The following is a 57176-nucleotide window of genomic DNA, read 5'->3' on the forward strand; positions in this document are numbered from 1 at the left end:
ATGTAATATCGTCTTATCTGGAGAAAATTTAATAGACTACCAAGCATTTAATCTATTTTTCTCAAAAAAGGCTAGAAAACAGTATTTTATAAATGTTTTTATGATTTTTACGGAGGCTATTATAGCTGGATTTGTCGCTGACATGCTCTTAAAAACTAAAATTTTTACTATTATCAGCGTCATTTTTGCTATTTTTTGGATCATTTTTTATCCAATTTTTTTAAAAAATAGACGAAAATCGGTGCTAAAAAGCTTAGAAATTTCAGACTTTAAAAAAGAGATGATCTTTGAAGTAGATGAGAAAAATTTGGCATTTTACGAAAATGAACCGAAAGAAAATGAAATTTTTGACATAAAAGATGTAAGTGAAATTTACGAGCTTAAAAATATCTTTGTCATCTTTATAAATGAAAAAATCCATCTAGTCTTGCCAAAAAACAAAGAGACCTCAGATCTAGTAAAAGCGCTTATAAAAGAGAGCAAAAAAGAGCTACTACTTTTTGAAAATTTAGACTACAAAAGCGTTATAGGCTAAGCTTGTAAATTTACAAGCTTAGATGTGATCAAGCGTGCTTCTTATGAGCTCTTCAAAGTCTTTAGCGTTCATCGGCTTGCCCCAGAAATAACCTTGTATCTCATCGCAGCCTAGCTCTCTTAAAATTTCAAGCTGAGTTTTATCTTCAACACCCTCAGCGATCGTCTTTAGCTCGATATTTTTAGCTAGAGTTATAACACTTTTTACAACGTCTCTATCGATCTCATTTATAGCAATATTATCAACTAGCTCTTTTGCGATCTTTAGCCTATCTAGCGGATACTTTTTGATGTAGTTCATCGATGAAAAGCCGGTGCCAAAGTCATCGATCGAGATGCTCATGCCTTTATCTGAAAATTTCTTTAGGACTGTTTGCATTATCTCTTCGGCATTGACGAGGCTTGCCTCTGTAAGCTCGATATCAACGCACTTTGGATCCATACCAAATTCTTCAACAAAGCCAAAGATATCCGATGCAAAATTTACATTATCAACCTGTTTTGGCGAGATATTGATGCCAACTTTTAGGCTGATGCCATACTTTTTGTTCCAGTAGCTCATCTGCCTTATGGCCTCTTTTGCCACCCATATTCCTATTGTATTTATAATTGAGCTTTGCTCGGCTACTGGGATAAATTTAGCCGGACTTACAAAGCCTTTTACTGGAGAGTTCCATCTAATTAATGCCTCAGCGCCTATTATCTTTTTACCATTTAGCAGATACTGCGGCTGGAAATTTAGGCTAAATTCCTCATCAAAATTCATAGAATTTAGCAAAATTTCTATGTAGTTTTTCTCCTGAATGATCTCTTTTATATCATCGTAAAAGACATATTTTGTATTAACATCTCTTTTTGCTGCATCAAGTGCCGCTCCAGCTTGCATAATAAGATCATCAGCTAAAATTTCACTTGTTTGCGTTGAGCTAACGCCAACCTTTGCTCCAAGAGCTATCTTGTAATCGCCAACTGAGATTTGCTCGGCTATGATGTTTAGCAGATAGTATAAAAATTCTCTATAATGCCCCTCATTTTTTTGCTTTAAAACTATCATAAAGTCATCGCCGCCAAACCTTGAGACGATAGCGCCCTCTGGCAAGATTGCTTTTATATTTTTAGAAAATTTCAAAAGCACCTCATCACCCACGTAGTGGCCGTATGAGTCGTTTATAGCCTTAAAGTGGTTGATGTCGATGCTATAAATATCTATCTTTTCGCCAAGCGCTTTGGTCTTTATCATCTCTGATAGTTTGCTTAAAAATGACTGTCTATTTAAAAGCCCAGTGAGTGAGTCAAATTCGCTAAGCTGCCTTAAGCGCTCGTTTTTCTCTTCAAGCTCTCTTAAACTATCTTGGATCTCTTCATCTAGTTTAGCGATGATATGCCTTTCAGATCTAGCTAAATCCCTCATAGCAACTGTACTTGAGATACTATAAATTAGCGCTGCATAGGCTAGCAAAACCATAAGTAGAAAAACTATCCAAACAGAGTAAATTTTATCTGTATTAGCAGCTCCTAAAAAGAGTAAAGATACGATAAGCAAGGTGATAAATTTATATATAAGCGCCCTTATATAGTCTTTTCTGTAACTTCTTATCTTGATATTTGCCTCGTTTTCCTTTAGGTGCAAGCAAGCTACAAATATAATAAAAAATGCAACTTTAAAGAAAAACTCATAATGAACATTTGTACCACCGTATGACAAAAAGGCCTTTGACGAGTAGTATGCATCGCAAATGCAAATGATAAGCAAGGCTAACAGATATAAAAGTAGGCTAACTCTTTTATAGCTAAAAACTGGTTTTTTTGATACAAAATTTAGTGAAAATGCGACAACAAAGACAAAGCAAAAGATAAAAATATCCATTATGATATATGAAAGGCTAGTCACAAATTCTTGATTAAGCGCTACTACTAAACTTTTATCAAAAACTACAAACCAAAAAAAACTAACCGTTATAAGCATCAAAGCAAGCGCATCTACCGCGACTTGTTGCCATATCACTCTTTTTAAAATCCTTGTAAAAAAGGCGACAAAAGAGACGATAAACATAAAAAATGGGATCAAATATAAAATTTGCATAAGCTCCGTACGAGAGATATTTCCGTGCATGAGAAGCGATCTATCATAAAGCAATAAAAGGATATCTGCTAACGCCCAGCTCGCTATAGCTAAAAATATATAGGTCCAGTATGAGTTTAAATTTCTACTACTTTTTAATAAAAAGAACAAAAATATGGCGATCACTACATCAGTGCCAACTGATATGGCTGTCAGATAAAACTGATCCCCCAGATAAATAGCAGAAAAATAAGCAATAATCAGGGCAAATATAAATAAAAAAGAGCCGTTGTGAAAATTTGTTATCCTATCAAGCACGGCCACTCTCCGCTTCCTGGGCTAGCTTTTGCCACCTTTGCCACTCGCCGCTATCATCAACATCGTTGCCGATAGCCTCGTACCTAGCGTAAAAATGCTCAACAAATTTCTTGCACTCTTCATCTTTTGGCAGATAGCTTAGCTCATCTTTTTGGCAAAATTTCTCCAAAAACGTGCTCGCATCAGCTTTTTTAGCGTATGTTTGCGCTAGATCGAAGTAGTTTTGCAAGCAAATTTCTTTAAATTTAGCGTAAGCTTGCTCGCTCATATCCACGCTTAGTTTGCCGTCAAATTTAAGCACTCCAGCCCTAAAAAGCAAACTAAGATGCATGAGCCCCTCGCAGTAATAAGCCCTCACCTCATCGACCTTTCGCCACGCGATAAGCCCAACCGCGCGAGCTATTAGCTCATGAAAGACGGCCATTTTGTACTCCGCCTCTTCGTGCAAAAAGAAATTTACTAGCCCACCAGTCGTCGCCTTGTACTCTTCGATAAATTTAAAGACGCCACTTTTATTCATGCTCATCTCAGTATCAAGCCCGATAAAGAGGATGTGTCCAAACTCATGGCCGATCGTTGAAATTTCATATACTTTTTTCCAAATTTTTGGCTTTAAAAATAAAATTTCTCTGCCAAAATCCAAAAATTCCTTGCTAAAAATTTCAGCTCCAAGCTTCATAAAAGGCTTTGCCTTTGCGCCCTCATAGACGTGATTTACAAAGGCAAAAATTTTCTTGCCGCATTTTGCGCTCACACTCTCGTCATTTGGCACGACCTGGGCGCTAAAAAGTCCGTTTAGCTCCGCTGCGTAATAGATCATCGGCACGCTTATATAAAGCTGCGTTCTAGCGATATTTTCGCTAACTGCCTTGTTTGTCGCGGCGTTATCAAATTTTATCTTTTCACAAACACTTTTGTAAGTTTTTGCCACTTTCTCTTTAAATTTAAGCTCGTCAATGCCCTCGCTATCGACCAGCCTGATGTCCCACTCAAGTGCGACTGCGTGCGTGTAGGCATCCTCGTAGTACTCCAGCGGATGGCCCGGCTGAAGCGCGCCTTTTACATCCATCCATGCTATCTCAGCCTCTTGCCAAGCATTTATCACCTTTGCATTATTCTCTTCGCAAAAGGCGTTTTGCAGCTTTTCAAGGTATTTTACGTAAGATTTTTGCTCGTCATTTTGAGCTAAATTTCTTAAAATTTCAAGGTTTTTTGTAAATACTTTTTTAAGCTCTCTAACCTCATCTTTAAAGGCAAGTGCGTAAGGCAAAAAGCTAAATTTCTCGCCCTCTTTGCAAACTGCGCCGTAAGCTCTATCAGCCCTTACGCCGTTAGCGTCACACTGAAATAAGCTGTTTTTAGTGATAAACTCATTTGCCTCGCTTAGATCTTTAAATTTAGCTTCAAACTCTTTATTTGTGGTGTCTATTATCTTTTCTTGCCATGAAATTTGCCACGCATTTAGACTAAGCCCAAGCTCATGCATAGCCTCTACAAAGGCTTGAAAAAACGGGTCTAAAATTTGCTCATCACGTGCCTTTTTTATAAGCTGGGCGTGCAGATTTTCATATAAATTTCTAACGTAGCCATAGATCAAATTTAGCACGCGTTTTTGCTCGTTCTCACCTAAATTTAGCTTTTTTAGCTCATTTTGAAGTGGATCAACTTTAAGATCAACTATCCTTCTTGCAAGGGCTAGCTTTTGGCTTGGTGTGCCAGTAAGGCCGCAAATTTTCACAGCTTCAGTTATGATCTTGTCATCTAAATTTTTATAAATCGCGTTTAGCTTGGATTTTTGCTCTTTTGTAAGTTCGTTTAGTCTTTTAAAATCATTCATCTTTTCATCCCTTAAAGTTGCAGGATTTTAGCATAAAGCCATTAAAATTTGCTACAATTTACCAAAAATTTAAAATCTAAAAGGCAAAAAATGGACATTTTAAAGGACTTTGGCGAGCCACGCATAAAGCAAGTTATGCTACCAAAAGATACAAACTCAGCTGGCAATATCTTTGGTGGCTGGATAATGAGTCAGATCGACCTTGCAGGTGCGCAGGCTGCTAGAGAAATTTCGCCTGAGCGAGTTGTGACTATTTCGATGAAAGAGATCATCTTTAAACAACCAGTCTTTGTTGGCGACGTGCTAAGCTGCTACGCAAAGATCATCGCAGTTGGTAAAACATCGATAACAACGCAGATAGAAGTGACTGCACTTAGGCTAAATGACGGCGGTTTTAGAGAGACTATACACGTCACAAGCGCTACTGCGACCTATGTTAGTGTGACAAAAGATGGGCACAAAAAACCAATAGATGAGAAGATAAAAGAGCTGCACGGCTTTTAAAATTTGGTTGCATTTTATGCAGCCAAACCCCTAAATTTATCACTATTTTTAAAAGAATTTGAAAAAAATTGACTTCAAAAAAGATAAATTTCAACTTATTTAAATGCTTTATAAAGTAAAATCAGCCCTTACACTTTTTTGGGAGAAAGATGAAAAAATCACGCTTAGGGCTTTTACAAACGCATATTTTAGATATCTTAACACAAGATGAGCTGGAGAAATTTGAGTTTAAAGAGCTGCCAAAAACAAGCACGATCTACACCGAAGATATCGAGATCATCATCTTAAAAACCGGCTCAGCAAAGCTCTCATTTTTTGAAGATGGCGAGGAATTTATCCTTTATCATTTAGAAAAAAACAACATCGCCATACTCGATGACAACTGCGCCTTTGAAGTGCTTGAAGATGCCCAAATTTACGTCATTAGACTAGATAATATCGGCGAAATTTTGCACAATCAAAAAGCTGCAAGCGAGATCCTAACAACCACTCTAAACACCATAATCGTGCAGCGCCAGATCACAAAGTCGATACTTTTTGAGGACGCAAAGGGCAGGATCGCAAATTTCTTGATCGAGCTTGCAAATGAGCAAGATCTAAAACAAAATGGCTACCGATACGTGTTTTTGCCATTTTCTCTAAAAGTGCTCTCAAGCTTTGTTGGTCTCAAGCGCCAAAGCGCCTCAACAGCCTTTAATGAGCTTATCAAAGACGACATCATCAGAAAGATCACACCGCACGAATTTCTCATCATCGACCACGAAAAACTTGAAAGTTACACGAATTAAAAAGCTTTTACGCCCTATCTTTAAATTTAGCAAGCCTATCTCGAAGCTCTTTTGAAAGAGTGAATTGCGAAAGCTCATATCTGTCAAAAATGACGATCATATCATCGCCAAGCGCTTGCACTAGGCCAAAACAAGCATCTCTATCGAGGCGATTTTTTCTAAATTTAACACTTAACGCATCGACCTTTTTCTTATCGCCAAAGCTCTTAATGGCGATCTCATCGATATCTTTGAAGAAAAATTTGATATTTTTTGAGCCTTTTTTTATGACAAATCCATCATCATCTATCTCAAAAAAGTTGTTTTGCAAGATCTTTCTCACGCAAAAAAAGGTTGAAATGGCGCCAACGATGACACCAAAAAGAGAGGGCGTACCAAGATCTAGGTAAAAATATCCAACGATGCTAAAGACAAAGAGCCCAAACCCAAAGGCTAGTGCCCAAAAAACATCTTTTTTACTCTCTTTGGTTATCATCTTTGCCCTTTTTATGCCAAAAGTCCAGCACCATTTATCGCTTGGCTGCGCTCTTTGGCGTAAATTCTCTCGCCATTTATCACGTCATATTTCCAGATAGGCGCATTTGCCTTAAAGTCCTCGACAAACTCGTTTATAAGCCTTAGCGCGACCTTTCTTTGAGGGCTAACAACGCCTGCTACATAAGAGCTCGTATGCACCGCCACATCGCCTTTTGAGTGAGCAAAGAGCACGTAGGCATTTTCCTTTTTGGCTCTCTCCTGCCAAGCGTCTAGCCATTTTTTAAGGATCGGCTCATAGATATCAAAGCTAAGCGCCGAAATCCCGCCCTCTTCGCGCACTATGCCCACAAAAGTGATGAGCGCGCCGCAGTTTTTATCCTTAAACCTATCATACCACTCGTTTGTGATGCTTTGAACGTCCAAGCTTCCATTATAAATTTGCATTTTAGCCTCCACAAACTGGTGGCAAGATAGAAATTTTATCGCCTGATTTAAGAGCGAAATTTATATCGCTCACGATCTCGTCATTTACAGCCACAGCGCAGATATTTAGCCACTTTTTAAGCTCTTCTTTCTCGCTTAAAGCCGCTTTTACCTCGCCTAAATTTTTTGCTTCTATTTTTATACTCTCAAGCCCGATAGGCCCAAGAAATTCGATCTCTACCACATTTTATCCTTTGAAATTTTTGCTGATTTTACTTAAAAATAAATTTAGATATACTTATTTGAAAATTTACAAAAGAGAAAGCAAATGAACGAAATTTTAAAAAGCATAAAAACCCCAGCCTACGTCTGCGAAGAGGCAAAAGTACGTAAAAATTTAGAGCTTTTAAAGTATGTAAAAGAGCAAAGTGGAGCTAAAATTTTAGTGGCCCTTAAAGGTTTTGCCTTTAGCGGAGTGATGGACTTGGTGGGCTCATACCTTGACGGAGCGACTTGCAGTGGGCTTCACGAGGCCAAATTTGCGAGCGAATACGTAAAAGGCGAGATCCACACGTATAGCCCAGCCTTTAAAGATGAGGATTTTGATGAAATTTTAAAAATTTCAAAGCACATCACATTTAACTCTTTTGCTCAGTGGCAAAAATTTAAAGGCATTGCCCTGCAAAATGGCGTTATCTGTGGACTGCGCGTAAATCCAGAGGTCTCACTAGCGCCAACTGATAGCTACAACCCATGCGGTAAATTTAGCAGGCTTGGCATCACGAGAGCAAATTTTAAGCCAGAGCTTCTTGAAGGCATCACTGGGCTTCATTTCCACGCGCTTTGTGAGGAGAGTGCTAGCAGCTTGCAGACCGTGCTGGAGGCGTTTGAGGAGAAATTTGGCGAGTTTATCCCAAAGATGAAGTGGATAAATATGGGCGGCGGCCACCATATCACGAGGGCTGATTACGACGTGGAGCTGCTTATAAATATCATCAGACGCTTTCGCGAGAAGTACGGCGTAGAGGTCTATCTGGAGCCTGGCGAGGCTGTGGGCTGGCAGACTGGCTTTTTGATAAGTAGCGTGCTTGACATCGTGCATAACGAGAAAGATATCGCCATCCTTGACACCTCAGCCGAGGCGCACATGCCAGATACCGTGCTCATGCCCTACCGACCAGCCGTTAGAGGCGAGAGCGAAAATGGCAAATTTACTTATAGATTTGGCGGAAATACCTGCCTAGCTGGCGATATCGTGGGGCTTGAGGCTGGCGATGCGGAGTATAAATTTGATAGCGAGCTAAAAATTGGCGACCGAGTCATCTTTGAAGATCAAATTCACTACACCATCGTGAAAAATACAACATTTAACGGCATAAAACTGCCCGATCTGCTACTTCTAAAAGAAAATGGCGAGGTTAAAATGATCCGCGAGCTAGACTACGAAGAGTATAGGCGCAGGAACTAGAATTTTGCTTTTTGAAGGTAAATTTGGCTTTTTAAATTTAAGATAGGTCAAATTTATCTGGCTTGTAAATTTCGAAAAACAGCTTGAATTGCTTAAATTTAAAATTTATCTTGAAGCTATTTTCGTTTTCAAAATTTAAACTTATTAAATTTGGCAAATTTATAGCCGGACTGCGAACTCCAAACTAATTTAAATTTATTATCTACAAAATTTATCTTAATACTTTTACTAAAGCTATCTTAGCTTGCTATCTTTTTTAAAATTTAGTAGATTTCTGACTTTATCAAAAGGTCACAAGCCACCTTAAATTTAATACCCATAAATTTTGGCAAATTTATCTATCTTTGAGCTTTTTTGCCAGTTGTATTCAGTCTCGGTTGCGATATTTTGGGCTAGCTCCTTGCCAAAATGATCGCTGATAAAGCCAAGCGCCATATCCATGCCAGCAGCCACGCCCGAAGCTGTGTAAAATTTACCTGCCCTCACCCACCTAGCGCGCTCTTGCCATTTTACAGCCTTGCCGCAACTTTTTACCCACTCAAGCGATCTTTTATTTGAGGTAGCCTTTAAGCCGTCAAGCTCTCCAGTGCGAGCGATGAGCGCCGAGCCAGTGCATACACTTAGGCAAAATTTAGATGCCAAAACGCACTCTTTAAGCTTAGAAATAAACTCACTATCATCTACAAGCGCCCTTGTGCCCTGACCTCCAGGAAGCAGCAAGACGCTCTCTTTTGGCATCTTGCTAAGCTTTTTTGTTTTTATAAGAAAGCCTTGCTTGCTTCTTTTCATCCCACCATCAAACGAGACGTAGCTTATCTTCATCTCAGGCACCCTTGCTAAAAACTCCACCGGACCCATAAGATCAAGCGTCTCGTAGTCATCAAATATAAGAGCGTAAATGTCCATTGCTTCGCCTTTTAATAGAGATCTAAAATGCTTTTGATATTTTAATTCAATTTTTAGAAAATATAAATTTAATAAGGTATTTTGAGTTAAAAAGCTAAATTTATAAATCATTGGCTTTTTGATAAAAATATTCAAATTTATCTAGCACCATTTCTAAATTTGAATTTAACCACGTTTTTAGGTAAAAAATTGAGATTTTTACTGCTCAAAATTTATATCAGTGTTTATCAAAATTAACAAAACTTAAATATTTTTTATAAAAATTTTAGTAATCTTTTTTGCTAAGGTTTGCTTGTGATTAGCTCTGATATAATAGCCACAAAACGGCATAGCTGTGTGATTTTAGCATATTTAACCAAAGCTTAAATCATTTAAGCTTTAGCAAATAAAGGAATAAAATGACGAGAATTCTTACTCTACTTTTTACATTGTCCGTTGCGGCAATGGCCATTGAAGGACCAACTGGCGTCAATCAATTTGACAGCACCATTTGGGCAGCACAGAGGATAGAAAATATCAAGCCTTATGAGCATGGCTGGGGCCCGATATTTACTTTTATACAAGGCAACGACTACTTCGCGATAGCTGCACTTTCTATCATTTTAGCTGTTATCGGCGCGTTCGTGCTACACTTCTTGATCATCGGACCAAAACACTTTAGTCACGATGGCAAAAAAGTATTTGCGTTTTCACTGATCGAACGTATAGCTCACGGCTTAGCTGCGATCTCTTGGATCATCTTAGTGCCAACTGGCATCATCATCATGTGGGGTGCAGAGCTTGGCGGTGGCACATTTGTGCGTTTCTGTAGATACTTGCACGATATAGCGACTATTATATTTGCTATTTCTGTGCTTCCTATGTTATTTGCTTGGACTATCAGAATGCTTCCAGCTGTTTATGACATCAGATGGATGATGATAGTTGGTGGTTATCTATCAAAGAAGAAAAAACCAGTCCCTGCTGGTAAATTTAACGCTGGTCAAAAGGCATGGTACTGGATCGCTATCCCTGGTGGTATCGTGATGATCATCACTGGTGCGATCATGTATTTCATGGATATTAAAGAGCCAGCGGTTGCTAGTTGGTTTGGTATCTCTCAAATCGATCTTTTAAGATATAGCGTAGTTATCCACAACTGCCTTGGCATCGTCTGTGCGGTATTTTTCTTAGTTCATATCTATATGGCTGCGATCGCTATACATGGCGCTATCTGGTCAATGGTCACTGGATACAAAGAAGAAGAAGAGGTTTATGTACTTCACCACTACTGGTATCAAGAGCTTGTTAAAGAAAACAAGATCCCAGTATCTGACTACGAAAAATCTTACACAAATTTAAAATAATCAACCTTGACCTTGCGACTTACGCAGGGTCAAACTCTCTTTTATAGCAAATTTCACAGCACAAATCCTTTTAAAAAATTAATATTTTTTAGCTATAATCCAAAATCAGTTTCAAGGTTTGAAATACTAATCACAAAGGAAAAACAATGACAAGAACAATTGATTGCAGAAATTTAGAGTGCCCAAAACCAGTCATCATGACTAAAAACGCGCTTGAGGGTTTAAATGAGGGAGAGAGCCTAGAGATCATCGTAAATGCCCTAACTCCAAAAGAAAATATCTCAAGATTTTTAAAAAATCAAAATATAGAATTTAGCCTAGAAAGCAACGGCAATGAGACTAAAATTTTAGCCATCAAGGGCAAAAGCGCACTTGAGCTTACAAATTTTGACGAATTTGTCTGCGACATCACGCCAAAAAGCGAAAAAGTGCTCTATCTAAACGAAGAGCGCGCAGGTAGCGGCGAAGTTGGCATAAATTTGCTATCAAAATTTCTAGGCGCACTTCTTCAAGTAGAGAAAAAACCAAAGATAATCATCTGCGTAAATAACGCCGTTAAGATGACCACAAACCGCGCACATCCAAGCTTTAAGCCACTTAAAGATCTTGAAGCTACTGGCGTTCAAATTTTAAGCTGCGGAAGCTGCTTGGAGGCTTATAAACTAGTGAGCGATCTTGCAGTTGGCGAAATTTCAAACGCCTATGAGATCATCGACATACTCTCAACTCACGAGCAAATCAAACTATGATCTATCACGACAAAAAGCTTACGCAGTTTGTTAGAGCCGCTGGCTGAGCTGCTAAGCTTGACCCGTCGGGTCTTCACAAAACGATTAGTAGTTTAAATTTATCTCATCCAGACCTGCTCTCAAGCATCGGCTCAAACGAAGATGCGAGCGTTTTTAAGCTCTCAGACGATCTTGCGCTTGTTCAGACGCTTGACTTTATCACGCCAGTAGTAAATGATCCATTTATCTATGGTCAGATCGCTGCTGCAAACAGCCTAAGCGACGTCTTTGCGATGGGCGGCGAGGTGATAAACGCTCTAAACATCGTGGGCTTTGATAGTTGCAACCTTGCGCCTGAAATTTTAGGCGAAATTTTGCAAGGAGGAGCCGATAAAGTAAGAGAGTGTGGCGGCGTCATCGTTGGCGGACACACGATAGAGACACAGCAGATGTATTATGGGCTAAGTGCGACTGGCAAGGTAAATCCTAAAAATTTCTGGGCAAATAACACAGCAGAAGTTGGTAATGTTTTGATCCTCACAAAGCCTCTTGGTAGCGGTATCTTAAGCACAGCGATCAAGGCTGATCTACTAAGCATGGAGCAAATAAATGAGGTCGCAGGCATCATGGCTCAGCTAAATTTCTACGCTCTAAAAGCGCTAAGTGACATCAAGGTTTATGCTGCTACCGATGTGACTGGATTTGGATTTTTAGGGCATTTAAGTGAGATGTTAAACGACAAGATCAGCTTTAAAGTCTTTGAAAAAGATGTGCCAGTGATCGCAAGTGCAAAAGAATTTGCCGATATGGGCATCATCCCAGAGGGAAGCTACAAAAACCGTGAATTTGCAAAGCATTTTGTGAGCAAAGAGGCTGATATCTTGCTTTTTGATGCGCAAACCTCTGGCGGACTTTTGATAGCTGTTAGCGAGAACGATGCAAGCTTAGCCCTATCACGCCTAAAAGAGGCTGGCTATGAGCACTCAGCCATCATCGCAGAAACTATCCAAAAAGGCGAGTTTGATATATTTTTAAACTAACTCTAGGCTAAATTTAGCCTATTTTAAAGCCAGCTAAAGTCTGGCTAAATTTCTTTTAATTTACCTAGTCGCTTTATAATGTCAAGAAATTTAACAAAGGAGATATGATGAACTATCTTGAAATTTTAAAATTTCGTCACGCTTGCAAAATTTTTGACGAGAGCAAAAAGATCGGCGCTGGCGAATTTGACTTTATCCTAGAGGCTGGCAGACTAAGCCCAAGCTCGACTGGGCTTGAGCAGTGGGACTTTTTGGTCGTGCAAAACAAAGAACTTAGAGAGAAGATAAAAGCTGTTTCGTGGAACCAAGTGCAGATCACCTCTTGCTCGCATTTGGTTGTCATCTTAGCAAAGATCAAAGAGGTAAAAGTTGGTAGTAGCTATATCGATAAAATGATCGCTAGAAGAGACGACAAAAATATTGAAGCTATCGCTGCAAGGCAGAAATTTTTTCTACTATCAAATTTTAAAAATGACGATGAGCTAACCTTTCAGTGGTCACACGAGCAGTGCATGATAGCTGCGACAAATATGATGAACGCAGCCGCTAGCCTTGGCATAGATAGCTGCCCGATGGAAGGCTTTGACAGACACGCTTTAAATGAAATTTTAGGTCTTGATGAGAGCGAAAAAAGAGTGGCTATCGTAGTGCCATTTGGCTACCGCTTAAACCCACAGCCAGAAAAACTACGCAGACAAAGAGCCGAAGTAGTTACTTGGATCTACTAACTCACGGGGCAAAAGCCCTGTGATCTCTTTAAATTTAAACAAAAAGGCATTTTATAAGCTAAAAAAAGTAAATTTGCGTTAAAATCATGGCTAGTTTTAAAAAGCGAGGCTTAAATTTAATGCAAAAAAATAGCGCTAAACCAGTTTTGCAGATTTTTAAGAGGTTCTATGTAAAGATAGCACTACTTCTTTTTGCCTTCATCTTTCTTGCACTTTTTGTCATATTTGCTGGCATAAACGATATAAAATATGAAATTTCAACGCTAAATTTAATCACTAGAAACAATATCGTCAATACATTTGTAGAGGTAAAAGACAATATCACCACAAAGGCAAGACTCATAGCAAACGGCGTAGAGCCATTTTATGAAGATACTGTTGTAAGTAAATTCTACACCGCTTTTTACGTGATAGCAAAAGACAACTCCTTGCTTTATGAGCGTAAATTTGAGGGCGCTTTTGAGCTACACGACTACGATATCTCGTGGTTTTCAGATATAAAAGCAGGCGAGTTTAGGCTCTCTGATAGATTTTATAAAAATAGACGCTTTAAAGATATCTACATAGCTTACGGGCTAAAAAATGGCAATAAAATTCTCGTTCAGCTAAATCCAAATCTTTTAAAAAACAAGGTCGATACAGGCTACAATAAAAACCTTGCCGCATACGTCTTTTTGGTCGATAAAGATGGCAACCTCTCAAGAGATGAGTTTTATAGAAAATTTATAAAAGAAGACTTTAACAAATACATCTCGCAAGGTGGCGAGTTTAAAGCTGACAAGATCATTTTTAAACTAAAGGATATGAATTTTTATAAGATCAGCTACCTAGAGGAGCAAAAGCTATTTGTCATAACAGGCTCTAGTAGGCAGGCACAGATCTTTATCCAGCTAGTTCTAGTCGTGCTTTCATTCTTGTGTTTTGTCGCATTTAGCATACTTTGGCTACGTGATAACTCATATATAAAAGATAAAATTCTCTCTCCATTTACCAGGATCACACTCTTTGCGGCAGATAAAAGCAAGCCAACTGATGAAGAATTTGACATAAAAGAATTTACCTCGCTAAATAACAGCATCAAAAAACTCTACGAAGATAGAGATAAAGCTTACGAGACGGCACAAAGCTACGAGAGTAGATTTGGCTATGTATTTGAAAAGAGCTTTTTAAAGATCGTGGTCTATGACGCTTATACTGGCGTCATCACGGACATTAGCAACGCTCTTTTAGAAAAACTAGGCTACAAAAAAGATGACGTAGCAGATCTAAATATCAAAGAGCTACTTGAAGAAGAGTCTAAAAATTTAGCAGAAGATAGAGAAAACGCTATCAATAATGATCTATCGTATGAAGCTAAGCTAAGGCGTAAAAATGGCGAGATAATCGACGTTTTAGCAACCCAAAGTAGCTTTGAGCTAGAAAACACAAGGCTAAATTACATACTCATAAAAGATATCACTCAAGAAAAGATGACACAAAGAAATGACGATATCATCAAAAGCTACGTCTTTTTATCGCCAAATGTCATTGCTATCGCTTCGGCACAAGAGCCATTTTTGATCATCCAAAGCACAAACAATGTCGAGAGAATTTTTAATGTTCAAAGCCAAGGTCTCATAAATTTAGAAGATATCATCGCAAGCGAGGACTTTGATAGCTTTAAAGCTGCCGTGCTAGCAAGTAAAAAAGCCTTTTTGCAAGCAAGCTTTAAAAATGAAGAGCTAAATTTCATAGCAAATATGACAAACGCTTACGGAAAGAAAATTCCATTTAAGATAAAGGCTAAATTTATCGATGCAGAAGGGCAAAAGGTCATCTACTCATTTACCGATCTTAGCGATATGCTAAAGCTTCAAGAGAGATTTGAAAAACAAAGCAAAGAGAGCAAAGCACTGCTTTGGGCGAGTGAGGCAAATGTCTTTACTTGGGATAAAAGAAGTGATATGCTCAACATCTCAGATGAGCTAAGTAAAATTCTTGGCACGCAAAGCACTCTAAATTTCGAGCAGGCAAAGTCGGTCTTTGTCGATGAGTTTGATAGTTTTTATAGCTTTTTTGAGAGCTTAAGAGATGCTCAAACATATATCAAAGATATCAAGCTTTACAGCATAGATAAAGAAATTTTACACTTTAGACTAAGGGCAAAAGCGCTTGAATACGACGAATTTGGCGAAGTAAGCTTGATAAAAGGCACGTTAAGAGACCTTAGCCTAGAAGATAGCTTCTTTGTCTGCCAAGACCTGCTTGCAAAAATTTTCTCATTTAGCAAAGAAGAGGTCGTTTTGCTTGATGAGGAGATGAGGGTTATTGACGCAAATGACGCATTTTTTGAAAGTGCGGGCGCAAAAGATAGCGTATATCTAAAAGATATCACCTTTATAAAGCAAGGCTTAAGTGATATAAAACACCAGATCATAGAGACCATAAACCAAGGTGGCTCGTGGAGTGGCAAGGTTTGGAGTGAAAATAATAAAAATAAGAGCAAGCTTGAAGTCATAGAAATTTTACCACTTATCGATGCGAGCGAAAAAAGAACTGGTTACATCATGCTCGCAATGCTTGCAAATAACGAAGCTCAAAATGAGAAATATCTAGAATTTATCGCATATCACGATCCGCTTACAAAGCTACCAAATAGATTTTTACTCTACAACAAGCTAAATTCTCTCATACAAAAAAATGAACAAAAAATAGCCGTCATCTACCTTGATATTGATGATTTTAAGGGGATAAACGACAACTTCGGTCACCAAATAGGCGATAAATTTTTAGTAGCTATCTCTGAAAAAATAGGCGCTATGTTTAATGGCAAAAATATCTTTGCAAGGATAGGCGGAGATGAGTTTGTAGGCGTTATAAACTACGAAAATTTAGGTGAAGTCTATGAGATAGCGCAAAATATGCTAAGGCTAGCTTCAGATGAAGTAAAGATAGATGAGCTAAAACTAAAAGTAAGCGCTAGCATAGGCATAGCCTTGGCTGATAGTGAGCTTGGGGCTGATGATGTGCTACAAAGAGCCGACTGGGCGATGTATCAAGCCAAGATAAGTGGCAAAAACAGAAGCTATACATTTGATGCGAAAAAAGATGTCTATTTTAAGAGCCAGTACGAAGATGGCTCAAAAATTTTAAAAGCGCTTGACGCTGGCGAGATGTTTTTAGAATTTCAACCAGAGATCAGCTTTAGCACGGGCGAGACTTTAAGTTTTGAAGCGCTTATTAGATGGAGAAAAGATGGCGAGATCATCTACCCAAGCGACTTTTTACCACTTATAAGGACAAGTAGCGCATCAAGCAATATCGCTTTATTTACGATAAAAGAGGCGCTTTTAGCAAGAAAAATGTGGCTAGAAAATGGCATAAGCGCAAAGGTCCGCGTAAATTTAAGCGTTAAAAAGCTCTTTACAGAGGAGTTTTGGCATAAATTTAAAGCGATATTTGAAGAGGATAAAAGCCTTGATCCAACTGGGCTTATCATCGATGTTATCGACGCTGCAACAGCTACAAATTTAGAAGTTTTAGAAATTTATGTGAGAAAATATAAAGAGCTTGGCATACACTTCTCGCTTGATGATTTTGCCTCATACTCAAGCTCGATCGAAGCTCTTGGTATGCTAAAGACAAACCGCTTTAACATAGATAATAAATTTTGCAAGCATATCTTTAGCTCAAAAGAGGCGCTTGAGAGCATAAATATGATAAGGTTTGTGGCTGATAAATTTGGACTAAATGCGACTATAAAAAATATCGATGACAAAAGAACGCTTGAGTTTTTACTTGGTCTTGGTTTTGATAAATTTCAAGGCAACATTTTCTCATTAGCGCTTTTGGCAAAAGATGCTGCTTTGTTTAAATTTGAAAGGCCATATCTACACATAAAAGACTATAAAAATAACGAAAATTTCGAGCTTTTCAAAGGCTTAGTCGTGCTAAAAGAGCTTGCAAACGAAGTGATAGCAAATTTAAATCAAGACGACAAACTAACACAAAGCCTAAAACAAAAAATAGAAGATGAAATAAAAAATATAGGTAAATTTAATCAAGAAATTTCTATAAATTTAAACAAACTAGCAAGTAGCAGCGACAGCGGCGAACTCTATAATCTAGCCATGTCCATCATCAAAGAGTGCGATATAAATTTAGGTTTTAGTAAGGAGATAAGAGTTGAGTGATATAAATGTTTATGAGCACGAGATCCCAAACGGAAGCAAACTTTACTTTGCAAAAAGCGCAAAGCTAAAGAGAAAAATCGAGCAAAAAGCGAGTGAAATTTTAGAAGATGAGGGTTTTAGCGAGATCGTAACGCCGTTTTTTTCGTATCATCAACATCTAAGCGTAGATGCGACAAACCTTCTGCGCTTTAGCGACAGTCTAAACCACGAGATAAGCCTAAGAGCTGATAGCACTGTTGATACCGTTAGGATCGTGCTTAGAAGGCTTAAAGCGAACGAGCCAAAGAGGTGGTTTTACATCCAGCCAGTCTTTCGCTACCCAAGCCAAGAAATTTATCAAATAGGCGCTGAGCTTATCGGCGAAAACGACATTTTAAAGAGCATAAACATCGTAGCAAAGCTCTTTAGCGAGCTTGAGATCGGCGCTTGTTTGCAGCTTAGCAACATGCAAATCCCAAGGATAATTTGCGAAATTTTAAACTTAGAGATAGAAATTTTTGAAAACTCATGGCTAGAAAAAATTTTAGCTCAAAACGTGCCGTGGCTTAGCAAACTAGCCCTTTTAAAGGACGCTAGCGAGCTTGATGAGATAATAAATTTAGTCCCTGATAAGCTAAAAGAGGCGCTGAAAAATTTACAAAGCGTAGCCAAATCACTAGAATATAAAAATTTAAGAATAGTTCCGCTATATTACTCAAAAATGAGATATTATGATAGTTTATTTTTTAGATTTTTAAAAGACAACGCCATCTTAGCAAGTGGCGGAAACTATGAAATAGACGATATTTCAAGCAGCGGGTTCGCTGTTTATACTGATGCATTGATAGAAGAAAAAATTAATTTAAGGAAGTAAGAATGAGAAAGGCTGATTTAGTAGTTGGTGTTCAATGGGGTGATGAGGGCAAAGGCAAGATAGTTGATATGCTAGGACTAAACTATGACATGATTTGTCGCTCTCAAGGTGGCCACAACGCTGGTCATACGATCTGGGTCGATGGCGTAAGATATGCGCTTCACCTTGTCCCAAGCGGAATTTTGCACAAAAATATCATAAATATCATCGGCAACGGCGTCGTTGTCTCTCCAGAGGTGCTCATCACCGAGATGGCGCAGTTTGATAACTTAGAGGGTAGACTTTATATAAGCGACAAAGCACACTTAAATTTAAGCTACCACAGCCAAGTTGATCAAGCAAAAGAACGCTTAAAAGGCGAAAAAGCGATCGGAACGACTGGCAAAGGCATCGGACCAACATACGCAGACAAGATAAGTAGAAGCGGCCACAGAGTTGGCGAGCTACTTGAGCCAGAGCGCTTGTGCGATGCTTTGATGCATGATTTTGAAACAAACAAACCAGTATTTGACGCTCTTGGCGTAAAGATACCTGAAGAAAATGAGCTACTTGAAGAGCTAAAAAGATATAAAGAGGTGCTTGCTCCATTTATCGCAAACACTACAAATTTAGTTTGGAAAGCGCTTGATGAAGATAAAAAAGTCCTGCTTGAAGGCGCTCAGGGCACACTTTTAGACATCGATCACGGCACATATCCTTATGTAACTAGCTCAAATACCATAAGCGCTGGCGCTTGCACAGGCCTTGGACTAAATCCAAAAGAGATAGGCAAGGTAATAGGTGTCATCAAAGCATATACAACTCGCGTAGGACACGGACCTTTTCCAACTGAAGACAAAGGCACAAATGGCGATAAGATGTGCGAGATCGGTAAAGAATTTGGCACGACAACAGGCCGCCGCAGACGTTGTGGTTGGTTTGATGCAGTAAGCGTAAAATACGCTTCAAGGCTTGATGGCGTCGATACTTATGCGCTTATGAAACTTGACGTGCTTGATGGCTTTGAAGTGGTAAAAATTTGCAAAGCATATCAATATAACGGCGAGACCATAGACTACGTGCCAACAGACCTTGAAAATGCAACGCCTATCTATGAAGAGCTTGCAGGCTGGGACAGCGTAAAAGGTATCAGCAGATATGAAGACTTGCCAGCAAACGCAAGAGCGTATATCGAGCGTATAGAGGAGCTAACTGGCGTGAAGGTCGGCTACATCTCAACAAGCCCTGAAAGAAGCGATACGATCATTAGATGAAAAGTAAATTTACCTCCGTCGTCCGCGTCAAAAAGCAGGAGATGGATAAGGTAGAGGCTAAGCTCGTCGTTGCTAGGCTAAATGTAAGAAATGCTGAAGAAAAAATAGCACTCTTATGGGCCAAGCTCAACGAGTTTAGCCTGCCAAAAAGTGGCAACATAGGCGAGCTAAGAGAAAATTTAGAGCTCATAAACATAGCAAGAGCCGAGCTAAGTGCCTGCAAAGAGAGCTTAGAGATAGCAAAAAAAGAGGTCTTGCACTACGAGCACAAATATAAAAATGCAAATTTAGAGTATGAAAAGATGAAATATCTAGAAAAAGAAGAATTTAAAAAAGAGATAAAACGCATACAAAAGGCTGAAGCGCTTGCTCTTGATGAGTTTGCGGTTATGAAATTTGCAGCCAAAAGCGAGGCGTAATGAGAGCTGTTTTACTCTTTTTTATGGTCATAAATTTTGCATTTTGCTTTGAAGTGCCGGTTGATTGCACTCAGATCTTTGAAGCTAGAAAAGAGGAAATTTCAAAGGAGCTTGAGGTCATCGACGAGCAGCGTCAAGCCCTAGAGGTCTTTCGAGCAAGCTCGGCTGCGGCTTATGAAGAGAACAACAAAAAGCTCGCCAAAAAAGAGGCTGATCTAAATGCGACGATGAAAGTGATCGAGCAAAAACGCAAAGAGATCGACGAAGTTGTCGCTAAAAATGAGAAAATTTTAAAAGAGCTTCGCACGATGACAACCGACAAAGTCAATGAATCCTACGCTAAAATGAAAGATGGCGCAGCAGCCGAAGTGCTCTCGCAAATGCCAAGGTCAAACGCTGCTACCATACTTTACGCCCTTGATGCAAAAAAGATTTCAACCATAATGGCTAAGATGGATCCAAAGGTTGCCTCTGAAGTGACTGCGCTACTTCAAAAAGGACCTCCATTTGTAGATGAAAAGGGCGATATGCCCGCTCCAGCTGGAAGCATAAATATGCAGTAAATTTAATTTACTGCTGCTCTATAAAAGCCAAATTTAAAATAAATTTAACCTATTTGCTCACCCTTTCTCAAATTTTTACCCCTGCTCTTGTTGTATAAATTTAGTGGCGATCTGCTTTTTACGCACAGGGGCATAAGTGGTCCAGCTATACTAAACGCTTCACTCTTTTGGCAAAAGGGTCGAATTTGCATAAATTTTCTGCCTAAATTTAGTGAGATCAATTTAGTAAATGGTAAAAAGCAGCTTAGTTCAGTTTTACCTTTACCAAAGAGATTTGTGCTGGAGTTTTTAAGAAATTTTGGTTTAAAAGATAGAGCTTATTATGAATTTAGTGATGATGAAAAAAGTATCATAAAAAGGCTTTTTGCTTACGAATTTGCCCCAGCTGGGACATTTGGCTTTGAAAGGGCTGAAGTTACAAAAGGTGGCGTAAAAACTAATTTTTTAGATGAAAATTTAGAAAGTAAAAGCGTAAAAGGGCTTTACTTTATAGGAGAGGTTTTAGATATTACCGGTATGCTTGGTGGATACAACTTACATTTTGCATTTGCGAGTGCTCTAAAGGTGGCTAACGCTTTAAAAAATAGCTAATCAAATTAGAGAAGTGAAATTTAGCTAGTGGCAGCCAAAACTGCCACTAAATTTATTATTTCTCGCTTAGATACTCTTGCAAGCTTTTTACCTCAAGTGCTTTGCCAGTTTGAACTGTGCTTAGTGACTTGGCAGCTGCGAGTGCTGCACGGATAGTTGTGAAGTATGGAATTTTAAATCTAAGTACATTTTGGCGTATCTTTTTGCCGTCATCCACGCTTGATTTTGTATCGCTTGTATTTATAACAAGCGCTATATCACCGTTTTTAAGCCTATCTTCTACGTTTGGTCTGCCCTCGCTTATCTTATAGACAAACTCGGCTTCCACGCCAGCTTCGCTAAAGTGCGATATTTATAAATTCCGGCTCCTTTTCGAGACCAACAAAGTCTCTACCTAACGAAATCTAATACAAGCATATTAGTTGGCATATTTTGCTAGCAAATTTATCTAAAAAAGCAAATCAAATGCAGAATTTACTAAAAAGAAGAATTATCTAGATTAATCAAATAGCAGCAGGTATTTTTGATATGAAATTATAAAATTCTTTTTGGTCCATTAAAGCATTTTGTAATAAGTTAAAACAAAAATTTATGAATAAATTTACGTTTAAATAGTATTAGGCTCAGGAGTTTTAATAAACTTTCACTATTATGCTTCTTTGATAAAGCTGACAGCCTCATGTGGGTTTGCAAATATATGCTCGCTAAACTGCCTCAAATCAGACTCTTTGCCATATCCGCATGTAAGGCCAACGCCCGTTATAAGAGCAGCTTTAGCAGCCTTTAGATCCATGATGGTATCACCAACCATAAACGCATGATCTTTTTCTTTGTCTAGCCTCTTTAAAGCTAAATTTATAGGTTCTGGGTCTGGTTTTGGATTTACAACATCATCTCGTCCGACAACCGTTTTTATAAATTTCATAACGCCCAAATGCTCAAGTAAAATGATAGAAAATTTTGATGTCTTTGTCGTAACAACACCAACATCAGCAAACGTGCTAGCTTCTTTTAAAGCATCCATAGCATGCGGTAAAAGCGCAGTCTCATCTAAATAGATCTTCTCGTAGCAAGCTTTATACTCTTTTACATAGTCGGCAAGCAAATTTTTATCTGCACCGAGTTTTTCAAACATTATTTCAAGCGGATATCCTACTAGAGATTTTAGTGCATCATGATCAGGTTCTTTCTTGTCGTGAGCTAAAAACGCCGCATCAAAGCCTTTTAAAATAGCAGAAGTAGAGTCTATAAGTGTGCCATCTAAGTCAAAAAGTATAGTTTTTTTCATGATAATCTCCGCAGAAATAAAAAAGGGCTCAGCCGAAGCCAAGCCCTAAAGAAGTAATTTTAAATAATAAAATTATTTATTGAAAGTAGCTTCAACACGTCTGTTTTGAGCGCGACCTTCTTTAGTTTTGTTTGTAGCGATTGGTTTAAGTTCACCGTAACCAACTGTAGAAATTTTAGCTTTTTCTACACCGTAACCAGCAAGAACCTCAGCCACTGCTTTTGCTCTTTTCTCAGATAGTTTTTGGTTGTAAGCTTCTGTACCTATGCTATCAGTGTGACCAGCAAGTACAACTTTATAATCTGGGTGTTCGCCCATAAAATCAGCTACTTTTTTGATCTCAGCTGCATATTTTGGTCCAACTTTGTAGCTATCAAATGCGAAGTTAACATCTAGGTCTCTAAGAACGATAACTTTCTCGCATCCTCTTTCGTCAACAACTACACCAGCTGGAGTGTTAGGGCATTGATCGATATCATTTGGCACGCCATCATTGTCATCATCAAGAACTGGAGCTGGAGCTGATGCTGGAGCTGCTGCTGGAGCTGCTGCTACAACTGGAGCTGCTTTTGAATCAAGACCGATGCCAAAGCCTAGTGAATAGAATAGGTTGTGATCAGCATGCTCAAATTTGATAGCGTCTCTTGCCTCTGCTTTAAGAGCAAATCTATCAGTTACTTGGTATCTTAAACCAAGACCATATTGACCAAAACCGCCATCTTCGTTTTTAACAAAAATAGCTGGAACGTCTTCATAACCAGCACCGATTAAACCATATAGGCTAACTGGTCCAAAGTCAACGATATTTTTTACAAGGTTAGCGTGGTATCTAAGAGCTCTACCCTCTCTTACAACGTTACCTGTTCTCTCTTTTACTTTTTGAGAGTAATCAACACCAAGTTCAACTTGGTCAAAGAAGAAATCTTCAAGGTTTCTAGCCGCTCTAATACCAACAAAATTGTGGTCTTTTACACGTAGATTTCCTTCTGGATGAACACCGCCGATAGTTGGAGTGATCTCATAGTTGTATGCTGCGTTAGACGCAAAAACCGCTGTTGCGGCAACCATAGCTAAAGCAATCTTTTTCATAATAGAATTCCTTTCAAATAGGGATTTTTAATGTTGACTATAATTTTACCTAAATAAAAATAAATCAACTTTAAATTATAACCAAATTCTTAATGTAAATCTGACAATTTACATAACCTAAATTTTGCAAATGCAAAAACACTTGCAAAAAACCATTAACGTTTAGAGAATTGTGGGCTTCTTCTAGCCTTTCTTCTACCAAATTTCTTACGTTCAACAACACGAGAATCTCTAGTTAGTAAGCCTTTTGGTTTAAGCGCTGCTCTAAAATCAGCATCCATATCAGCTAAAGCACGTGAAATGCCGTGTCTTAAAGCCTCAGCCTGTGCTGAATAACCGCCACCTAAAGTTGTAGCCACTACGTCTATTAAACTCTCTTGTTTTGTTACTAAAAGTGGTTGAATAACTTTAAGCTTGATAGCCTCGTGACCGCCAAGCCAAGTGTTAAGATCCATACCATTTACTACGATTTTACCGCTTCCGGCTTTTATCCAAACCTTTGCTACGGCAGTTTTTCTTTTACCAGTTGCATAAACTTTTGCCATAATTATTTTCCTTCTTTTTTAGCTATTTGTGCCGTATGAGGATGCTCACTGCCAGCATAAACTTTTAGTTTTTTTATCATCTCTCTTCCAAGTTTTGTCTTTGGAAGCATGCCACGAACAGCTAATTTAAATAGTTTTTCTGGCTTATTTGCTATCAAATCGCCAAATTTCTCGCTCTTTACGCTGCCAAAATATCCTGAGTGTCTGTGATAAAGTTTATCTTCAGCTTTGTTATTACCAGTAAATTCTACTTTAGAAGCATTTATGATGATAACATAGTCGCCACAATCTACGTTTGGCGTGAAGCATGGTTTGTTTTTGCCACGAAGTATAGTTGCTACCTCAGTTAGCAATCTACCAAAGCGCTTACCAGCTGCATCAACTACGATCCAGTCTCGCTTAACTTCGTTTGGCTTTGTTATTTTTGTCATTTTCTTACCTTTGCCAAGTTAATTTTTGAGTTGTGATTGTATTTAAACAATGCTTTAATAAAGCTTAAATTAAGTAGCGTTTAAACTTCAATATATGAAATTTTGCCTTCAAGTGCATAGAAGATGACGGCGATTATACTATGTTTTTCATAAAATTTAGCGAGCGCATCTTTATACTCTTTTACCTGTTTTTTGTTCTCTTCTATATTTTTATCTGTCGTTTTATAATCAATCACGCAAATTTCACGATCATTAAAGCAAAAAAGATCCATCTGTTTTAGCTCATTTTTTACTTTAAATGGCTGCTCTTTATAAATTTCTTTGTCTTTTATGCACTCTATAAATTTTGGCTCACTTATAAGCATTTTTGCCCTAGAAAAGGCATCTTCAAGTGCTTTAAGCGGCAAAAATTTATGAAATTTATTTAGCATCAAATTTTTAGCTTTTTCTAGTGAAATTTCATCAAATTTCTCGCTCATCTCAAGTAGATAGTGAAACGCCAGGCCAAAATATATCGCGCTTAAATTTTTACCACTCGTCTTTTGCTCTTTTGCCTCAACCTCTTGCTTCTCTATCTTTAAAATTTCAGGCATTTTCTCATCTTTTTTTGCCTCTTTTTGCTCGCTCTTGCTAGGTAAAATTTTGCCAAAGCTAAACTCCTTTAGATCAAGATAGTCGTTTGCCTCGCTCTTGTCGCTTCTTGTGTAAAACGAGAAAAAGCTTGGGCTATTTCCGCTTGGGACGGCTTGTTTGATGATTATGAGCGACTTTGTTGCCCTTGTGAAAGCGACGTAAATTTTATTGATATTTTCTTGCTTTTCAAGCTCTTTTATCTGCTCTAAAACGCTTGCATAGTCGCTATCAAAATTTTCTCTGCCTGAAATTTTACTCTTTACGATCCACTCGCCCTTTTCGTTGTATTCGGTTATGAAATTTGAGTCATCTCCCCTGCCCTTGCCCATCATATCGCAAACTATGACGTGAGCAAACTCAAGACCCTTCGACTTATGCACGGTCATCACTCTCACGCCATCGCTACTTTTTGGGCTGATTTTAGAGCTAAAGTTTTCAAGGTTAAATATAAAATCACTTAAATTTTTATACCCCGCGCTTAGCTCAAATAGCCTTAAGATATCGACATCTGCCATGCTTATGCCTAAATTTTTAGCTAGGTAAAATAGGCTATTTGTCGCGCTCACTTCTGGCTTTATGTTTAGTTTTTTGACATTTGCATTGACTAGCGCTTTTACGTTTTTTTCATAAATTTCTTCTTTAAAGAGGCAAAATTTCGCATACTCGATGATCGCAGTGACAAGTGGCGTTCTTTTTAGCTCCAAAGTGCCTTCATTGACGCTTTTTATCCCTGCGCTACTAAGCACTTCTGAGATGAGGCTAATGTCGCTATTTTTCCAGCAAAGCACGGTTATCTCGCTCGCATTTACGCCAGCTTTTAAAAGCTCACTTGCTTGCGAAACTACCGCACCTGCGATATCTTCATCACTTAGCACACGCAAGTAGCCGTAGTCATCTTTTTCTACTTCAAAATAAGCACACTCGCCACTTACCTCGTAGTTTAGCGTCTCATCTTTTTTAGCTGGCTCTTGTGGCTCAAAACTAAGCCCATATCTATGATAAATTTCTTCAAAAACGGCGTTGTTAAATTTCACCAAAGCCTTTAAACTACGGTAGTTGCTTGGCAAATTTTCTATATCTATCTGGCTAAAATCATCTCCAAGCTTGTCAAAAAGCTCTTTTTTGCCGCCTCTAAATTTATAGATACTCTGCTTCGTATCGCCGACATAAAAGAAGCTTCCAAGCCCGTTTTGTCCGTATCCAGAGACGATTTCAGCGATGAGCGGCAAGATGATCTCGTACTGGATCACGTTTGTATCTTGAAACTCATCGACTAAGAGGTGATTTATCCTACCATCAAGCCTAAAATAAAGCGCCTCTTTGTCCAGGCTTTGCACCAAAAGCTTAAAAACCAGCTTGTTTATATCAGCAAAACTTAGCGCATTTATCTCCTTGTTTAGCTCCAAATTTGAAGCCTTATAAAGCTTTAATAGCTTACTAAAGCCACTTAGCCTATACTTTTCGACTTCTAAAATGTAGTTTTTAGCAGCTTCTTTTAGCTCACAAAAAAGCCTATCAAGCTCAGGGGTGTAAATTTTGCTAAAAGTGCGGTAGTCTAGGCTCTGCCTAGCAAAAACCTTACTCTTAAATAGCTCAAATAAATTCTGCTCGCCAAATGTCTTTTTAGCCACATCGCTAGCGCCATTTTGCAAGGCTATATGCTCATTTAACGCCTTTTGCGCCGCCCTTACCTTGCTATCATCTGGATAGCTTGCGCCACTATCTTTTAGCTCGCCGCCAAAGCTCTCATAAAATTTCGCCAAAGTCTGCGAAAAGCTAGCCTCCTTTTGGCTTGAGATGATCATCATTAAGGCTAGCTCGCTAAGAAGCTTTTTATCCTTGCTCGCCTCTTTTACAAATTTTTTCCACGCCAGATCTTGCAAGCTATCTTGCACGCTGTAATCAGGGCTAAGCCCTAAATTTTGGCTAAATTTCTTTAGTATCCCAGAGAAAAACGCATCAAATGTATAAATTTTTAGCTCACTTTGCAAAAAGACGCCAAGCCTCTCATCTCGCCTTTTTATCGCCTCATCCTGGCTTATATCAAGCTCCGCGCACACCGCTTCAAGCTCGCCTTTTTTGTTTTGCAAGTCCAAAAAAGTGGCGATTATGCGCTCTTTCATCTCGTTTGCTGCCTTTTTTGTAAAAGTTAGAGCGACGATCTCGTTTATATTTTCGCCTCGAAGCACCAAAGCGATGTAGCGAACGCTCAGCGCAAAGGTCTTACCGCTTCCAGCGCTTGCTTTTAGGGCTAAAAAATTTTTCATAACTCTCTCCTACAAAGTGTGACGTATTCGCAAAATACGCAAGCACCGCTCTTTCTTTCAAAATTTATCTTGGTTTTGTTTATGGTTTTTAGCTTTTCTATCTCGCCGCTTAGATCCTCTACGCTTTTTTTAGAGCTAACTAAGCTAGGCTCGTTTTTTAGGGCATAGTAGGCACTTCGCACCTCTCCGCCGTAAAGTGCTTCATAAAAGGCAAGCTGGAGCGAATTTACATTTGCTTCGCCCGTTTTATAATCAAGTATAAGCACGTCGCCGTTTGTGTCCGCATCGATCCTATCGATAAATCCCTTTATCTGCACGCCGCAAAACTCGCTTTGCATCTCTTTTTCGCACTCAAGCACTCTAAAGCCAGCTCTTAAGCGCTCGTTTTCATAAATTTCATACTCTTTAAATTTATGCGACCAAATTTCAAGCTCAAGTGGCGTAAGATTTTGCTTTGCTAGCATCTCTTTAAAAACGGCTAGATCAAAGGTGTTATTTTGCTTATAAAATTCGCTCGTATAGTATTCAAAAAGTGCGCTATGAACACTATTTCCTTGTTTTGTGCCAAGCTCACTTGCAATAGCTTTTGGCGCATCTATGTGAGCTGTTTTTGTGTAGTAGTATTTTCTTGGGCAGGTTAGAAATAAATTTAGTGTCGAAAACGAAAGTGGGTTTGCGAAGAAATCATGCTCTAAAACAACCTCATCATCACTTAAATTTAAGCTGGCCTCTCCCTTTAAAAATAGCTTCAAATAAGCCTCATCGCTAAATTTCTCATCTTTTATTGTTTTGAAATTTTTTAAAAATCTTGATGGTATGCTCTCTTCATTTACGCAGCAACTTATCGCCACTTTTTTGGCATTATTTATGAGGCTTTCGTAGTAAAATCTCTGCAAATTCTCGCGCTCAATGTAGCTTATAAGCCCAGCTTTTTGCCTCACTTTTGAGTTTAAAAACATCTCATTTGCGCTTCTAGCTGGGATGAAGTTGTCGTTAAAATCAACTATGATAACGCCATCAAATTTCATCCCGCGGCTCTCTAGCATGCCCATGACACTGATCTTTCCGCCGCCCACATCATCGATGCTTAGGCGCGAGATATTTAGCAAGAAAATCTCACTTAGCTGCTTTAAGCTAAAGTTAAAATACCTGCATAAATTCTCCATCCTAAAAAGCTCAAGTGCGAGCTTCTCTTCGCATCTTGGCTCATTTTCAAGCACCAAAAGCTCATCTATTAGCTCTTTAAATTTGCCAAATTCGCATGGCTCAAAATAACTAGCCTTAAATTTCTCAAAAAGCTGCTCGCTCACGCCAAATTCGCTTAAAATAAAGCCAAGCTCCTCGTAGCTCTCACACTTACTTTGATCAAAAACTGGGCTTGCCTCTTCATTGATCGCTCTTGTGATGTAGTAAAGTGCCTCATAAAATTTTGTATTTTTAAAGCTCTCACCCATGGCGTAGTTGAAAATTTTAGCACTATCATGAATCCTTAAAATCTCACTAAAACCCTCATCTGGCAAGATCACTGCGATATTTTCAGGCTTTATGCCCTCACGCACAAACTCGCTCGCCTTTGCCATAGCATAGGCGCACTGCAAGCTTCTTGTAGCGAAATTTCTTACTAAAACTGGCTCAAATTTTGTGATATTTTCTAAGCAAGTTAGCTCGTTTGTGTTTAAATTTAGCTCATATTTTTTATAGTTTTCAAACTCGCTAATGGCTGAAATTTGCCTTATCTTTTCTATTAGTTTTTTATTAAAAACGCTAGTTTGAAAGATAATTTTTAACGTGGTTAGTTTTGAAATTTTTTCTAAAATTTCCCACTCAAACTCGCTTAAAATGCCATCAATGTGCAGTGAAATTTCACTAAAACTTTTTATGTAAGCTTCATTTATAGAGTAAATTTTTGGCAAGGTTATATCATCATAAAGATCCTCTTTATAAAGCAGGCTCTCATACTCTTTTAAAACCGCCTCAAGTATGCTTAAATGCTCCTCAAAATCAGCGTAAATGTCGTTAAATTTGATCTCTTCAATGCTCTTTTTGCTAATGGCTAGCTCTTTAAAAAATGAAAAAAGGTAGTCGTTGTTTTTCAAAAACTCAAAAAACTCAGTTGGGATTTTAAGCACCGAGTTTGCCTCTTTGACGCTGGCACAGGCTCTGTTCATAAGCACCAAAGCGTAGGTACTATCGCACTCAAAGCGGCCATTTACAAAAACGGCCTTTTTGTAAAACTCAGCGATGCTTAGACTTTTTGGGATTAGCTCGTCATTAAAACCAGCGTTAAATTCCCTGATCTTACGCGAGTTTGTAAAGACGAAAAGTTGATTTAGATTGCGCATTTTACTCTCTTAAATTTTTAAAAAATGATAGCCAAAAGCTGATAAAAGAGCGCTTTTTCTCACTTAAGCTAAGCTTTGAAAATTTTTCTAAATTCATTAAAAATTTAAGCCTTAAACTGCTGGGGGCTACAATTTCAAAAAGGAGCAAAAATGCGTAAAGAGTTAAACAGATCTGGCTTTTACTACGGCTTTCCAGTTTTGCTTGCCACCACAAAAGATCAAAAAGGGCGAGATGATATCACCGTGCTTTCATCCTCTTGGACGCTAGGAGATAGCGTGGTGCTTGGCATCGGAGTTGATAACAAAGGCTATAAAAATATCCAAAATGGCTCAGATATCACGCTAAATTTATGTGATGAGAGCTTGCTTGAAGCTATAAAAAAGATAGAAAAACTAACAGGCGACGAGGACGTGCCGGAGGAGAAAAGAGCCCTTGGATACAGCTACGAAAGCGATAAATTTAAGGTAGCAAATTTGCACAAAGAGCCAGGCATAAAGGCAAAAAGCGTGCGCATAAAAGAGTGCAAGATACAGATAGAAACGATCGTAGAAAAGTGCGAGATAAAAGAGTGGTTTTGCATCGTTACTTGCAAGATAGTTGGCATCTTTGTGGATAAAAATTTGTTAAAAGATGAAAAGCTAGATACTAAAAAATGGTCGCCTCTAATCTATAAATTTAAAGAGTACGTTAAAACTGGCAAGCGTTTGGGCTTAAATTTTGGTTTTAAAGAGGTTTGAGTAAGCGTTTTGGCTGGCTAGAAAGTAAAATTTACGGGTAAATTTATTTGGTTTTGACCTTGGCTAAAAACTTTTGGATGCAAATTTAGCCCTGCTATCAAGTCTCAAAAGCTCGCCGCAAACAGCCTTTGCGCGCTTACAAATCTCTAAAATTTCATTCATTTTCGCTCCTTAATCTATAAAAACCGTGCGCAAGCGTCCCGCTCCCGCAAGCGCGGCACGGCAAATTTTAGAGATGCGTCTACTAAATTTACCTTTGAATTTGACTTGATTATAGCCAAATTCGCCCGAATTTTATGCGAGCGAAAAATACGCTATAATCGCCAAAATTTATAAAAAGGAAGCAAAATGGGCGGAATAAAAGAGTTTTTAAAACACGAAGCCAGCGGCGGGATTTTGCTGATGATCGCTACGGTAGCGGCGCTACTGTGTCAAAATACGTTTTTGAGCGATTTTTACAACGAATTTTTAAATACCAAATTTACCATGAGCTTCGGCGAATACGGACTAAGCAAACCCCTGATCTTGTGGGTGAATGACGGGTTGATGGCGGTATTTTTCTTTCTCATCGGACTTGAGCTAAAGCGCGAGGTGCTGGAGGGCGAGCTAAAAAATCCGTCGCAAATCGCGCTGCCAGCGATCGGCGCGGCAGGCGGCCTGATAGTGCCCGCGGTTATCTTCTATCTTTTTACGAAGCACGACTCCTTCGCGCTTGGCGGCTGGGCGATACCGACGGCGACGGATATCGCGTTTGCTCTGGGGATTTTGAGCCTACTCGGGCCTCGCGTACCGACTAGTTTAAAAATTTTCCTCATGACGCTAGCGATCGTCGACGACCTTTGCGCGATCGTGATTATCGCGCTATTTTACACGAGCGAGCTTAGCGCCCAAATGCTTGCGGTCGCGAGCGTTTGTCTAGCCGCGCTTTTCGTGCTAAACAGACTCGGCGTAAAGAGCAAGGCGGCCTATCTAATCGTAGGCGCGGTGATGTGGGTAGCGGTGCTAAAATCTGGCGTTCACGCCACGCTTGCGGGCGTCGTGGCGGCCTTTTTCATACCGCTTAGCTTTAAAGACGAGCCTGGCAAATCTATGCTAAAAAGCATCGAGCACGACCTGCACGGCTGGGTGGCGTTTGGTGTGCTGCCGATATTTGCCTTCGCAAACGCAGGCATCTCACTGCGAGGCGTCGGACTGGACGAGATTTTGTCTCCAGTCGCGCTAGGCACGGCGCTGGGGCTTTTCGTCGGCAAGCAAGTCGGGGTATTTTCTTTTAGCTTTTTGGCGATCAAATTTAAGCTAGCCAAACTACCCGAGGGGTCAAATTTCATCCAACTTTACGGCATCGCCGTGCTTTGCGGCGTAGGATTTACGATGAGCCTTTTCGTTAACGGCCTAGCCTACAACGACACGGACGCCTTTGCCTACACCGACAAGCTTGCTATCTTGCTAGGTTCGGTAGTTTCGGGCGCCGCCGGGTTTATATTGCTTAAATTTAGCGCCAAAAACTAAAGTGCGAGATAAAGGAGTGGTTTTGCATCGTTACTTGCAGGATAGTTGGCATCTTTGTGGATGAAAATTTGTTAAAAGATGAAAAGCTAGATACTAAAAAATGGTCGCCGCTCATCTATAAATTTAAAGAGTATGTTACAACTGGCAAGCGTTTGGGATTAAATTTTGGTTTTAAAGAGGTTTGATCTGGCGTTTTGGCTGGCTAGAAAGCGAAAATTTAAATTTGATTTTGACCTTGGCTAAAAACTTTTGGATGCAATTTTAGCCTATTTTGTAGCGTTAAAATCAAATTTATAATATCTCGTATCTTGCTTGTCGCTTAGCCTTAAAAGTAGCTGCCACCTGCCCTCTTTTAGGCCAACACTCTCGCTTATAAGCTCATTTTCTTGCCATGAGGCGCTTAATGTTTTGTTATCTTTGTTTGTTTGTGGGCGAGTGAGTAAAATTTCATAGCTAAGGCTTGAAATTTTGCCATTTTTTGGCGTTAGAAGAAATTTAAACTTACCCTGCAAACCTTTAAATTCTGGCTCAAATTTAAGGCCAAATTTCTCATCAAATCTAGCCTCACTCTCTTTTATAAAAGTGATGTTTTCATCGACTTTTTGGTAGCTTTGCATATAAGCACTATCCATCTCGACTGGGTTATTGATCGCAACGACGATGGTTGCGACGCAAGCTAAGATGATAGCCACTATGCTAAGCACGATGCCATAAGGCCAAAAGCTCTTATTAGCCATTTTTTACCTTTTTATAAAAGATGATGAGAACGAAAAATGCGATCAAGCCGTAGATAAAAATTCGAAAGAAATTTAAGGTCGTTTTGTTTGAGCTGCCGATACCGCTTTCTAGCTTTAAATTTAAGCTCTCAGCGATCTGCTCGGCGATATCAGCGTAGCCGTTTAAGATAGCGGCGTTATAGACATCTTTGCCGTTTTTTGAGACTAAAATGGGGATAATGGTGCCTGATTCTGGATTTACACTTAGAATTTGCTCTTTATTAAAGAGCTTTAAAGTGTTTGTATCGCTAAAAATTTCAACCTTTTGCTTATTTTTTATGAGTGCTAAGAAGACAAAAGGCGAGCTTAAATTTTGCTCTTTAAAAAGCGCGTCTAGCTCGCCATCTTTATATAGACCAACTACTAAATTTATGCCACTTTTTTGATAAAGCTCACTGCCGATCTCATTTAGCTTTTGGCTCACTTTTTGGCTTAAAATTCCATCATCATTGATAACAAAATTTGCACCCCAAGCCAAATTTTGCCAGAGCAAAATGATAAAAATGAGTGCAAATTTCTTCAAGCTTAACCTACAAATAGGTGATTTGGCGTAAGCACTGACCAGGCACAAATGGCGCCTGCGACGACTATTAGCAGGATAATGGCTTTTTCTATTATGCCTAGCATCGCTACTCCTTTACAATGACGTGTTTAGCGTTATCTACGCTCTTCATCTCGATGCTAGCTGCATCTTTTAGTGAGTAAGGCTTGGTTGCGACCTCTTTTTGCAAGCCGATGCCAACGTATGTAAGCACCGCTAGGATAGAGAGCAAAAGCACCACCGCTATTAAAAATCCGCTAATGCCGTTTAAGGCAAAGATGTTTCTATTTTTATTTTCCATTATTCGCCCTTTGATAGCGATATGACGTACTCGCCAACTGCGCTTTGCTGGATCTCATTTAACCTGCCATCATTAAATTTAGGCATAGTGCCGATCGCTCCTTTTTTGCCGCGATTTAGCACATCAGCCACAAAACTAGCCGAGCCATATTTGCTAAGATCAACCGACATACCATCCATGCCCTTGCCGTCCTCGCCGTGGCACGACGCACAAGCAGCATAAAGCTCTTTGCCAGTGGCTACTAAATTTTCATTTTTAGTGCTTTTTATCGCGCTTATCTCTTTAGCTACGTAAGCTGCGATCGCCTTTGCGCCATCAGCATCGGCTAAGCCTGCTGGCATCTCGCCCATAGGGTAATCAAGCCCTTTTGAGCCATTAAGTATAGTCTCAACTATGCCTTTTTCGCTGCCCCAAATTTGTAAATTTGCAGCCTTGCCGCCTATGCCATCGCCTGTGATGCCGTGACATGCTGAGCACTGCACAAGATATATACTTTCGCCCATAGCGTGAAGTGTCTCTTTGCTTGGGTTTGCATACTCTTTTTCAAATTTGGCGTTTGCCTCTTTGACCTCTTTATTATACTCGCCGATTTGTGAGTAAGAATTTAGCGGATAGCCTAGCAAATAGTACCAGATCGCCCAAACTAGCGCTAGTAAAAAGACAACCGCCCAGCCAAGTGGGACAGGGTTTTTGTATTCTCCTATGCCGTCCCAGTTGTGCTCGCTAAGCTCAACGCTCTCATCTTTTTTAACCTTCATCTGCCCCACATACCTACCAGCTACAACGATAGTAAGCACGATGATTAGAGCCGCTCCTATAAGAGCTAGTAAATTTACATTATCTTCTAAATTTAGCCATTGCATACGCTCTCCTTTGTAGCCTTACGCTCTAAAATTTCGCCACCGATCTCATCGTTAAGCGCTAGTTTTGAGTACTTCTCATAGTTTCTTCTGCCAGTTTTTTCGCTCTTATAAAGATGAAAAAAATAAGCATACAAAGTGATCGCCAAAAATGCTGTCAAGAAAAAATAGCCATAAGCTTGAAACTCTCTAATGTTCTCCATCTTGCGCTCCTACTTTAGGCTATTTAGATAAGCAATGAGTGCTACGATCTGGCGAATTTCACCTTTTGCAAAAGCACTTTTTACCTGCTCATCTTTCATATTTTCAACGATAGCTGCAGCCTCAGCCTTAACATTAGCATTTGTCTGCTCTAGCGTGCCAAGTGCTGGCATATCTTTTTCGTCATAAGGCGTGTTAAAGACCTTTTTAACCGTTAGCGCTTCAGCGTATGCAGTCTCGATATCAGCATTTTTCTTAAATAAAAATGGATATGCTGGCATGATCGAGCCTGGCACAACTGAGGCTGGATTTAGCATGTGATTTTCATGCCAATCAGTCGTTCTATAGTTGCCCACACGCATAAGATCTGGACCTGTTCTTTTTGAGCCCCAAAGGTGCGGACGATCATAGGCAAATTCGCCACTTAGCGAGTACATGCCGTATCTATCAGTCTCAGCTTTAAACGGACGGATCATTTGAGAGTGGCAAGTGTTGCAGCCATTTTGCATATAGATGTTTTTGCCAGCTAGCTCTAAAACGGTGTAAGGCTTTGTGCCCTCAAGCGGCCTAGCTCTGTTTGCAAAGTCTGGCAAAATTTCAACTATGCCAGCGTAAGCGATGACGACAAATACGCAAACCGCAAAAAAGAATGGATTTTTTTCTAACCAAGCAAACATCACATCACCTCCGCGCTAGCTTTTGCCCCGCCGCCCATTGGCGAAGCGTTTTTTGGCTCTGCTAAGATAGCTTTAGCAGAAGTTGATTTGTAGATATTATAAGCAAACATCAAGAAGCCAACTAGATAAAGAAGTCCGCCAATAGCCCTTATATAGTAGTATGGGATAAGCACAACTACCGTGTCTATGAACGAGTAGAGTAAATTTCCATAGCTATCAGTCGCTCTCCACATCATACCTTGTGTGATACCAGCGATCCACATAGACGCGAAGTATAAAACGATACCTGTTGTTTGTATCCAGAACTGAGCTTCCATTAGCGACTTTGAGTAAATTTCACGCTTAAACACGCGCGGTGTCATATGATAAAGTGCCGCCATGATCATAAAGCCAACCCAGCCAAGCGCGCCGTCGTGAACGTGTCCTGGTACCCAGTCGGTAAAGTGCGCTAGGGCGTTTACTGACTTGATAGAAAGTATCGGTCCTTCAAGTGTTGAGAACATATAAAATGTCGAAGCTAGGACCATAAATTTAATAAGCGGACTCTCTCTAAGCTGCGCCCACTCGCCCTTCATCGTAAGAAGGATATTTATCGCTGAGCCCCATGAAGGCAGGATCAAAACGATAGAAAAGACTGAGCCCATAGTCTGCATCCAATCAGGCGTAGCAGAGTATATTAGGTGGTGTCCGCCAGCCCAAAGGTAAATAAACATCAAACCCCAAAATGAAAATAATGATAATTTATATGAAAATATCGGCTGACCGCTCTCTTTTGGCAAGAAATAATAAATTTGAGCGATGATAGCCACTGTAAAGACGAATGCAACTGCGTTGTGGCCGTACCACCACTGAACCAAAGCGTCGTTTGAGCCAGCGTACATAGAGACAGAGTGTAACCATGAGCCATATCCGCTAACAAGTCTTGTTGGAACCTCCATATTATTAAAGAGATATAGCATCGCAACGCCTAAAAATGTAGCGATGTAGTACCAAACTGAGATATAAAGCGTCTTTTCGCGGCGGATACCGATGAGGCCAAATATACTAACGCCCCAAAGCACCCAAACAACGACCACTGCGATATCTAGTGGCCACTCAAGCTCAGCGTACTCTTTCGCTGTGCTCTCGCCCATAAAAAGCGTAACAACAGCCAAAACCATAACAAGCATATATAGCCAAAAGTGAAGCTTGCCGATAAACATCAAAAATGGCGACTCGCTCATCGAGACCTTTAAAACACGCTGTCCGATGTAGTACCAAGTGGCAAAGATGCCTGAGAGCATGAAGCCAAAAATGATGCCATTAGTATGAAGAGGACGCAACCTCCCAAACGCCGAATATTCGCCGGCTATGTAGTTAAGCTCTGGACAGGCCATTTGAAAAGCTATAACTACGCCAACAACCATGCCTATGATACCAAAGAGTATCGTGGCAAACATAAATAGCTTTGCTACACTATAATCATAGTGTAGTAGCTGAGATGGTCGCATAAAATATCCTCCTAGTTAAATTTATATTAATGATTCGTTATTTTAGAGTATAAGGACTATAAAAAAACTTAATTAATATAAATTCTCATTAACTAGGAAAGTCTTCTGTCTATTTTGTAACCAAGTCCTGGGACATTTTTTATAAAATTGTTGCCAACTTTGTCTCTAACGCGCTTAACAAAGGTTCTAATAGCTGCTTCTGTAACGCTCTCGCCAACCCAAACGACGCTTTTAATCTCATCATGAAGCACGAGCGTACCAAGTCTTTTTATCAAAAGTGAGATAAATGCAAGCTCTTTTTTAGTAAGTGAAATTTCAACACCGTCTCTGATAAGTACGCGCTTAATTTTGTTAAAGCTATATCCGTTTGCAACTTGGATGATGTTTGCAGTTTCTATCTTGCTTTTTGCGACATTTTCTATCGTTTTTAAAAGATCATCTGCCATGATAGGTTTTATGAGATACTTATCAACGCCAACATCGATAGCCTTTAATAAAGTCTCCTTTTCGCTATGCGCACTTAGGACGATGACAGGTGTGTCTTTAGAAATTTCCTTGATATATCTTGTCATATCAAGTCCATCACTAATTGGCATAAATACATCTGTAATTACCATATTTGGGTTGTATTTTTTAAATTTTTTCAAACCTTCATCACCATTTTGAGCAGTAAAAACTTTTTCAAAATTGTCACTTAGCACATCGTGCATGATCTTTTTGCTGTCGCTATCGTCTTCGACAAGCAAAACCGTTAGGTTCTTTAAAATTTTATTCATCTATCTCTCCTTTGTGTGGTAACTTTATTAAAAAACAGGCTCCATTATCGCTGTTGCCCGCTGTTATTTCTGCGTTAAATTGATCGATTATTTGCTTTGACATATATAGTCCTAAGCCAGTGCCTTTGGCATCTTCTTTGGTAGTAAAATATGGCTTAAAAATCTCATCTATCACATTTTTATCTATGCCACCACCGTTATCTTCTACGCTTAGGTAAGCAAATTTTTCATCGCTATCAATCTTTATTTTTATATTTTTTTCTTCTATCTTTTGTAAATTTAGTGCGTCTTTTGCGTTATTTAGTAAATTTATGATGACTTGCATGAGCCTGTTTTTATGACCATAAATTTTAGAGTCCCCTAGCACCTCAAGCTCTATATGAATGCCCTCTTTTTTCATCACACCTTTTACGATCTGTATCGATGCTCTAGCTGCGTCTGCTAGGCTAAATTCTTGAGAAAGTGTGTTTGGATTTAAAAACGAGCTAAACTCATCAGTAGTTTCTGACATATACTTTATGATCTGCATAGCCCTCTCATAAGAGCCGATAAATTCGCCATCTTCGCTGCGTGCTAGCTTTTTCATCTTATATAAAACTAAACTTAGCTCATTTAGCGGCTGCTTCCACTGGTGAGTTATATTTGCCATCATCTCGCCCATCATCGCAAGCTTAGCAATCCTCATGCCATCGCTACTTGATAGAAAATTTTCATCTAAATTTAAACTAGGCATTTGCTCTATATCCTAAAAATGATAGATAAAGTCCGTTTAAGATCATTATGCAAGCTGAGAGCTTAAACATGATCTCTTTAAATTTCTCTCTTAGTAAGCCAAAAACAAAACTAGCTAGCAACATCGCTGGTAAGGTGCAAAGCCCAAAGATAAGCATTATTAAAGATGCGTCAGACACATTTGCGCTTAAAATTCCAAGCGCTAAGAAATAATAGACCACGCCACAAGGCAAAAGACCATTTAAAAAGCCAAGCAGTAAGAAATTTGTCAAATTTCTCTTTTGCACGCTTGTTTTTGCCATTTTTACTATAAATTTAAGTGCTTTTTCGCTCTCTACAAATTTTAAAAGCTCGCCCCTAAAAAGCAGTGCGATGCCAATAAATGCGATCACTAAGCCAACTATGAAAAATATCACGCCCCTTGCTTGCATACCAAAACTAATAGCTGCTCCAAAAACGCCAAACAAAGCTCCCAAAGCCACATAAGCAAAAATTCTAGCTAGGTTATAAAGCGCGCTTAGCATTAAAATTTCACTCTTGCTTTTACCTTTAAAAAATAGAGCTTGCAAGCTCAAAAAACCGCTACACATGCCGACACAATGACTAAAGCTGCTCAAAATCGCAACTGAGATAATCATGTAAAGGCTTATGTTTTGCATATTATAAAATTTCTAAAAACTGCTTAAATATATATTTGCTCTCATTAGGACCGCTGCTTGCTTCTGGGTGATGTTGCACCGAGAAGATCGGATAGTCTTTGTATCTCACACCCTCGATCGTGTTGTCAAACAAATTTCTATGTGTCACAACCGCTACTTCAGCGATGCTCTCTGGCACGTTGTAGTTGTGATTTTGCGTTGTTATCTCGATCGCTTTTGTCTCTAAATTTAAGACTGGATGGTTTGCTCCATGCTGACCAAATTTAAGTTTATATGTCTCGTATCCAAAGGCATTTGAAAGCAGCTGGTGTCCAAGGCAGATGCCAAATATCGGGATTTTTGCCTCTATCATTTTTTTGATCTCAGCGATTTCAGCCTTTAAATTTTTTGGCTCGCCTGGGCCATTTGATAAAAATACCCCGTTTATCTCGCCATTTTTAAATTTATCTATCAAAACTTCAGCCTTAGTATCGTGTGGTACGACGATGACCTCAAGGCCAGTTTCGCATAGCTCATTTAGGATGTTTCTCTTTACGCCAAAGTCAAAAACAGCTATCTTTTTGCCGATACTTTTTAGCGGCTTATATGACTTTAAATTTCTATCCCAAGCGCCTTTTTTGTGCTCGTACTCGTCCATAGCGCTGACTGTTTTTACGTAGTTTATATTTTCTATGCGTCCGCTACTTTCAAGTCTGCGTTTTAGCTCATCTTTGTCGCTTATCTGCGTTGAGATATAGGCCATTAAGGCGCCTTCATCACGTAGCATCTTTGTCAAATATCTAGTATCAACATCATAAACGCCAAATTTGCCCTGCTCTTCAAAAAATTTACCCAAAGATTTTTGCGAGCGGTAGTTTGAGGGGATTTCATTGTAGTTTCTCATTATGACGCCACTTGCATGAATTCTAAGGCTCTCCATATCATCTTCGTTTATGCCAACGATGCCGATCTCTGGCATAGTAAAGACGATAAACTGACCAGCATAGCTTGGATCACTCATGATCTCTTCATAGCCAGTCATAGAGGTATTAAAAACGAGCTCGCCTGCGCACTCGCCGTGAGCACCAAAGGCTTTTGCCTCTAAAAAAACGCCGTTTTCAATGTAAATATAAGCTTTCATTAAAGCATTCCTCTTTTTTTAAGCTCATCTTGATATAAACGCTCAAAAATCAGGTCGTATTCATCAGTTCCTGGGATAAGTTTGCGTTTGTAGTTTTGCATCATCTCATAGACGCTATCTTCTATCTTCTCATAGCTCTTTAGATACTCATCTATCGAGCCATATATCACGTTTTTTACGCGGTTTTCAGATACGCTATAATCAACCAACCCGCTCTTCCAAATAGTCTCAAGTATCTTGTGAGCGACATTGCTAAATCTATCTTCATGAGTTAAAATGACGTCAAATTCGCCAGCAAGTTTCTTTTTAACGAGCCAAAACATATTTTTGCGGTCGATTTGCATCGTTTGCATCTCGTCCTCGTTTTTCTCTAAAAGCTCATTTACTCGCTCGTCTAGCGCTCTTTCTTTTTGAACGTCGGTAGTTAAAATTTCACTTGCTTTTGCTACGATTGGCTCAATACCTTTGTTTAACTTTACAAAACCACAGTTTAAAAGATCTATTGCTATTTTATGTGAGACATAAGGTACGTGTGGAAGTTTTATACGCATTTTAAACCTTTAAATTTTTATGCCATTGTAACTAAATAAAGGTAAAACTTTACTTTGAAATTTTAACGACTTTATCATTGTCACTTCTTAGAAAATAAATTTCTCTTCGTCCGTCATAAAGGACTTTGCCGCTTATTTTCTGCTCGTTTTGTAAATTTGAAGATAGATCCATCTCAAGTGGCTTACTCATAAAATAAGCCTCGCCCAAGTTTCGTCCAAAATCAGGATACCAACTAAGTGCGCAAAGCAGGAGCAGGAGCAGATAAAAGGCTCTAAAAATTTTCCTAAATGGCGCGTAAAAGAAACAATATCCAAATATAAAAAACACAGGTAAAAGCCACAAAAAAGGCACATTATCTACAAAAATCACATTGAAATACTCATTTATGCCATAAAATGAAAAGTAGTTGTTGTAAATTCCAACAAATAGCGTAAAAATAGGAGCAAGAACAAATATAATGCCAGTAAAAAATGCATTGAAAAATTTCATAGACTCTCCTTTTTTCGTGGGATTATATTAAATTTTAGCTTTATTATTGCTCTAAATTTATTAGCCAAGATGTTTTAAACTCCAAGATGTCACAAATTTTCAAATAAGGGGGAGTTAAAACGATAAATTTAAGATGAGTGTGACATTTTTTAGATGAAAAATAAGAGATTTTTTTGAAACTTTTAAGGTAAAAAAGAGAAATTTGTAATTTAGCCTTTGCCATAAAAGCAAAGACTAAAAGGGAGTTTATTAAGCTTTTTTCTTCATATCAAATTTATTAGCCATGAAGCCAACAAGACCAACAAAGAAAAGACCACCGCAGATGTTGCCAAGTGTAACTGGGAGCAAGTTTTTGCTTAAGAAATTTGTCCAGTTGATGACATCTAGTTTATCAGCTGTAGTGTGAAGTAAAGCTGCTGCAGCGTTGATATCGCCGCCACTTGCTGCTATATAGTGAGCTTTAGAGATGATAGCTTCAGTTATGATGAACATATTTGCAACGCAGTGTTCCATTGAGCAAGCAACGAATGCGCCGATCATCCACATAATGGCAAAGAATTTACCAGATAGGTTGCTCTCGCTTGTCGCAGTCCAGATAGACATACAAACAAAGACGTTACAAAAGATACCACGAAGAAATAGCTCATGAAATGGTGCTGTGATCTTGCCAATAGCTGCTGGTACAAAGTGTTGCAAGATGTAGCCGTCGTATTTTAGTGGCAAACCAGAGTAGTAGTACATATAAGCGATCAATGCGCCACCAACGAAGTTAAATATCCAAACAATTACCCAGTAGCTTATGGTTTTGCCAAGTGGCAATTTGCCATCATATGCACTAACACCGCTTAAAACAGAGCTAGTAAATAGGTGACCACCATAAAATACAACCATCATGAGGCCGCAGCTAAATGTGATACCACCGATGAAGTTTGAAAGACCGATAGACTGTTTTTCAGCCATACCAACTGTTGAGTGAGCCCAAAAAATATCACCCATTGCAATAGCAGCTCCAGCCATAATAGCAAGGAAGATAATGCTTACAAGTGGCGTATGAGCTTTATGCTCCATAGAACTTGACACCGCTTGAGCGGTTTCTGCCGGATTTAACATCACGTCTCCTTTTTATTTGACCTTCTTTGATCTATAACAAATATAAAGCAAAGAAGTAGTGCCAAAGATAGAGATTTGGCGTTAAAATTTAATGTTTAAAGCTTAGTTTTTACACTAAATTTCAAATCCAAAATGATCAAATTTATCTTTAGCAAACCCCAGATTAAATTTAGCTCTTACTAAATTTAACCAACTAAATTTTTATCAATCTCTACAATTCTTAAAAAAGCTTTTCTGGCACTTTTTTTAGCCTGCTCGCTTAGCCCCTCCTCAAAATCAAGGACATTTTCAAGCAAGACACTAATGCCAAGGAAAAGCGTCTTTGGACAAATTTTACGCAAATAGCTTAAAAGCACCGGCGTTGGGAGGTTATGGGTTGAGTAGATGTAGTCTCTATCGTCACTTAGGTCAAAAAACTCTATCTTATCCTCATCAAAGCCGCTCATCGCATCGACTACTATCAAAATGTCAGGCGCAAATTCTCTAATAGCTGAAAATTCATTCTCAGGCACATCTTGCCCAAAAAAGACCTTCCACTCTTTTAGCTCAGTTTCTACGATGCGGCCGACTTCATTGCCAACATCATCGTCGCCACGCATAGGATTACCGATGCAAAGGATGGCCTTTTTCATCAAAAGTCCTTCCTAAGCACGATATATCCCTCTTTTAAATTTGCCAAAATTTCTTTAAGCTTACACTCACAAAGCTGTGGCAAGAGTCTAGCGATATGCTCAGCAAAAATTTCAACTTCAAAATACTTGCTTAAATTTCCGATCTTAAATTTCACATATTCGCCTGAGTTTTTGATCATCTCGTCAAATTCCTCATCGCTTAGCTCTAAGATCTTCTCGCTAAAATCAATCGTACCAACGCCGTGTCCCACGCAAGTGGAGAAAATTTTTATCTCCTTTAGCTCGCGTGGAAGCTTTTCGTTGTCGTCCATATGCCTTTTTGTAAGCTTATAAACTTGTATCATCTTTTACTCCAAACCTCACTATCAACATCAATCGCAAAATTTTTACCAGCTTTTGCGTATTTTAGATAGACGTCATTATGCAAAAGTGCCATACACTCAGCATATCTAGGATCATCTTCTTTTTTGATAGCTGCTATAACCGCTTCACGTGCAAGCTCTGGGTTGTGGATATCACTTGAGCCCTTGATAGCGTCCATATATTTTTCAAATAGTGTTCTACCAAAGATATAACTCATTAGCCTTTTACTTTCAGCATGCAAGTCACGTTCAAATAAGATATCGCCCATTACTGACTTTTTAACTGGAGGAGGCGTAGTGCTATCATTTTCGTAGCTTTTTTTGTGTAGCTTTTGATCAATGATGCCAAGAGCCATACCTAGACCATAAATAACACTTGCTGGGTGTGGAGGGCAGCCTGGGATATAGACATCAACTGGTATGATCTTGTCTATACCGCCCCAAACGCTGTAAGCGTCGTGGAAAATTCCACCAGTACTTCCACAAGCACCAAAAGCAACTACGATCTTAGGATCTGGAGCTGCTTCATAAGCACGAAGAAGTGGGTAATACATCTGTCTTGTGACTGGTCCTGAGCAAAGCAAGATATCAGCGTGTCTTGGGTTTGCTACAAGCTTAAAGCCAAAGCGCTCTGGGTCCCACATCGGAGTGATAGCAGCGAAAATTTCGATCTCACAACCATTGCAGCTTCCGCAGTCGATCCTATAAACACTAAAGCTTCTTTTGATATTTTTTAAATGCTCTAACTTTGCAGTTAGGTCATTTGCTGTTTTTATGTCCTCTGGGACTTGATATAGACTCATTTTATAGCCTCCTCAACGCCTTTTGTTAGCCTCTCAGCAGATTGATTTTTCTTGCACTCTGGGCAGATAAAAAGGTACTCTTTTGCCTCTTCAAGTCTGCCTGGGAGTAAATTTGCTGTGCCAAGCTTTTCAAGAGTGAAATTTATAAGCCTTTTTGGCGTAAATGGCTTGCCGCAGCATTTGCAAGTTTGCATCTCAAGCTCGCCTCTTTGTATAAGAGCGCTCTTGTCAAATTTAACCGCAAGCTCAAAGCTATCGCTAAGTCTTACAGCTCCAGTTGGGCAAACCTCATCGCAGCGTCCGCAGAATATGCAACGACCACAGTCAAACTGCCAAACAAGTCTTGTTTGCTCATCGTTCATCTTAAGCTCTATTGCGTTACTAGGGCAAGCGATACCGCAAGCTGCACAGCCTATGCAAAGATCGTATGTATAGTCTGGCTGACCGCGGAAATTCTCAGGCACAATATATGGCTCAAATGGATAGGCGTATGTCGCCTTTCCATATTTTTCTGTGATGTCAAATAACTTCATCATCTTAAATCCTTCTTACTAACCCCGCCATCTTGACAGAATTTTTTAAGGTCTTTTTCTGTTAAAATTTTACTTTTTTTAGTCCTTACATCAACCAAAGTAACACGCTCGGTGCATGAGTAGCAAGGGTCAAGTGAGCAAACGATAAGCGCAGCGTCACTTATGTTGTTTCCTCTAAATTGATACCTTAGGCTTGGCCAGTTGTTATATGTCGCAGCCCTACATCTCCAGCGATATACTTTTTGAGCGCTACCTTGCATAATCCAGTGAACGTTCTCACCACGTGGTGCTTCATCGTGACCAAGTGCGAAATTCTCTGGCTTGATCATAGTCACAGGATCGATCATGATCGGAGTTTGAGGCATCATCTCAAAGCATTGGCGGATGATGTGGATAGAGCTTTTTAGCTCTTTATATCTAACCATCTCACGAGCAAAAACGTCGCAACCATGCTCAACTGCTACTTCAAATTCTATCTGTTTGAAGAAGTCGTATGGGTGATCGTAGCGGTTATCACGTTTAAAGCCAGAGCCTCTCATATTTGGACCAACTGGGCTAAAGTCACGTGCTATTTGACGGTCTAGGATACCTACACCTTTCCAGCGTCCGATTTGGCGTTTATCTTCCAAAACTGCATCCCAAATTTCTGAAATTTGAATGTCAAGTTTGTTGATGATCTCTAAGCCTTTTTTGATCTCATGGTTTGTCATATCACGTCTTAAGCCACCCATAACGACGTTGCCGTATGTTTTACGTCCGCCAGTTACAAGCTGAGCTAGCTCCATAGAGTACTCACGAACCCTAAAGATATGCATAAATGCGTTGTAGTTACCAGTGACCTCACAAGCTAGACCGATATTTAAAAGGTGGCTGTGAAGACGCTCGATCTCAAGACAGATGACGCGTATAGCTTGAGCTCTTAGCGGGATTTCAAGCTTGATAGCTTTTTCTGCAGCTTCGATACAAGCAATAGCGTGAGCATAACCACAAATTCCGCAAACACGCTCTGCAAGATAGCCCATTTGATCATAGTTCATTCTATTTTCAGCTAGCTTTTCCATACCACGGTGTTGATAGAATAAGCGGTAGTCAGCGTCTATAATCTCGTCGCCGTCGCAGAAAAGTCTAAAGTGACCTGGCTCATCAGATGTAACGTGTAGTGGTCCAAGTGGCACATCAACTACTGCATCACCTGTTGGGAACAAAAACTCCGCATCAGGCTCATCTCTATGATCTACTGGATCAGGGCGGTAACGGTAGTCCATAGCATCTTTTCTAAGTGGGTGAAGTCCGTCTGGCCAGTCATCACTTAAAACTAGACGTCTTTTATCAGGCAGACCCTCAGCTACTAGACCAAACATATCATAAGCTTCTCTTTCATACCAAACACAAGCTGGCACAAGCGGAGTAACTGATGGGAATGTCGGATCACTTCCTGGGATAAGAGTTTTAACTGTGATAAAGCACTTATCCTCAGCCGCAAAATCATCCGCCTCAGTCATCTTGCTACCTTCCATTGAGATAGCATAGTAAAGCGCATAGCAGCCATTTATCTGGCGCTCGTCGTTTGGTATCATAGTGCTTATAAAGCCACCGATATCATAATAAAGTGTTTTAACAGCTAGTGGAAGATCGTTTCTATCAACTAAAACTGTGATCTGATCGTCTGCTTGACGAGTTACTTCTAAAATTTTTACCTTTGTTTTTAGGATTTCAACAAATTTATCGCCTCTCATTTTAAAGCTCCCATCATTATATTAACACCGTTATTTACTAGCGTATAAAAGCTATCTACGTGCCATACGCCAAAGATTATGATAAGGGCACAGAGTGCTATAAGAGGTAAATTTTCAAATAAACTCATCTCTTTATTATGAACAACCACACCTTTTGGCTCGCCAAAGCTTGCCATGTTAAAGTGCGCAAAGTCAGCTATGAAAATAACTGCAAGTGCAATAGCAAATAGCGCAACTGCGATGTATTGACCACTTGTGATAGCTCCAACAAAGACGTTATATTCGCTAACAAATATAGCAAATGCTGGAACACCAACTAGTGAGCAGACAGCTGCACCAAACATAATAGTTGTAATAGGTGCGATCTTAACCATGCCGCCCATCTTACTCATATCTTTGTGGCCGTAAATTCTTGCTATGTTACCTGTTGAGCAGAAAGCCAAAGCTTTTGTGAAGCTGTGAGCTAGGCAGTGAAATATCGCTGCAAATAGACCAAATTTACCGCCAACACCAAGTGCAAATGCGATAACACCCATGTGAACGATTGAGTGGTATGCAAACATTCTTTTTACGTTGTGTTGTCTTATTAGGAAAAATCCTGCTACAAAAAGTGTGATAGTTCCTGAAACGATCATTACGCCTTCAACAAAGCTAAATCCAACTGCTTGAGCTGTGATAGCGTAGTATCTTAAAAGCGCAAGCATCGCACATTTTAAAAGTACGCCTGATAGCAATGCTGAGATAGGTGCTGGACCTTCAGCGTGAACGTCTGGCAACCAAGTGTGAGTTGGAGCAAGACCTGCTTTTGTACCAAAACCAATTAGCGCAAACACAAAGATAAGTTTTGCTGCATCTGGGTTTAAATTTTTAGCGTTAGCCATTATGCTTGAAAACTGCATAGAAGCCTCGCCGTCTCCTAGTGTGCTATATGTAGCTGAGTATAGAAGAACGGTTGCATAAAGAGCAAATGCTAGACCGATTGAACAAAGAACGATGTATTTGTAACCACTCTCTGTTGATTTTTGATCTTTGTGTATAGCAACTAAAAACACAGAAGCTAGTGTTGTAGCCTCGATAGCTGCCCACATAAACGCAACGTTGTTGCAGATAACGCTTAAAGTCATTGTAAAGATAAATACATGGCTTAGTGCGTAGTATTTTTTAAGATCACTTAAGTGGATGTGTCCATCTTCAAGTTCCCATCTCATATAGTGGATAGAGTAGAAATTTACTATAAATCCAGTTACGGCGATAAGCACCAAGAAAACACAGCCTAAGCTATCTAAGAATAAAAATTTATCAAAACTATAAAAAGTTCCGCCACTTAAAACTTTAAGAACATTGTTAAGTAAAGCCACTGATGTCGCAGCAGAAAACAAGACATGAAGTCCGCTAAGTACTGCATAGTTTTTAGGACTTAAAAACAAGATCAAAGCACCAAGGAGCGGTATGATAAGTATTAAAGCTAAACTATCCATCTCTAACCCCTTAAATTTGAAGCTTTAGAAGTATCTAAGCTATCATAAGCTTTATAAAATCTAATCGCTAGAACGCTCATAATAATAACAGCAAATATCGCATCTGTTAAAATTCCAAGCTCAACTAGCTCATGTGAGTTGTAAGCCATTAGAGCAAGGCTTAGGTGGATACCGTTTTCAAACAAGCAGTAAGCTAGAATTTGTTTTATAAATGAGTTTCTTAGCATGAAACCAAAAATTCCCATCATAAATACTGTTCCAGCAGCGATCAACATGATCTCTTCTTTGATAAGAGAGAATTTTAAAAATATAGGGTGGATACTCATTGAAAGAGCTAGAGAAAATCCCATAGCAATAACAGGACTTACAAAAAATCCACCAACTGGCTCATCTTCGCTAACTACGCCAAGTTTTTTGATAAGCCAGAACAAAATTCCTGGCACGAAAAGAACTTTGGTAAAAAACGCAACGATCGCCCAAGTTTTTAGCTGCTCAGCGTTAAATTTCTCAGATAGTAAGAAAAATATACTAACTAAAAGTAGCGTCTCTATCGCATAAGCGATGATTGAGAGTTTCAAGCTTCTAAGGCCAAAAACCGCAAGCGAAGTTACGATCATGCAAATGGCTAATATATCTAGTGTTTGCATCTCACGCTCCTACTACATAAAGTGTTAGTGCAACAAACGAAATAGCAAGTGCACCAAGAGCATTTTTGCGTAAAGATGAAGTCATTTTAAAGCGTGGTCCAAAGTTGTCTATAAATACAGCTGCGACGTAAAATACTCCAGTTTTTATCACAAAAACGATAATAGCTAAGAAAGGATTGCTAAAATTCCATGGCTCAAATATGCTTAGGAAAAGTCCTATCATAGCAAACTGTTTTAATATAAGTGATGCTTGAACTAAGCCAAGGTCGCTACCAGCATACTCACCAAGAACACCCTCTTGAAGCTCTTGTTCTGCTTCAGCTAAGTCAAATGGCTTTCTACCAGTCTCAACATACATACACCACAAAAATGCGATAGAAGCAACGGCAAAACTTGGAATTTGATATCCGATAACGCCAGTTCTTACCATCTCTTGGATCTCAACTAAATTTGATGTTTTAGCTGCAAGCATAACTACGATTAAACACATAATCATAACTGGCTCAACATAAACACCAAGCATTTGCTCCCTGCCGCCACCTGTTGCTGCAAATGGGTTGCCGCTATCCATTGAAGCTGCACCAAATACAAATCTAAGTAGCGCACCAAGATAGAGGATAACAAATATATCTGAATATGCTCCAAATACAGTATCTTTGCTATATGTTATAGGTATAGCAGCTAGCACTGCAGCTGAAGTTGCAAAAAGGAAAAATGGAGCCCATCTAAATACCCAGTGAGAGCACTCAGGGACGGTTCTTCCTCTTCTAAAAAGCTTTATAATGTCGCGATATGTTTGAAAGAAATCGCTACCTTGTTTTGATTGAAGTTTAGCTCTAAGTTTTCTTGCCATACCATCAAACAAAGGAGCTACCAAAACGATAACGACTACTTGAAATATCATTAAAAGTATAGTTTGCATTTTCGTCTCCTAAACTAAAAAGTAGCTCACAGCAAGTATGACACAAAGATATAGCAAGATATAAAGTGTATATACATTTGTATAACCACTTTGAACGATACCTAGCTTATCAGCAAATTTCACACACCATTTAATGACTGGCTCATAAAACATTCCCCACCAAATATCTTTTGGATGGTTGTGATACTCAACCGCGTCAAAATAATTTCTAGTAACTACTTTTTTATCAGCTCTAAATAGCCATTGCATAATTTTTCTAAGGTCGCCAGTGAATGGACCACCTGTCATTTGCATACGTGAGCTATATTTAAAGCCACAAGCCCAAGGATCAGTTTCGCGTGGTTTATCTCTGTTTGCTTTCATAACAGCAAGGATGATAAATGGCAAAATCATAGTTGCACATAGGACTAAAGCGATAAGTGGAGTTGAGATCATGCTACCCATAGGTGAAGTTACATTTATAGCACCAAGGCTAGCTTTATAGTCGCTTATAGCGATAGAATTTACAGCTTGCATGATGTAATCAACTATGTAGTTTGCGCCAAGACCAAAGCCAACGCAGCCTATCATTAGAATGATCATACCAAGAACCATACCTATCGGACTCTCTTTAGCATTTTCCCAAATTTTTTGATCTCTTGGAGTACCTGCAAAGATAACAGCGTAAAGTTTAAGGTGCATACCAACTAAAACGCCTGTTAGCGCAAGAGCTACGACGCCAAGTGTAAATGCATATCTAACTAATGTTCCTTCTCCCATCGCACCTTGAAGCATACCTTGATATGTAAACCACTCTGAAACAAAGCCATTTACTGGAGGTAAAGCTGCGATACCCATGATACCTATAAACATACCAAGGCTTGTCCATGGCATCTTTTTAGCAAGACCACCAAGGATGTCCATATTTTGTGTATGAGTAGCGTGGATAACTGAACCAGCGCAAAGGAAAAGCAGACCTTTAAATATAGCGTGGTTAACTACGTGGTAGCAACCTGCTAGAAAACCTACTGCTGCAAGTGTTAAATTTCCAGCTGCAACGCCGTAGATACCAGTACCAAGACCTAGCAAGATGATACCTATGTTCTCAACTGAGTGATAAGCAAGCAAAGCTTTGAAGTCGTGTTGGCAAAGAGCGTATAAAACACCAAATAGTGAGCTAGCTGCACCAAGAGCGAGTATTGTAAGACCAAAATATGTGCTAAGTGGTAGGTAAAGTGTAAATTTAACTAGAGTAAATAGAGCAACTTTAATCATAACGCCTGACATAAGGGCTGAAACGTTTGATGGTGCTGCTGGGTGAGCTTGTGGAAGCCAAACGTGGAATGGCCACATACCAGCTTTACTACCAAAGCCGACCAAGAATAGTATAAATACAGCAGCAGAAGCGCCAAATGGCATCTTAACACCCATAAATGCGCTAAATTCAAAGCTTCCTGCATAGTAAGCTGTGATAAGCAAGCCACAGGTTATACAAAATGCACCGATTTGTGCGATACCAAGATATACCATAACCGCTTTAAGTGTATTTTTACCGTCATTGACGATGATAAGAAATGATGATACAAGAGTCATAAGCTCCCATAAAACAACAAAGCAAAATACATTATCAGCGCTGATTACTAGAAGCATTGAAAGGATGAATGTGTTAAACAAACATGCAAACACACCAACATTTGCTTTTTTTATGTACTCTTCTGCATAGCTCATACCATAAACGCTACTTGCAAATCCGATGAAAACAACGACAAAACTGAAGAAATTTCCAAGTGGATTTAGCGCAAATTTTGGCGAATACAAAAAGCCATCCATAAGAGCAAAGCTATCACTTACTCCCATATTTGCAACGAAGTGACACATCGCATAAAAGCAGCTTATAGCACTTAGTCCAAAACCAACTTTAACAGCGGCTTTTGGAGCGCAGTAGAGCAAGATACTAACGACGGCACTTACAAGAAATAGCATATAAACCGTAGTCATCTTATGCTCCTTGTCCGTTTAAAATTTTAGTAGCAAATTTATTCGCTGCTTCGTAGTCTATCCTCTTGCCAAGCTTATGTTTGCCCTCTTCTGGATCAACCATTATAAGAGCGCTTGTTGGGCATACATCAACGCAAGCTGGTCCATTTTCACGGCCAAAGCACATATCACATTTTACTGCGATGTTTTTTGCGCCTGATTGTGACTCTACTTCAAGATAGTATTTTGGCTCGACAGCGTAATTTACTGAAGGCATAAGCTCTGCACTTGAGCTTATCGCACCATAAGGGCAAGCGATCGTGCACATCTTGCAACCTATACAAATTTCCTCGTGAAGCTCGATGCAATTATCATTAAATCGCAACGCTCCAGTTGGGCATACATTTGCGCAAGGGCCATCGTCGCATTGTCTGCACTGAGTCGGCATAACACCGCTAGCTTCTCTTAAGACGCTTAGCCTTGCACGTGATAGTTTGCCGCGTTCATAAGCACTTTTAAAACATGCAGCCATACAGGTCGCACATCCTATGCAGCGTTTAGAATCGGCAATCACAAATTTATGTTTTTTCATAAATTCCTCCTAAAAAACAAGGCAAGACCGCCCTGCTCACTAATAGAGTGATTGTTAATCACATGAATAGAGATAGTTAAATTTTTATTTAACATCTCAAACGCTCCTTCCTGAAATTTTTGAAACAATTCTATAACTTCTGGCGATTAAATTCCGTCAGCTATCTGACAAATTTTGTATTTTTGAAATTAAATTTTTATTTTATATTAGTTTAAGATATGCTATTAAACGGCGTTATTATCGTGTGATTAATCAAAAAAGATTAATATTTCATAACAGATAATTAGTAAAAAGAGTAAAATTATCTTAATTAAGTTTAAATTTAAAAATTAGTTTTTTAAGCTTGGGTTAATTAAATGAAACTGAAATTTAAAAATCTAAAATATAATCCAACCTTTAAATTTAAAAAGGTTATTGATGGAAATTTTTATAGTCATAGTTTTGTTTATTGCTTCAGTTTTTGCTTTTATGAAATTTGCCCCTGTTTTTGGCGGCAGACCAGATGTTAAGAGTCAAAAGCTGATAGAAGCATCGCCAAATTTTAACGGCAAAGTTTTTGTAAATTTAGAGCCGACAATTGATATGGTAAAGAAAAATCCGCAAGCGTCCATGTTAAATTACGTCCCTCAAGCGCTTTTTCCACCAAAAGGCAAGTTGCCAAAGCGCCCTTTGCCAAATTTAAAATTTGATGCAAATGCCCTCAAAAATGGCGACTTTATCTGGCTTGGGCACGTTAGTCTCATCTGCAAGCTTGATGGCAAAACCATCATCACAGACCCAGTTTTACACCGCGCATTCCCTCTCCCACTTGGCGGCAAGCCCTTTGCCTACGAGCACGACATCACCGCTAGCGACTACCCAGAGGTGATCGACATCGCCCTCATCTCGCACGACCACTACGACCATCTTGATCATAAAACGATACTTGAGCTAAAGGATAGGATAGCCAAATTTCTAGTGCCACTTGGAGTCAAAGCTCACCTCGTAAAATGGGGCGTGGATGAAGGCAAAATTTACGAGTTTGACTGGTTTAATGAGCAAAAGATAGGAAATTTAAACTTTACTTTTTGCCCCTCAAGGCACTTTAGCGGGCGCACATTTAAAAGAAACACCACGCTTTGGGGCGGCTGGGCGGTAGAGGAGGCTGGCTTTAGCTTTTACTTTAGCGGTGATGGCGGATATGGCAAGCATTTTAAGATGATAAATGAGAAATTTGGCGGTTTTGATCTAGTTTTTATAGAAAATGGCGCTTACAGCGATGGCTGGCCTTACGTGCATATGAAGCCAGAAGAGTCAGCGCAAGCGCTAAAAGATCTTGGTGCAAGGCTTGGCGTGCCGGTGCATTGGGGTAAATTTGATCTTTCTTATCACGCTTGGGATGAGCCGATCAAGCGTTTTGAAAAGGCGGCTACAAAACTTGAGCTAAACTATGCAACGCCGATGATCGGAGAGGTTTTCACCGTGCAAAATCCACCTAGAAAAAAATGGTGGGATGAAATTTAGGAATAAAATTTGCTCTAAATTTTAAAATCCAAAAGGAAGTGCAGATGAAAATTTCTGAAAATTTATCAAATTTAAAAAACGCCATCGACAAGGCAGCAAAAAACGACCTTGATGCGAGCGCGACTGGGAGCTTTTTGCAAAATTTAGAAAAAGCCAACAAAGAGACAGAAAAGATCTACGAGAAGCTTGAAAAAGAGCTAAAGAGCGATGCGCAGATGTTTAAGCAGTTTGACTTCATGCAGATGATGACAAAGCTTCAATACGGCAACTTAAAATCAAGCGAGCGTGAGGAGCTGATAAACAAAATGAGCAAAATCGCTAAAGAAATTTAGCTGTTTAGTGTGGCTTTACGGCGAGCTAAATTTGGCTGTTTTGCGTAAATTTATGTGGTTTTTGTTGAATAAATTTGCCAAAAAATGTAAATTTACTCGCTTAGTAAATGTTAATATCCTCACATTTGCTGTATTTTGTCAAAAACCTCTTTTCTTACACACTGCGCGTATAACGGCCATTGATGCGCAAAAATTCCAGCAAATTTTAAAACTAGAGCTGGCATATCACGCTTCTAAATTTAGTGGCGAATAGTTATGAGCCCTAAATTTAGTAAGTTGCTAAGGAGAGTGAGTAAAGTTTTAAAATTTGCAGAATTGCTTTGTTAAATTAGATAGGTGTCAAGCAAATTTTAAAATTTTATGAACGAGTAATTTCGGCTCTAAAATTTGAGCTAAGCTGAAAGCGAAGCCAAATTTTAGTAGTCAATTCTTAGGGGTGAATGAAGTTTTAAAATTTGCAAAACAGAATAAATTTAAAAAATACCTATTTATATATGTAAATTTACTAGAAAGAATTTAAGAGCCAAAAAGGCTCTTAAATTTTAGTGGAGTTCACTCCAGACTTTGCGCTTCCAAAGCCAAGCAAAAATTCCTAAGATGAAGAAGTAGATCATGACATAAAGTCCTGTGCTCTCGCGCTCAGCCTTTTTGCTGTCGCCTACTTTTTCTATGTAAGATACTATGTCGTCTTCAGCAGCTTTGTTTAAGCCAACTCTAGGCATCGCAGTGCCTGGGAGCATCTTTTGAGTATCGTTTATAAATTTATGCAAGTAGTCAGCACCCTTTGAGCGGATCATCATAGATAGATCAGGTGGATTTGAGCCCATATAAGCTGCAAGGCTTACTTTGTTGCTGAAAGCATACTTTTTATCATACTTCATATCGTGGCATCTTTGACATGCATCAGCAAAGACTTTCTCGTCAGTGATCTTGCTCTTTGCGTCTGCATCAGCTGATACTTTTTTAAGATAAGCAACTATGTCAGCGATCTCAGCGTTTATATCGCCGCCAGCACCCATAAATGCAGTCATCGGATAAGGATGCTCGTCGTTAAATTTATGAGATAGTTTTACAGCCATAGTTGGATTTTTGATGAGTGCAGCCAAAAATCTCTCGTCATAAATTTTACCAGCTGTGCTAAGATCTGGTGGCACTACGCCAAAGCTTTGGCTAGCTGTCTCAGCGTCCATACTAGCTGGCATACCAGCTGCTTCGATGCCGTGACATCCTGTACATCCAGCTGCGCCAAATGTCTCAGCGCCTTTTGCAGCGTCGCCTTTTGCAAGGTCGATCGAATTTATATCAGCCCAAAATGCTATGTAGTCGTCAAGAATTTTTTGTGCTGTCTCAACGTCTTTTGTAGCCGCTTCTATGCTAGCCTTATTGCCGCTAGCTTTTGCAGCCTCAAGCGCCTCTTTTTTCTGCTCTAAAAAGTGCTTTGCGTAGTCAGTATCTTCTTTTGAGAAGTTATACTCAGCATTTGCAGTGTGCGGATGAAGCTTTGTATGAGCGTAAGGCTCGATACCCCAGTATAAAATACCTGAAAGGATAACAACGATGGCAAAAATTTTAAGCTCTTTCATGATTAGCCCCTTTTTCTTTCAAGTATTGTAATAACTGGAAGTGCGATTATAAATAGCACTAAAAATAGCAGTGATGCGTAAAATCCTATCCAGTCGTTGATGCCGCCTGTTGGGAGCTTGCCATATATAGATAAGACGATAAGGTCAGCAACTAGCACCCAAAACCATACGAAAAATAGTGGTCTTTTGTGAGCTGGAGCTACAAGGTCGCTTCTATCAAAAAGAGGTATAAGCATAAACGCAACACCTGCGAATGCAAATGCGATAAGACCGATGTTATAAGCTGAAATTCCAGCTATATCAAAGAAGAAGCCACGTAAAATTTCATATTGCCACAAGAAGTACCACTCTGGATAGATGTGTGGTGGAGTTTTTAGTGGATTTGCTGGCTCAAAGTTGATAGGATCCATCGCAAAGTTGAAGTGATAGCAAACAAGATATATGACAAAGATCATAAAAAATGATACATACATGAAGTCTTTTGCCAAAAATCCTGGCCAAAATGGTATAACTTTAGCTTTTGCTCTGTCACCGTGTAGATACTCTTGCGCCTCTACTTCAAAGTCGATATCTTCGCTTGTTAGGTTATTTACGTGAGGAATTCTTAATGAGTAGAAGTGTATAACCAAAACAACGATAGTCACAAGTGGTAGCAAGCAGACGTGAAGCATGAAAAATCTAGTAAGTGTTGAGTCACCAACTGCATAATCACCCCTGATCCACTCAACCAAAGCATCACCGATAACTGGCACACCACCAAAAAGCTGAGTGATAACAGTCGCCGCCCAGTAGCTCATCTGACCCCATGGGAGCATATAGCCACTAAATGCCTCTGCCGAAAAGCAGATAAATAGCACCATACCGCTTATCCAGATGACCTCTCTGCCTCTTTTGTATGAGCCGTAGTAAAGTCCAGTAAGCAAGTGGATATACATGATAAGAAAGATCGTCGAAGCTGAAATAGCATGGATATGACGCCAAAGCCAGCCATACTCAACCTCTTGCATGATAGTGTAATTTACGCTATCAAAGGCTAAATGTATGTCTGGTTTGTAATACATCATAAGCAAATAGCCAGTGATGATCAAAAGTAAGAAAAGTGTCGTTAGGATAACGCCCATCGCCCAAAGGAAATTTATATTTTTTGGGATCCAGTATTCGCTAACTAGAACCTTCATAAGCTTTGTAAAAGCTAGGCGTTGGTCAAGCCAGTCAATAACGCCAGTTGATTTATGAGATAAAGACATCGCTAACCTCCTAAGCTTTAGCTACTAATTTTTCGTATTCTGGGCTTGTTTCGCCTAGAACTAGCTTGGTTCCATCGATCTTAAATGGTGGGATATCAAGCGGTCTTGGTGGAGGTCCGTATGTCTGCACGCCATCAACGTTAAATTCGCCGCCATGACAGGCACAGACAAACATTTGCTTGCTCGCTTTATACTCAGGGATACATCCTAGGTGCGTGCAAAGTCCGATAACTACGACATATCTCGCATCTCCAACAACAACATCTCTCTTGTCGTTTTTAGCCATATCTGGGCTTTTTTTGAGGATGAAAATAGGCTTTTTACGCCACTCAACCTGTCTCATCTCGCCATCTTTGATCGGGCTTAGATCGACAGTTGTAAAACCAGCAGCTTTTACGCTAGGGAGCGGATCCCAGGTCTTTTTCATGGCAACTAGTGACATCGCGCCACCAACAGCTGCCACGGCACCAAACGCAAGGCCGATAAAGCTTCGTCTTTCTTGCTTTACTGACATTAATTTCCTTTCTATAAATAAAATTTAAACGATTATACTCTCAAAAAATTAAAAAACTATAATCTCACAATATAGTTTGTAAAAATAAAGTGAATTTAAGCTTTTTTTACACCAAAATTTGAGGCAAATTTATCTAGAAATGCCTATATATCGTGATTTTAAGCTTTTTATAAAAGAGAAATTTGATCTAATGTCTAAAC

Annotated in this window: 59 protein-coding genes and 1 pseudogene; 20 read left to right on the forward strand and 40 right to left on the reverse strand. The window is 39.3% G+C overall.

Translation table 11 applies throughout. The features are described from left to right. Window positions 1-535: hypothetical protein (locus CYP84_RS10280; protein WP_103637465.1), on the forward strand; the 535-nt coding region annotated here is incomplete at its 5' end. Between the two features lie 18 nt (window positions 536-553). Here the strand turns inward: CYP84_RS10280 and CYP84_RS10285 are convergent. Together CYP84_RS10285 and ciaB are read right to left on the reverse strand one after the other, a co-directional pair. Next, a complete protein-coding gene (locus CYP84_RS10285) occupies window positions 554-2914 on the reverse strand; it encodes a putative bifunctional diguanylate cyclase/phosphodiesterase (protein WP_103637485.1) in 2361 nt (786 codons plus the stop codon). Further along, the gene (ciaB, locus tag CYP84_RS10290; RefSeq protein WP_103637466.1) at window positions 2907-4751 is read right to left on the reverse strand and encodes an invasion protein CiaB; all 1845 of its coding nucleotides are present in this window, start codon (window positions 4749-4751) and stop codon (window positions 2907-2909) included. Before ciaB ends, CYP84_RS10285 begins: the two co-directional genes overlap by 8 nt. A gap of 90 nt (window positions 4752-4841) precedes the next feature. On the opposite strand from ciaB, the gene CYP84_RS10295 reads away from it, so the two are divergent. Beyond that, window positions 4842-5255 (forward strand): acyl-CoA thioesterase, encoded by a 414-nt coding sequence (locus tag CYP84_RS10295; protein ID WP_009295346.1) that lies wholly within the window; start codon window positions 4842-4844, stop codon window positions 5253-5255. Between the two features lie 149 nt (window positions 5256-5404). Further along, window positions 5405-6043: a Crp/Fnr family transcriptional regulator gene (locus CYP84_RS10300; RefSeq protein WP_103581147.1), complete on the forward strand. Its 639-nt coding sequence runs from the start codon at window positions 5405-5407 to the stop codon at window positions 6041-6043. 7 nt (window positions 6044-6050) lie between these two features. On the opposite strand, the gene CYP84_RS10305 is transcribed toward CYP84_RS10300, so the two are convergent. From CYP84_RS10305 to CYP84_RS10315, 3 genes are read right to left on the reverse strand one after another with little or no spacing between them, the layout of a single operon-like run. Further along, entirely contained in the window at window positions 6051-6518 is a 468-nt protein-coding gene (locus CYP84_RS10305; RefSeq protein WP_103637467.1) for a molybdate transport repressor, read from the reverse strand. 11 nt (window positions 6519-6529) lie between these two features. After that, complete coding sequence (locus CYP84_RS10310; protein WP_103567954.1) at window positions 6530-6964, reverse strand: molybdopterin synthase catalytic subunit; 435 nt, start codon at window positions 6962-6964, stop codon at window positions 6530-6532. Window position 6965: 1 nt separating this feature from the next. Next, window positions 6966-7187 carry a MoaD/ThiS family protein gene (locus tag CYP84_RS10315; protein WP_103567953.1) on the reverse strand — a complete coding sequence of 74 codons (222 nt, stop codon included), beginning with the start codon at window positions 7185-7187 and terminating at the stop codon, window positions 6966-6968. 84 nt (window positions 7188-7271) lie between these two features. Between CYP84_RS10315 and nspC the strand changes: the two genes are divergently transcribed. Next, window positions 7272-8411, forward strand: coding sequence for a carboxynorspermidine decarboxylase (nspC, locus tag CYP84_RS10320; protein ID WP_103637468.1), 1140 nt, complete (start codon window positions 7272-7274; stop codon window positions 8409-8411). A gap of 309 nt (window positions 8412-8720) precedes the next feature. On the opposite strand, the gene CYP84_RS10325 is transcribed toward nspC, so the two are convergent. After that, complete coding sequence (locus CYP84_RS10325) at window positions 8721-9317, reverse strand: DJ-1/PfpI family protein (protein ID WP_103637486.1); 597 nt, start codon at window positions 9315-9317, stop codon at window positions 8721-8723. A gap of 398 nt (window positions 9318-9715) precedes the next feature. Between CYP84_RS10325 and CYP84_RS10330 the strand changes: the two genes are divergently transcribed. From CYP84_RS10330 to CYP84_RS10375, 10 genes are all read left to right on the forward strand, one after another. Next, window positions 9716-10663 (forward strand): formate dehydrogenase subunit gamma, encoded by a 948-nt coding sequence (locus tag CYP84_RS10330; protein WP_021092159.1) that lies wholly within the window; start codon window positions 9716-9718, stop codon window positions 10661-10663. A 146-nt stretch (window positions 10664-10809) separates the two neighbouring features. Continuing rightward, a complete protein-coding gene (gene yedF, locus CYP84_RS10335) occupies window positions 10810-11412 on the forward strand; it encodes a sulfurtransferase-like selenium metabolism protein YedF (RefSeq protein ID WP_103637469.1) in 603 nt (200 codons plus the stop codon). Beyond that, window positions 11409-12431 carry a selenide, water dikinase SelD gene (gene selD, locus CYP84_RS10340; RefSeq protein WP_180996417.1) on the forward strand — a complete coding sequence of 341 codons (1023 nt, stop codon included), beginning with the start codon at window positions 11409-11411 and terminating at the stop codon, window positions 12429-12431. The genes yedF and selD overlap by 4 nt, the downstream gene beginning before the upstream one ends. Window positions 12432-12538: 107 nt before the next feature. Continuing rightward, window positions 12539-13159 carry an NAD(P)H-dependent oxidoreductase gene (locus CYP84_RS10345; RefSeq protein WP_021092100.1) on the forward strand — a complete coding sequence of 207 codons (621 nt, stop codon included), beginning with the start codon at window positions 12539-12541 and terminating at the stop codon, window positions 13157-13159. 119 nt (window positions 13160-13278) lie between these two features. Next, window positions 13279-17331, forward strand: coding sequence for a diguanylate cyclase domain-containing protein (locus tag CYP84_RS10350; RefSeq protein ID WP_258033937.1), 4053 nt, complete (start codon window positions 13279-13281; stop codon window positions 17329-17331). Next, window positions 17324-18184, forward strand: coding sequence for an ATP phosphoribosyltransferase regulatory subunit (locus CYP84_RS10355; protein WP_103637471.1), 861 nt, complete (start codon window positions 17324-17326; stop codon window positions 18182-18184). Before CYP84_RS10350 ends, CYP84_RS10355 begins: the two co-directional genes overlap by 8 nt. A gap of 2 nt (window positions 18185-18186) precedes the next feature. Further along, window positions 18187-19437: an adenylosuccinate synthase gene (locus CYP84_RS10360; RefSeq protein ID WP_012140419.1), complete on the forward strand. Its 1251-nt coding sequence runs from the start codon at window positions 18187-18189 to the stop codon at window positions 19435-19437. Then, window positions 19434-19856 carry a flagellar export protein FliJ gene (locus tag CYP84_RS10365; protein WP_103637472.1) on the forward strand — a complete coding sequence of 141 codons (423 nt, stop codon included), beginning with the start codon at window positions 19434-19436 and terminating at the stop codon, window positions 19854-19856. The genes CYP84_RS10360 and CYP84_RS10365 overlap by 4 nt, the downstream gene beginning before the upstream one ends. Continuing rightward, window positions 19856-20419 carry a MotE family protein gene (locus CYP84_RS10370; protein WP_009295375.1) on the forward strand — a complete coding sequence of 188 codons (564 nt, stop codon included), beginning with the start codon at window positions 19856-19858 and terminating at the stop codon, window positions 20417-20419. The genes CYP84_RS10365 and CYP84_RS10370 overlap by 1 nt, the downstream gene beginning before the upstream one ends. Window positions 20420-20509: 90 nt before the next feature. Further along, window positions 20510-21010, forward strand: coding sequence for an NAD(P)/FAD-dependent oxidoreductase (locus tag CYP84_RS10375; protein ID WP_103637473.1), 501 nt, complete (start codon window positions 20510-20512; stop codon window positions 21008-21010). Between the two features lie 55 nt (window positions 21011-21065). On the opposite strand, the pseudogene CYP84_RS10380 reads toward CYP84_RS10375, so the two are convergent. The 7 genes and pseudogenes from CYP84_RS10380 to CYP84_RS10410 form a co-directional block, all read right to left on the reverse strand. After that, window positions 21066-21347, reverse strand: a pseudogene (locus CYP84_RS10380) (hypothetical protein); the annotation flags it as partial. A 312-nt stretch (window positions 21348-21659) separates the two neighbouring features. Continuing rightward, a complete protein-coding gene (locus CYP84_RS10385) occupies window positions 21660-22298 on the reverse strand; it encodes an HAD family hydrolase (RefSeq protein ID WP_103611549.1) in 639 nt (212 codons plus the stop codon). 72 nt (window positions 22299-22370) lie between these two features. Beyond that, window positions 22371-23387, reverse strand: coding sequence for an OmpA family protein (locus CYP84_RS10390; RefSeq protein ID WP_103637474.1), 1017 nt, complete (start codon window positions 23385-23387; stop codon window positions 22371-22373). Window positions 23388-23542: 155 nt separating this feature from the next. After that, entirely contained in the window at window positions 23543-23932 is a 390-nt protein-coding gene (gene rpsI / locus CYP84_RS10395) for a 30S ribosomal protein S9 (RefSeq protein WP_021084780.1), read from the reverse strand. A gap of 2 nt (window positions 23933-23934) precedes the next feature. Continuing rightward, window positions 23935-24363 (reverse strand): 50S ribosomal protein L13, encoded by a 429-nt coding sequence (gene rplM, locus CYP84_RS10400; RefSeq protein WP_002939292.1) that lies wholly within the window; start codon window positions 24361-24363, stop codon window positions 23935-23937. Window positions 24364-24443: 80 nt separating this feature from the next. Beyond that, the gene (locus CYP84_RS10405; RefSeq protein ID WP_103637475.1) at window positions 24444-27263 is read right to left on the reverse strand and encodes a RecB-like helicase; all 2820 of its coding nucleotides are present in this window, start codon (window positions 27261-27263) and stop codon (window positions 24444-24446) included. Further along, on the reverse strand, window positions 27260-29605 hold the full coding sequence (locus CYP84_RS10410) for a PD-(D/E)XK nuclease family protein (RefSeq protein WP_103637476.1): 2346 nt from the start codon (window positions 29603-29605) through the stop codon (window positions 27260-27262). The genes CYP84_RS10405 and CYP84_RS10410 overlap by 4 nt, the downstream gene beginning before the upstream one ends. 150 nt (window positions 29606-29755) lie before the next feature. Between CYP84_RS10410 and CYP84_RS10415 the strand changes: the two genes are divergently transcribed. The 3 genes from CYP84_RS10415 to CYP84_RS11095 all read left to right on the forward strand — a co-directional run bounded on the left by CYP84_RS10415 (window position 29756) and on the right by CYP84_RS11095 (window position 32037). After that, a complete protein-coding gene (locus tag CYP84_RS10415; RefSeq protein WP_103637477.1) occupies window positions 29756-30343 on the forward strand; it encodes a flavin reductase in 588 nt (195 codons plus the stop codon). A 348-nt stretch (window positions 30344-30691) separates the two neighbouring features. Next, window positions 30692-31852: a Na+/H+ antiporter NhaA gene (gene nhaA, locus CYP84_RS10425; RefSeq protein ID WP_103637478.1), complete on the forward strand. Its 1161-nt coding sequence runs from the start codon at window positions 30692-30694 to the stop codon at window positions 31850-31852. Window positions 31853-31908: 56 nt separating this feature from the next. Further along, window positions 31909-32037, forward strand: a complete 129-nt coding sequence (locus CYP84_RS11095) for a hypothetical protein (protein WP_258031449.1) — start codon at window positions 31909-31911, stop codon at window positions 32035-32037. An 81-nt stretch (window positions 32038-32118) separates the two neighbouring features. Here CYP84_RS11095 and CYP84_RS10435 read toward each other — a convergent pair whose 3' ends face one another. The 24 genes from CYP84_RS10435 to CYP84_RS10550 all read right to left on the reverse strand — a co-directional run bounded on the left by CYP84_RS10435 (window position 32119) and on the right by CYP84_RS10550 (window position 51797). Then, entirely contained in the window at window positions 32119-32589 is a 471-nt protein-coding gene (locus tag CYP84_RS10435; protein WP_103637479.1) for a FixH family protein, read from the reverse strand. Next, window positions 32582-33151: a hypothetical protein gene (locus CYP84_RS10440; RefSeq protein WP_103637480.1), complete on the reverse strand. Its 570-nt coding sequence runs from the start codon at window positions 33149-33151 to the stop codon at window positions 32582-32584. The genes CYP84_RS10435 and CYP84_RS10440 overlap by 8 nt, the downstream gene beginning before the upstream one ends. Before the next feature lie 106 nt (window positions 33152-33257). Then, window positions 33258-33470, reverse strand: a complete 213-nt coding sequence (locus CYP84_RS10445) for a DUF4006 family protein (RefSeq protein WP_021084770.1) — start codon at window positions 33468-33470, stop codon at window positions 33258-33260. Continuing rightward, entirely contained in the window at window positions 33470-34333 is an 864-nt protein-coding gene (locus tag CYP84_RS10450; RefSeq protein ID WP_009294847.1) for a cbb3-type cytochrome c oxidase N-terminal domain-containing protein, read from the reverse strand. Before CYP84_RS10450 ends, CYP84_RS10445 begins: the two co-directional genes overlap by 1 nt. Further along, on the reverse strand, window positions 34321-34533 hold the full coding sequence (locus tag CYP84_RS10455) for a cytochrome c oxidase, cbb3-type, CcoQ subunit (protein WP_002939259.1): 213 nt from the start codon (window positions 34531-34533) through the stop codon (window positions 34321-34323). Before CYP84_RS10455 ends, CYP84_RS10450 begins: the two co-directional genes overlap by 13 nt. Before the next feature lie 9 nt (window positions 34534-34542). Further along, entirely contained in the window at window positions 34543-35208 is a 666-nt protein-coding gene (ccoO, locus tag CYP84_RS10460; RefSeq protein ID WP_103558642.1) for a cytochrome-c oxidase, cbb3-type subunit II, read from the reverse strand. Continuing rightward, a complete protein-coding gene (gene ccoN, locus CYP84_RS10465) occupies window positions 35208-36698 on the reverse strand; it encodes a cytochrome-c oxidase, cbb3-type subunit I (protein WP_103637481.1) in 1491 nt (496 codons plus the stop codon). Before ccoN ends, ccoO begins: the two co-directional genes overlap by 1 nt. A 92-nt stretch (window positions 36699-36790) precedes the next feature. Then, window positions 36791-37474 carry a response regulator transcription factor gene (locus CYP84_RS10470; protein ID WP_012001191.1) on the reverse strand — a complete coding sequence of 228 codons (684 nt, stop codon included), beginning with the start codon at window positions 37472-37474 and terminating at the stop codon, window positions 36791-36793. Continuing rightward, window positions 37467-38207 (reverse strand): sensor histidine kinase, encoded by a 741-nt coding sequence (locus CYP84_RS10475; protein WP_103637482.1) that lies wholly within the window; start codon window positions 38205-38207, stop codon window positions 37467-37469. Before CYP84_RS10475 ends, CYP84_RS10470 begins: the two co-directional genes overlap by 8 nt. After that, on the reverse strand, window positions 38200-38844 hold the full coding sequence (locus CYP84_RS10480; RefSeq protein ID WP_103637488.1) for a sulfite exporter TauE/SafE family protein: 645 nt from the start codon (window positions 38842-38844) through the stop codon (window positions 38200-38202). The genes CYP84_RS10475 and CYP84_RS10480 overlap by 8 nt, the downstream gene beginning before the upstream one ends. 22 nt (window positions 38845-38866) lie before the next feature. Next, on the reverse strand, window positions 38867-39985 hold the full coding sequence (gene carA / locus CYP84_RS10485; RefSeq protein ID WP_103570631.1) for a glutamine-hydrolyzing carbamoyl-phosphate synthase small subunit: 1119 nt from the start codon (window positions 39983-39985) through the stop codon (window positions 38867-38869). Beyond that, window positions 39985-40536 carry a DUF507 family protein gene (locus CYP84_RS10490; protein ID WP_012001188.1) on the reverse strand — a complete coding sequence of 184 codons (552 nt, stop codon included), beginning with the start codon at window positions 40534-40536 and terminating at the stop codon, window positions 39985-39987. The genes carA and CYP84_RS10490 overlap by 1 nt, the downstream gene beginning before the upstream one ends. Before the next feature lie 49 nt (window positions 40537-40585). Further along, window positions 40586-41026: an isoleucyl-tRNA synthetase gene (locus CYP84_RS10495; protein WP_103570630.1), complete on the reverse strand. Its 441-nt coding sequence runs from the start codon at window positions 41024-41026 to the stop codon at window positions 40586-40588. Between the two features lie 249 nt (window positions 41027-41275). Further along, window positions 41276-42136 carry a formate/nitrite transporter family protein gene (locus CYP84_RS10500; protein ID WP_103567768.1) on the reverse strand — a complete coding sequence of 287 codons (861 nt, stop codon included), beginning with the start codon at window positions 42134-42136 and terminating at the stop codon, window positions 41276-41278. Window positions 42137-42321: 185 nt separating this feature from the next. Beyond that, window positions 42322-42768, reverse strand: coding sequence for a hydrogenase 3 maturation endopeptidase HyCI (locus CYP84_RS10505; RefSeq protein WP_021087517.1), 447 nt, complete (start codon window positions 42766-42768; stop codon window positions 42322-42324). After that, on the reverse strand, window positions 42768-43112 hold the full coding sequence (locus CYP84_RS10510; RefSeq protein WP_002939326.1) for a formate hydrogenlyase maturation HycH family protein: 345 nt from the start codon (window positions 43110-43112) through the stop codon (window positions 42768-42770). Before CYP84_RS10510 ends, CYP84_RS10505 begins: the two co-directional genes overlap by 1 nt. Further along, on the reverse strand, window positions 43109-43933 hold the full coding sequence (locus CYP84_RS10515; protein WP_021087529.1) for an NADH-quinone oxidoreductase subunit B family protein: 825 nt from the start codon (window positions 43931-43933) through the stop codon (window positions 43109-43111). Before CYP84_RS10515 ends, CYP84_RS10510 begins: the two co-directional genes overlap by 4 nt. Then, window positions 43930-44469 (reverse strand): formate hydrogenlyase complex iron-sulfur subunit, encoded by a 540-nt coding sequence (locus CYP84_RS10520; protein WP_002939210.1) that lies wholly within the window; start codon window positions 44467-44469, stop codon window positions 43930-43932. The genes CYP84_RS10515 and CYP84_RS10520 overlap by 4 nt, the downstream gene beginning before the upstream one ends. Then, window positions 44466-46202 carry an NADH-quinone oxidoreductase subunit C gene (locus CYP84_RS10525; RefSeq protein ID WP_009294856.1) on the reverse strand — a complete coding sequence of 579 codons (1737 nt, stop codon included), beginning with the start codon at window positions 46200-46202 and terminating at the stop codon, window positions 44466-44468. Before CYP84_RS10525 ends, CYP84_RS10520 begins: the two co-directional genes overlap by 4 nt. Beyond that, a complete protein-coding gene (locus tag CYP84_RS10530; protein WP_021089381.1) occupies window positions 46199-47680 on the reverse strand; it encodes a hydrogenase 4 subunit F in 1482 nt (493 codons plus the stop codon). The genes CYP84_RS10525 and CYP84_RS10530 overlap by 4 nt, the downstream gene beginning before the upstream one ends. 2 nt (window positions 47681-47682) lie before the next feature. Then, entirely contained in the window at window positions 47683-48327 is a 645-nt protein-coding gene (hyfE, locus tag CYP84_RS10535; protein ID WP_012001181.1) for a hydrogenase 4 membrane subunit, read from the reverse strand. Between the two features lies 1 nt (window position 48328). Further along, window positions 48329-49249: a respiratory chain complex I subunit 1 family protein gene (locus CYP84_RS10540; RefSeq protein ID WP_002939300.1), complete on the reverse strand. Its 921-nt coding sequence runs from the start codon at window positions 49247-49249 to the stop codon at window positions 48329-48331. Window positions 49250-49258: 9 nt separating this feature from the next. Continuing rightward, the gene (locus CYP84_RS10545) at window positions 49259-51226 is read right to left on the reverse strand and encodes a proton-conducting transporter membrane subunit (protein ID WP_012001180.1); all 1968 of its coding nucleotides are present in this window, start codon (window positions 51224-51226) and stop codon (window positions 49259-49261) included. A 1-nt stretch (window position 51227) separates the two neighbouring features. After that, the gene (locus CYP84_RS10550) at window positions 51228-51797 is read right to left on the reverse strand and encodes a 4Fe-4S dicluster domain-containing protein (protein ID WP_002939266.1); all 570 of its coding nucleotides are present in this window, start codon (window positions 51795-51797) and stop codon (window positions 51228-51230) included. Between the two features lie 417 nt (window positions 51798-52214). Here CYP84_RS10550 and CYP84_RS10555 point away from each other — a divergent pair, with 417 nt between their 5' ends. The 3 genes from CYP84_RS10555 to CYP84_RS10850 are packed head-to-tail and all read left to right on the forward strand — an operon-like array spanning window position 52215 to window position 53885. Beyond that, window positions 52215-53300 (forward strand): MBL fold metallo-hydrolase, encoded by a 1086-nt coding sequence (locus CYP84_RS10555; protein ID WP_103637483.1) that lies wholly within the window; start codon window positions 52215-52217, stop codon window positions 53298-53300. A 44-nt stretch (window positions 53301-53344) separates the two neighbouring features. After that, the gene (locus CYP84_RS10560) at window positions 53345-53632 is read left to right on the forward strand and encodes a hypothetical protein (protein ID WP_087581727.1); all 288 of its coding nucleotides are present in this window, start codon (window positions 53345-53347) and stop codon (window positions 53630-53632) included. Window positions 53633-53639: 7 nt separating this feature from the next. Further along, complete coding sequence (locus CYP84_RS10850; protein ID WP_180996418.1) at window positions 53640-53885, forward strand: hypothetical protein; 246 nt, start codon at window positions 53640-53642, stop codon at window positions 53883-53885. Window positions 53886-54174: 289 nt separating this feature from the next. Here the strand turns inward: CYP84_RS10850 and CYP84_RS10565 are convergent, their stop codons facing one another. From CYP84_RS10565 to petA, 3 genes are read right to left on the reverse strand one after another with little or no spacing between them, the layout of a single operon-like run. After that, window positions 54175-55215 (reverse strand): c-type cytochrome, encoded by a 1041-nt coding sequence (locus CYP84_RS10565; protein WP_103570626.1) that lies wholly within the window; start codon window positions 55213-55215, stop codon window positions 54175-54177. Window positions 55216-55217: 2 nt separating this feature from the next. After that, window positions 55218-56462 carry a cytochrome b gene (locus tag CYP84_RS10570; protein WP_103637484.1) on the reverse strand — a complete coding sequence of 415 codons (1245 nt, stop codon included), beginning with the start codon at window positions 56460-56462 and terminating at the stop codon, window positions 55218-55220. Window positions 56463-56472: 10 nt separating this feature from the next. Continuing rightward, window positions 56473-56976 carry a ubiquinol-cytochrome c reductase iron-sulfur subunit gene (petA, locus tag CYP84_RS10575; RefSeq protein ID WP_021093284.1) on the reverse strand — a complete coding sequence of 168 codons (504 nt, stop codon included), beginning with the start codon at window positions 56974-56976 and terminating at the stop codon, window positions 56473-56475. Window positions 56977-57176 lie beyond the last annotated feature (200 nt).

This window comes from Campylobacter concisus (genome assembly GCF_002912425.1).
In the GTDB taxonomy this organism is placed as follows: domain Bacteria; phylum Campylobacterota; class Campylobacteria; order Campylobacterales; family Campylobacteraceae; genus Campylobacter_A; species Campylobacter_A concisus_AH.

Coding starts and splice junctions, on each gene's coding strand:
- CYP84_RS10510 (WP_002939326.1), bottom strand. CDS start 43,112: ATGATACAAGTTTATAAGCTTACAAAAAGGCATATGGACGACAACGAA.
- CYP84_RS10360 (WP_012140419.1), top strand. CDS start 18,187: ATGAGAAAGGCTGATTTAGTAGTTGGTGTTCAATGGGGTGATGAGGGC.
- CYP84_RS10410 (WP_103637476.1), bottom strand. CDS start 29,605: ATGCGCAATCTAAATCAACTTTTCGTCTTTACAAACTCGCGTAAGATC.
- nhaA (WP_103637478.1), top strand. CDS start 30,692: ATGGGCGGAATAAAAGAGTTTTTAAAACACGAAGCCAGCGGCGGGATT.
- nspC (WP_103637468.1), top strand. CDS start 7,272: ATGAACGAAATTTTAAAAAGCATAAAAACCCCAGCCTACGTCTGCGAA.
- CYP84_RS10390 (WP_103637474.1), bottom strand. CDS start 23,387: ATGAAAAAGATTGCTTTAGCTATGGTTGCCGCAACAGCGGTTTTTGCG.
- CYP84_RS10370 (WP_009295375.1), top strand. CDS start 19,856: ATGAGAGCTGTTTTACTCTTTTTTATGGTCATAAATTTTGCATTTTGC.
- CYP84_RS10550 (WP_002939266.1), bottom strand. CDS start 51,797: ATGAAAAAACATAAATTTGTGATTGCCGATTCTAAACGCTGCATAGGA.
- CYP84_RS10525 (WP_009294856.1), bottom strand. CDS start 46,202: ATGAGAGGCGATAAATTTGTTGAAATCCTAAAAACAAAGGTAAAAATT.
- carA (WP_103570631.1), bottom strand. CDS start 39,985: ATGAAAGCTTATATTTACATTGAAAACGGCGTTTTTTTAGAGGCAAAA.
- CYP84_RS10540 (WP_002939300.1), bottom strand. CDS start 49,249: ATGCAAACTATACTTTTAATGATATTTCAAGTAGTCGTTATCGTTTTG.
- CYP84_RS10455 (WP_002939259.1), bottom strand. CDS start 34,533: ATGGAGAACATTAGAGAGTTTCAAGCTTATGGCTATTTTTTCTTGACA.
- ciaB (WP_103637466.1), bottom strand. CDS start 4,751: ATGAATGATTTTAAAAGACTAAACGAACTTACAAAAGAGCAAAAATCC.
- CYP84_RS10480 (WP_103637488.1), bottom strand. CDS start 38,844: ATGATTATCTCAGTTGCGATTTTGAGCAGCTTTAGTCATTGTGTCGGC.
- CYP84_RS10470 (WP_012001191.1), bottom strand. CDS start 37,474: ATGAATAAAATTTTAAAGAACCTAACGGTTTTGCTTGTCGAAGACGAT.
- yedF (WP_103637469.1), top strand. CDS start 10,810: ATGACAAGAACAATTGATTGCAGAAATTTAGAGTGCCCAAAACCAGTC.
- rpsI (WP_021084780.1), bottom strand. CDS start 23,932: ATGGCAAAAGTTTATGCAACTGGTAAAAGAAAAACTGCCGTAGCAAAG.
- CYP84_RS10555 (WP_103637483.1), top strand. CDS start 52,215: ATGGAAATTTTTATAGTCATAGTTTTGTTTATTGCTTCAGTTTTTGCT.
- CYP84_RS10515 (WP_021087529.1), bottom strand. CDS start 43,933: ATGAGTCTATATCAAGTCCCAGAGGACATAAAAACAGCAAATGACCTA.
- CYP84_RS10445 (WP_021084770.1), bottom strand. CDS start 33,470: ATGGAAAATAAAAATAGAAACATCTTTGCCTTAAACGGCATTAGCGGA.
- CYP84_RS10330 (WP_021092159.1), top strand. CDS start 9,716: ATGACGAGAATTCTTACTCTACTTTTTACATTGTCCGTTGCGGCAATG.
- CYP84_RS10350 (WP_258033937.1), top strand. CDS start 13,279: ATGCAAAAAAATAGCGCTAAACCAGTTTTGCAGATTTTTAAGAGGTTC.
- CYP84_RS10495 (WP_103570630.1), bottom strand. CDS start 41,026: ATGAAATTTTTCAATGCATTTTTTACTGGCATTATATTTGTTCTTGCT.
- CYP84_RS10520 (WP_002939210.1), bottom strand. CDS start 44,469: ATGATGAAGTTATTTGACATCACAGAAAAATATGGAAAGGCGACATAC.
- CYP84_RS10345 (WP_021092100.1), top strand. CDS start 12,539: ATGAACTATCTTGAAATTTTAAAATTTCGTCACGCTTGCAAAATTTTT.
- petA (WP_021093284.1), bottom strand. CDS start 56,976: ATGTCAGTAAAGCAAGAAAGACGAAGCTTTATCGGCCTTGCGTTTGGT.
- CYP84_RS10300 (WP_103581147.1), top strand. CDS start 5,405: ATGAAAAAATCACGCTTAGGGCTTTTACAAACGCATATTTTAGATATC.
- CYP84_RS10415 (WP_103637477.1), top strand. CDS start 29,756: ATGCGTAAAGAGTTAAACAGATCTGGCTTTTACTACGGCTTTCCAGTT.
- CYP84_RS10405 (WP_103637475.1), bottom strand. CDS start 27,263: ATGAAAAATTTTTTAGCCCTAAAAGCAAGCGCTGGAAGCGGTAAGACC.
- hyfE (WP_012001181.1), bottom strand. CDS start 48,327: ATGCAAACACTAGATATATTAGCCATTTGCATGATCGTAACTTCGCTT.
- CYP84_RS10530 (WP_021089381.1), bottom strand. CDS start 47,680: ATGGATAGTTTAGCTTTAATACTTATCATACCGCTCCTTGGTGCTTTG.
- CYP84_RS10450 (WP_009294847.1), bottom strand. CDS start 34,333: ATGCAATGGCTAAATTTAGAAGATAATGTAAATTTACTAGCTCTTATA.
- ccoN (WP_103637481.1), bottom strand. CDS start 36,698: ATGCGACCATCTCAGCTACTACACTATGATTATAGTGTAGCAAAGCTA.
- CYP84_RS10560 (WP_087581727.1), top strand. CDS start 53,345: ATGAAAATTTCTGAAAATTTATCAAATTTAAAAAACGCCATCGACAAG.
- CYP84_RS10475 (WP_103637482.1), bottom strand. CDS start 38,207: ATGCCTAGTTTAAATTTAGATGAAAATTTTCTATCAAGTAGCGATGGC.
- CYP84_RS10500 (WP_103567768.1), bottom strand. CDS start 42,136: ATGTTAAATCCGGCAGAAACCGCTCAAGCGGTGTCAAGTTCTATGGAG.
- CYP84_RS10505 (WP_021087517.1), bottom strand. CDS start 42,768: ATGAAAAAGGCCATCCTTTGCATCGGTAATCCTATGCGTGGCGACGAT.
- CYP84_RS10570 (WP_103637484.1), bottom strand. CDS start 56,462: ATGTCTTTATCTCATAAATCAACTGGCGTTATTGACTGGCTTGACCAA.
- rplM (WP_002939292.1), bottom strand. CDS start 24,363: ATGACAAAAATAACAAAGCCAAACGAAGTTAAGCGAGACTGGATCGTA.
- CYP84_RS10545 (WP_012001180.1), bottom strand. CDS start 51,226: ATGACTACGGTTTATATGCTATTTCTTGTAAGTGCCGTCGTTAGTATC.
- ccoO (WP_103558642.1), bottom strand. CDS start 35,208: ATGTTTGCTTGGTTAGAAAAAAATCCATTCTTTTTTGCGGTTTGCGTA.
- CYP84_RS10490 (WP_012001188.1), bottom strand. CDS start 40,536: ATGCGTATAAAACTTCCACACGTACCTTATGTCTCACATAAAATAGCA.
- CYP84_RS10565 (WP_103570626.1), bottom strand. CDS start 55,215: ATGAAAGAGCTTAAAATTTTTGCCATCGTTGTTATCCTTTCAGGTATT.
- CYP84_RS10435 (WP_103637479.1), bottom strand. CDS start 32,589: ATGGCTAATAAGAGCTTTTGGCCTTATGGCATCGTGCTTAGCATAGTG.
- CYP84_RS10365 (WP_103637472.1), top strand. CDS start 19,434: ATGAAAAGTAAATTTACCTCCGTCGTCCGCGTCAAAAAGCAGGAGATG.
- CYP84_RS10295 (WP_009295346.1), top strand. CDS start 4,842: ATGGACATTTTAAAGGACTTTGGCGAGCCACGCATAAAGCAAGTTATG.
- CYP84_RS10325 (WP_103637486.1), bottom strand. CDS start 9,317: ATGGACATTTACGCTCTTATATTTGATGACTACGAGACGCTTGATCTT.
- CYP84_RS10305 (WP_103637467.1), bottom strand. CDS start 6,518: ATGATAACCAAAGAGAGTAAAAAAGATGTTTTTTGGGCACTAGCCTTT.
- CYP84_RS10310 (WP_103567954.1), bottom strand. CDS start 6,964: ATGCAAATTTATAATGGAAGCTTGGACGTTCAAAGCATCACAAACGAG.
- CYP84_RS10385 (WP_103611549.1), bottom strand. CDS start 22,298: ATGAAAAAAACTATACTTTTTGACTTAGATGGCACACTTATAGACTCT.